Raw genomic sequence first — 57,671 nt, forward strand, 5'->3', positions numbered from 1 at the left:
TGCCGCGGCCACGCCGGGAGCACTGAGCAACAGCGGCACGCTGGCCGCCGGCACCGATCTGCTGGCCCGGGCCGAGCGCATCGCCAACAGCGGCACCATCGGCGCGGGCGTCGATGCCAACGCCAGCGTGACCGGCGCGGGTACGGCCCATCTCGCCGCGCGCACGGCCATCCAATCCCATGGCACCATCGTGTCCGGCGCGAACACCAGGCTGTCGGCCCCCACGCTGGACCTGTCGAACGGCAAAGTCGTTGCGCACGACGCCGCCTATCTGTCGGCGGCGGGCGACATCCGCCACCAGGACGCGCGGCTCGAAGCCAATGCCGTACAGGTCGACGCCGGCGGCACCGTGGACAATCGCGGCGGCGCCATCGTCGTGGGCACCCATGGCGGAGCCGTCCAGGGCGCAAACATCCTGAACCAGGATGGCGCCATCACCAGCAGCGGCACACTCGGCGTGGACGCGGCGCAGGCCGTGGACAACACCGGCGGCACCATCGCCGGGACCCGCGCCACCACGGTCGCGGCTGCCGGCACCGTCAATCGCGGCGGCATGATCGCGTCGGTGCAAGACCAGCTACGGATGACCGGCACGCTGGACAACACCAGCGGCAAGATCGTGGCAGGCGGCCCGCTGGACATGACCGGCGACAGCCTCGCCAACACTGGCGGCCAGGTCGCGTCGAACCGCGATGCAACGCTGCGCATCGCGGCCACCCTCGACAACACGGCGGGCTTCATCCATGCCGGTGGCACCCTGGACGCGCAGGCGGGCGCCATCCTCAACCGCGACACCCTGCACGGCACCGGCGCCGCCCCGAAGGGCATGGAGGGCGCCAGCGTCAGGCTGTCTGCCCATGCCATAGACAATGCCCAGGGCGCGCTGCGCGCCGACGCCTCGCTTGACGCCAATGCCGCGACGCTCGGCAACACCGGCGGCGAAGTCGCCTCCGGAGGCACGGCGCAGCTCGATGTGCAGGCCATCACCAACACCGGTGGCCTGCTGGCAGCCAACCAGGCGCTGGGCATCAGGGGCAACAGCCTCACCGGGGATGGCTCACTGCAATCCCATACGGGCGACGTCACCGCGATCCTGCAAACCGATTTCCATAACACCGGCACGGTGACCGCCGCACGGGATCTCAACCTGCTGATCGAGGATGCCCAGGGCAATGCCACGAGCGATATCACCAATGCTGGCAAGCTGCTGGCGGGCCGCGACGCCGACGTCCACGGGCGCAACGTCACCAACGCGGGCGAGCTGTCCGGCCGGGCCTCCAGCACCGTCCGCGCCGATGGGGCCGTGCTCAACAAAGGCCTCATCGACGGCGGCGCCGTGCGCATCCTGGCCGGCACCACCGTCACCAACATCGACCGCATCTATGGCGACTCGGTGGCCATCGGCGCCGGCCAGCAACTCCTGAACGACATCAACGCCGCCACCGGCCAGGGGGCCGTGATCGCCTCGCGCAGCGGCGGCGTCGAGCTGGGCGCCCCGGAGATCGTCAACCGCGAGCACGCGCTGGTCTACTCGTCGCAAGACCTGAACGTGGGCCGCGCGCTGGATGCCAGCGGCAAGGCGACCGGCCAGGCCGATGCGCTTACCAACGCGTCGGCCACCATCGAGGTGGCGGGCAGCGCCAACTTCAACGTTGCCGCCCTTGCCAACCGCAACGACCACTTCCGCACCGAGCGTACCGATACCGGGACCGTGCACGCGTTCTACTACCGGCTCGACGGCAGCGCCGAAAAAATCGACCCGAGCACCGCGATGCTCGTGCTGCCAACCGCTTCAGGCGCCATATATGGCCACATCGCCAGCCGCGGCGACGACCTGGCCTACCTCGGCGATGACGACTACAAGCGCCTGCTCCTGCCCTCGGCGCGGTACCCCTTCAGCGTGTTTGGCCCCCCGTTCGACTGGGCGCGCCAGGCCGATGGCACACCGGGACAGAGCGACAGCCGCTCATCCGGCCCAAACTGGCCCGTGGGCCTGGCAATGCTCCCGTTCGCGCCCGACGCGCATGGCAGCCTCGAAGCCGATCATTTCGTCTACAAGGCCGACGACCCGATCTGGGACAAATTCGGGATGGCCCGGCCCGGCGCGCTGCCGCCCGTACCCTCCCCCTGCCCGGATGGATCGCCAGCGGCCTGCCAGACGCAATACCGGGCCGCACTGCTTGCCTACCATGCCGCAAAGGCTGCCAGCAAACCGCTTTACGAAGCCCTGAATGGCAAGATCCAGGCATTCAACAGCGACTATCAGGGCCGGCTGGTGAAGTCCTGGACCATCGAACGGCGCGAGACCCGCGTGCAGGACGAGGTTGTCGTCCACACCGATCCCGCCCGCATCCTGGTGGGCGGCAACGCCAGCTTCACTGGCGCGGTCACCAACGACAAGAGCCAGATTCTCGTTGGCGGCACGCTTGCTGCCGGTGGCGCAAGCGGCGGTGTCAACAACCTTGCGCACGATGCGATACGCATCGAGGATACGACCGGCACCAGCCAATACACCCGCCCGTGCGGGCGCGACCGCTGCTACGACACCATGGGCGTGCCGGCGGTGCACCTGGAGATTCCGACTCAGCTCGCCAAGGGTGAAGCGCTGGATTACCAGGTTGTGAACGGCACGGGCACGATCGTGGCGGACAAGACCGGCACCGGCCCGATCGCCACCGCGCCGACCCTCACGCAGATCCCGCTCGGCACCGGGGCCGCGGGCCTGCTGGGCGGCGACGTCATCCGGGCCGTCTCGCCGTCGCTGGCGATGCCCGACAATGCGCTCTTCAAGATTCGCGGCGAGCCGGGCACGCCTTACCTGATCGAGACCGACCCGCGCTTCACCAACCAGCGCCAGTGGCTGTCCAGCGATGTCATGCTCACGCAACTGGGCCAGGACCCCACCCACGTGCTCAAGCGCCTGGGCGACGGCTACTATGAAGCCCGCCTGGTGGCCGATGCCGTGATGCTGGGAACCGGCCAGCGCTTCGTGGGCGACTACACCGACAACGAGGCGCAATACAAGGCGCTGATGCAATCGGGCGTGGCGTTCGGCAAGCAGTTCCACCTCAACGTGGGCACCGCGCTGACGGCGGACCAGATGCGCGCACTCACCACCGACATCGTGTGGCTGGTCGAGAAGACGGTCACCCTGAAGGACGGCACCACCCAGCGCGTGCTGGTGCCGCAGGTCTACCTGAAGGTGCGCGCGGGCGACCTCAAGGGGGACGGCACCCTGATGGCCGCGCGCGATACCGTGATCCAGACCGATGGCGACGTGAAGAACACGGGCACCATCGCCAGCCGCAATGTGACGCTGATGGATGCCGCCAATATCCACAACAGCGGCGCGCTGTCGGCGAGCGTCATGGGGCTGAGCGCCAGGCAGGACATCAACAACCTCGCCGGCCATATCACGACGGGCCAGCTGGCGGCCATGGCAGGCCGCGACATCAACCTGACCACCACCACCGCCTCCGGGGCCGGCGGCAGCGGCGACCTCGCGGGCAGCCGCGCCGTGATCGCGGGCATCTCCAGCGTGGCGGCCGACAACGCCACCTTCGTGGCCGGGCGCGACATCAACACCAAGGCCGCGAACATCCAGGCCACCGGCAGCCTGGGCATGGCGGCGGGCCGCGACATCCACCTTGGCACGGTCGAGGTCAGCGAATCAGAACGCCTCTACAAAGACGCAAAAAACAATGCGGCGGTATCGCGCAGCACGGAAATCGGCACGCAGGTCACGGCGGGCAAGAACACAACCCTGAGCGCCGGGCGCGACGTGAACGCCACCGCCGCATATGTGAGCGCGGACGGCGCGCTGGCCGTGGGCGCGGGACGTGACATCAACGTCAAGGCCGGTCAGGCATCGAGTTCCGTGCGCGACGAGCACGCCTACCAGGAAAGCGGCTTCCTGTCGAAAAAGTCCACCCACGCCATCGATGCCAACAGCCAGACCGAGGCGCTCGGCAGCACCTTCTCCGGCGACACCGTGGCCATGGCGGCAGGACGTGACCTGGCCGTCGCCGGCAGCACCGTGGCGGCCACGCACGACGTGAACCTCGGCGCGGGGCGCGACCTGACCATCGGAACCACCGAGACCACCTCGTCCGCCCACACCTACAAGGAAGAGACCAAGTCAGGGTTCGGCGCCACCGGCTCCGGCCTCTCGTACGGCAAGCGCGCCCAGAAGGACACCACCAACGACAACGGCACGCGGCAAGTGGGGAGCCTGGTCGGCAGCACGGACGGCAGCGTGCGCATGAACGCGGGCAGCACCCTTACCGTCACCGGCAGCGACCTGATCGCCAGGCAGGACATCACCGGCGTGGGCGCGGATGTCAACATCGAAGCCGCGCAGAACCGCCAGCACCACGACGAAACCCACGAGGTCAAGCAAAGCGGCTTCACGCTGGGCGTGTCGGGGGGAGCCATCGGCGCGGCCATTGGCGCCGGAAACAAGATCAACGCGGCCAGTCAAAGCCAGGACGGCCGCGCGTCCGCGCTGTGGGGAATCGCCGCCGCGCGCGACATTGCCGACACCGGCAGCGCACTGGCGCAGGCCGGCGGCAACCCGCTGTCAGGCGCCGCCGTGACGCTCTCCTGGGGCACCAGCCAGAGCAAGCAGACCATGACGCAGGACGCCACCAGCCACAACGGCGCCAACGTATCGGCAGGCGGCACCGTAGCCTTCGTCGCGACCGGCGTGGATGCCAACGGCAACCAGACGGCGGGCAACCTCAACATCACCGGCTCGAACATCGACGCCAACAAGGTCGCGCTGGGAGCCAGGCACGATATCAATATCGTCTCCGCCACCGACACCAACGAGAGCCACAGCACCAACAAGTCCAGCAGCGCCAGCGTCGGCGTATCGTATGGCCTTGGCCCCGACAACGCCGGCTTCGGCGTTTCGGCCTCCGCCTCCAAGGCGAAGGGCAACTCGGACAGCCGGGGCGTCTCGCAAACCAACAGCCATGTGAGCGGCCGCGAGTCCGTCACCCTCCTATCGGGTAACGACACCAACATCCTCGGCGCCACGCTCAGCGGCGGCAAGGTGATCGCAGACGTGGGCGGCAACCTGAACATCGCCAGCCGCCAGGACACCGAAGAAACGCGCGCCAGGCAGGAAAGCATAAGCGGCGGCTTCAGCATCAGCCAGGGCGGCGGGTCAGCCAGCGTCTCCGCATCCAAGGGCAAGGCCAGCGGCAGCTATGCCAACGTCAGCGAGCAGTCCGGCATCCATGCCGGCAAGGACGGCTTCGATCTCACCGTCAAGGGCAATACCGACCTGAAAGGCGCAGTCATCGCCAGCGAGGCCGGCAAGGACAAGAACAACCTGACCACCGGCACGCTCACCTGGACCGACATCGCCAACCACTCGGACTACAGCGCGACTTCCGCAGGCCTCTCCGCAGGCGGGGCCTTTGGCGCACCCAGTGGCCAAAGCAACAGCGGCCAGGCCTCCGGCAAGAACACCGGCGGCATCAACCCGATGATTCCGCAGCACGAAAGCGGCAGCCAGGACGGACTCGCACGCAGCGCAATCGCCGAAGGCACCATCACCATCAACGACCAGGCCAGCCAGAAGCAAGACCTGGCCAGCCTGAAGCGCGACACCGCCGGCACCAACAGCACGGTCGGCAAGAACCCCGACCTGAACCAGGTACTGAACAAACAATCCGACATGATGGCCGCCGCCCAGGCCGCCGGCGAGGCGATAGCCAAGACCGTGGGCGACCTGGCCGGCGCCAAGGAGAAACAGGCCCGCGCGAATGCCAAAGCCGCCCGCGACGCCGGAGATACCCAACTGGAAAGCAAATACCTCGCCGACGCGCAGAACTGGGAGGAAGGCGGCAACTACCGCGCAGCGCTGCACGCCGCCGGCGGCGCGCTGGTTGCAGGACTCGGTGGCGGCAACGCGCTGGCCGGCGCCGCAGGCGCGGGCGTCTCGTCCCTGGCCGCGCCCAAGCTTCAGGCACTTGGCAATGCGGTGTCAGAGAGCATCGATACCGGCAACGCCGGGTTGAATGAAGCACTCGGCAACGTGGCGGCCAATATCGCAGCGGGTGGCGTTGGTGCCATCGTGAGTGGTGGGTCTGGTGCGGCGACGGCGGCGAATGTGGATCGGTTCAATAGGCAGTTGCATCCGGATGAAAAAGCGAAGATCCTGGCGCAGGCAAACGGGAACAAGGCTGAAGAGGACCGTCTAACCAAGGCTGCGTGCTATGTTGTGCAATGCTGGGCTGAATACTCGGTCGGCAGTGCGGAATACAACAAAAACTATGTAAGCTCGGTAGAGGCAAGTGGCCTAACAACCGAGATTCAGTGGGTGAAGCTACAAAAGCAAGCCGGCCTGTTCGACTACACTCTGGCTCAGCGCGTCGGCGATGCCGTGAAGAGCGATCCGATTGGCGTTGCCAAGGATGGATTGAAGGCCGTAACTGGTGCCGTGACCGCACTGACAGGCGGCACCATCTGCGGCACTAGTCTAGTAGGCTGTGCTGCAGGTGGGCCCATGGCAGCCTTTGGGACGAGCGATGCTGTCGAAGGCGTAACCGGGTTGACCAATGCAATGCTGGGATATCGATCAGGTGGCTTCAATCCCATCAAATATGGGCTGAATGAGGTAATGCCCGTCTGGGGGAATACCGCGTATGACGGACTAAATCTCACCTTCAATCTATTGGCGATGCGCGCTCAAGTTCCTCTAAAATTAGGCTTGGCGGATGGGCTAGCCCGCCCCAGTTCTATCTTCGGCGCTACGACCTCTAAATTTAATAACCCAAAGTTAGTTCCAATTATCAATTGGTCACTGCCCAACGGGACCGCACAAAATGCATTACTAATGGGGGCTGGGGCTAAGACCATTGGCCTAGTTAATGATGTTAACAACGCTCGACCTGAAAAATGAATTGGCGGACGATATCCAATTTTCTTCACGACTCGATCATCCTTGGTCTGACAATAGTCGCATCAGGGGCATTCTATTCTTTTCTCATTCTGTGGGTATGTTTGAAGACCATCGGCCTCGATGATCAGCAAAATCAGATCAGGATTGGCGTGATCTTCATGTCCATCTATTCGATATGGGGGATAATCTATCTCCCGAAGCCATTGCGTAAGGCAGGGTTGCTGTGTGGGGTCTTTGAGAAGAGAAATTGAAATTAACTAGATTGTGGCCTCGCCACTAAAAAGATCGGTTCAATCGGTAGTTGCATCCGGATGAACAGAAGTGGATCAAGGCCAAGGCTTTCGCAAAGCAACAAGGTATCTCCGAATCGGACGCAGAAATGCGCCTTGCGCAGCAGGGATTCCGGCAAGTCCAAGCGGGTGTAGGTGGCGAGGAGGATGCTGGCGCGCGCGCGTTTCTCAGTCAGGCACATGGAATGCTGCCAGCAGATGGTGCAAGTGGGCCGGGCTACATGTTCTATACACCCCCGTCGCAGAAGAACGATGCAAGGATGTACAGTAAGGCATTGGGTGATTCAGCCGCTTTCTACTACACCAATGGCCTCAGGCAACCGGGAGCTATTCAAGCCGCAACCGCGGGGGCAATGAGCGATGCCGAGAGAAAAAAACTAGCTGGTGCCGTCGTCAATGTAGTTGGCGGTTCAGCGCTGCTGGCAACAGGGCCCGCTATCGCGGCAACCGTTCCCGGCTTAGTGACAAGTACCGTAACTGCCTGCACGATCAACCCGACCGCATGTACGTCAGCCGCAGGAATTGGCGGTATTGTGAGTGGCTCGATGGATATGGCAGGACAGCTCTTCCTGACTGGAAATATTCGACCAGGACAAACAGCGATGGCAACGGTCAGTGGTGCAATTTTTACACCGCTAGGCATGAATGCTGGAGCGTACGGCAATGCCGTATTGGGTAGCGTTAATTCCATAGCAAATGCTCAGTTTCAGAACATACTCTATGGAGATACGAATAGCCTATTTGGTGCCGCAATAATTGGTTACGGCTTCGGATCATTTGGCGCCAATGTCGGGAGTCTCACTCAAAAAAGTGCAACATCGATATTTCCAATTCATGTTAACTCACGCGTCCCAGCTCTACTTCAGAAGCCAAGTACGACGGCCCCTCTTATCGGAGTTGGAGTTGGCAACGCGGCTCAGGGTTTTGGATCACCCGTTACTCCTTTTCAGAATCAAAAAAAATGAAAACAATTAAGAAAATATGGATTGCATTTCAAGGCATTTTTTCACCCTGGATTATGTTGATTCCACTCACAATATTTAAACTACTCGGTTTCAACGTCACACTTAAGCACTATTATCTTGTTTCTGCAATATGCCTAATTTGGACAATAATATTCGCACTTTGGTTCTTATACTTTTGGAAGAAAACTCGACAGATTGACAAGACAAATTCTTGAGCTTCAAACATCATAGATTCCCTTCGAGAATTCGCGAGCCGAAATGAAAGAGTCCACAGTCGACGTATCGCACGGCATTGACAACGGCGACGCCGGCTTCGGCGTTTCGGCTTCAGCTTTCCAGGCAAAGCACAATTCGAGCATCGAAGACATCTCGCATACCAACAGCCACATGGCCAGCCGGGAGTCCGCCACCTTTGCGTCGAGTATCCGGCACCTCCATCCCCGGTCTTCGCAGAATAGACGCGATACCACCGGGGCCGCCGCCCTTCTTACCGCCATCAGGCGTGCAAACATCAACCTATCAAGGACTCTCGTGAACAAGAACCACGTACCATTGTCGGGAAAAGCCCTCGCCCTGGCTGTGCTCACCGCGCTGCTGACTACGGCCTGCTCAATTCTCCCTCAACCAACACACAGCGTCACCGTCGCTACCCCAACGTACGATCCCAGCGTTTCTGCACGCCTCCGATTCCTTTCCGGCAATGGCACCGGCAGTGCGGCTTTCCGGCCCGGCGAGTCTTGCTACAAGGATATCTACCTGCAGGATGAAAAACGCGTCGATGTCAACGATGGCTTTCTGGCGTCGTGGAAGTACTCATCCAACAGCGTAACGATCGGTATGCCTCAAAGCCCGCGCCCTTACATGCGCGTCGACGGCCTTGCCTTCAAGGACTTCATCAAGGAATACGTCGTCCCGGCAGCAACGCCCGTCACAGTGAGGTTGTCGCTCAACCCGCAGTCTTCCTCCTGTACGCCGCCAGCGGTTACGTTCGTTCCCGAGCCAGGCAGGGATTATGACGTGTTCATGCAAACCGCCGGCAACCGCTGTTGGGTTGCCGCCAGCCGCATCGATAGCCACGGCGCGGATGAGTCCGTCCGCCTGGAATTAGCGCAGAAGTGTCCGACTGCGCCCGCCCCCAACAATTGACCCACAAAAACAGGAGTAGTGATCACCATGAATCGCATGCGCACCTTGCACCTCGTCGCCGTCACCCTGCTGAGCCTCGCGGCAATTCCCGCCATGGCAGTGGAAAACTATCTACTCGCCGCTCACAAACAGCGCCTGGAGAAAGCACGCGTTGAAGAGTCAGCGGCCAAGTCGACCTGGGATAAGGCATTCGCCCTGCGCCAGCAAGCTGCGGAGCTGGACTCAATGGGCAAATCGGCGGAAGCGCTTACCCTCATCGACCGGGCGCTGAGCTCGGTCGGATCTGAAAATGCTAAGGACTTCATCGCTACCAAGGCCAGTATTCTGTTCAGCATGAATGACCCGCGAGGTGCCTTGGCATTGCTGGCGCCGCATCTGGAGGCGACACGAGAGTACGCCGCGCGCCAGGCTGCCGCCGGGCGAAACCTCGCGCTCGGAACGTTCACGGAGGGCTTTGTGACAGCCACTTTTGCGCAGATCCAGCTTGAGCAGTGGCGTGACGCAATTGCAACGCTGGCCAATGCGGAGGCACCGCTTGAAGGGCCGAGCTTCTATGCCTACCGAAGCCTCGTCTATCGCTACATCATGAGCCGGGCCAAAGACGACACGCTGGTGAACCCTCAATTGGAGGATATGGCGACGTACTACGCACAGAACGACAAGGGTCACTACGGTGCGTTGCTGCGGATGTGGCAGGGAGAGGACACGCGGAAAGAAGCGGCGGCGCTGATCGGACAGATGTCCGGCTCCGAGCAGCAGGAAGCGTTTGCGGAAGCTTTGTTCCATAGCGCGGCCTATGCAAAGTTTGTCAAAGGCGATGCAGCAAGCGCACGAACTATGCTGGACAAACTCAATCAGGTCGCTCCATACGGCAGTATCGAGTGGATATATGGACAGAGGGTGCTGTAATCATCAACGCGGATCGGTGAGCCTATGCGTCGACTACGGACAAACCTACCGCGCCATTCGCCCACCCAATGCGTCAGCGGCAAGTGACTTGATGCAATCCAGGGACGTTGTTGCATACATCGAGATTGAAAGCACGGGCTCCTCGGTGAGGCTGAACTCAGGCGATACGGACGGACTGCGGACATGCAAGTTCCATGCGGTTGAGTACGCCTGCACGGATGGCCAAAGCAACAGCGGCTCAATTACGCAAGGAGGTGGGTCTTTCGTGCCCGGAAAGGAAATAAAAAAATGAGCAAAAAACTGGATGAACTATTGCGAGAACGAACATGGCGCGGCGTTATCAGCAGAGCTGTTTGCACAATCTCTCTCGTCGTACTTGTTGCATGGCTTCCGGAAATTGCAACCTTCGGCGAAGCCATAGTTTTTAAACGGCAGTTTATTATAAACCAAAACAAGTATTCAATTATAAAGATAATTTCGTGTCTATTTTTAATAATTATTATTACTCGCGATGCCCTCACCATCAAACATATACTCAAAAATCGCGCAAAGGAAAAACAACCCACAAAATCAATCAAAAATATCTCCAATGTGGATTGATGACAAATTCGATAGTCCCGGCTGGCAAGGAATTGCCGTTTTCATCGCCACGTGCTTTTCGATACTAATAGCAGTACGCTGGCTACGAGACGCGGCGATCTGGATCTCAGAAAATATTACAAATACTCACACAAAAATAACGGATGAGCAAAATAATGACTCCATTATACCGATTACGATTCTCATTAAAAATGAGCAAAGAACTTTTTATAACTGCCGCGAAATGACTTCTTTCCCCTTGGGCAATGCAAATACCACTCATCTCCCTCTGGATTCTTAAATTCAATGTTACATCACGACATTTTATTGCAATGACCATCTTCTGCTCCATATGGTCCATCGGCATAGCAATTTGGCACTGCATATTGTTTATGAAAAGATCACAATCAATAACTCGTGATCTGGAGAGTCATCAAAAGAAGAGGATTTAGTTGATACCGGTATTTGAAAAAGTCAAATTCCGAAACAAATAACTGGATGAAAGGTGGCGACTACCGCGCAGCGCTGCACACCGCAGCCGACGCTTTCGTTGCTGACCCGGTTAAATGAAGAAAATATTACAGAGAATTTTGTGGGCAGCCCAGGGAATTACCGCTCCTTGGATCATGCTAATACCGCTGGCAATTCTTAAACTACTAGGGTTTAACGTCACAAAAAAACACTTTTATGCCGTTTCAACCCTTTGCCTTCTATGGATGCTGGCAATTTCAGCTTGGTATCTATACGCGTGGATAAAAACACGGCAGATTGAAAGGAAAAATAAGATTGACAGACAAGAACCATAGCTTCTGTTCGTGAATTAGCGAACCGAGATGAAAGAGTCCACAGTCGACGTATCGCACGGCATTGACAACGGCAACGCCGGCGTCGGCGTCTCGGCCTCCGCCTCCAAGGCGAAGGGCAACTCGGACAGCCGGGGCGTCTCGCAAACCAACAGCCATGTGAGCGGCCGCGAGTCCGTCACCCTTCTATCGGGTAACGATACCAACATCCTCGGTGCCACGCTCAGCGGCGGCAAGGTAATCGCAGACGTGGGCGGCAACCTGAACATCGCCAGCCGCCAGGACACCGAAGAAACGCGCGCCAGGCAGGAAAGCATCAGCGGCGGCTTCAGCATCAGCCAGGGCGGCGGGTCCGCCAGCTTCTCCGCATCCAACGGCAGCTATGCCAACGTCAGTGAGCAGGCCGGCATCCATGCCGAACGCGCAACCTTGACCAGGCCACGAAAACATACGCCGCCCGCCGGAGCAAGCCACCTACCAGCAACGCCTCCCCCACAGCCACAGCCTATCCAGAACCTGGCCAAGTTCAGCGCTGAATCGATCGATTAGGAAATTTCTCCCCTCATTTTCGTATTTGTCCGATTTCAATCTGCGCGAAAGCTCGGTATCGTCCGTCTGGCCTTGGCGTAGTCCAGCCTCACACATGCGGCAGCGCGCTTGCGCGTGGGTGGCATTGGCAACGAGGCCAGCGGCGCTTGCGTCAACCATGCCATCTGAAATCTGGAGTGGAGAAGATGATCCGATTTATTTTTTCACACCGGCATCGCCTGTCGATGTTGCGAAAACTTGGTCTGTTCATCCTCGCTCGCAGAGCCTCAATGCGCGATGTTCTCTGTGCACTCGATTGCACACCACTCGATTGCACACCTCATGAACATATAGCGATCTAGCCCGACCGGATCATCCGCCTCCGCATCGAATTGCCTGACATGTAAGCCGCGTCAATCCATGCCGATGAACTTCCGCAACGCGCGCCGCAAGGCGCGTGGCGTACCCCCTTTTGCCTCGCTCATCCTGACGCTGCCCGCACTGGCGGTTGCCCAGGCCCTGCCTGCATTCCCGCACACGGTCCCGCCTGTCACCCCGAACGCCGCCATAGAGCGCCGCCAGGAACAGCGGCAGGACGCTGCGCGCGAGCGTGCCCTGGCCCGTCCTGATGTGCTGACGACCTCCCCCGCCGACGCCGCCAACGCTGGTATCGCGGGACCGCTGATCCTGCCTGCCGAGTCGCCCTGCTTGCGCATCGGGACGGTGCGCTGGGAGGGGGCCGAGGACTTTGCGTGGCTCCAGGCCGAGGCGGGCATCCTGCCCGCTCAATGCGTTGGCGGCAAGGGGCTGGAGGCCATCCAGGACTATTTTTCGGCGCGGCTGCTCGCCCAGGGCTACATGACCACGCGCGTGGTGATCCCGGAGCAGAATCTCGCCGGCGGCGAGTTGCGCCTGCGCGTAGTGGCCGGACGCCTGTCTGGTGTCAAGGCCGCTGGCGCGCCCGGCTGGTGGCGCATGGCCTTGCCCACCGGCCCCGGCGGGCTGGTGAACCAGCGCGACCTTGACCAGGGCACGGAGAACATGCGCCGGCTGCAGGGGCAGGCCGATGCCGGCATCGACCTGGTGCCCGGCGAGAACCCTGGTGACACGGAACTGATCATCAGGCCGGGCACCGGCAAGCGCTGGCATGCGCTCGTGACGGGCGATAACGCCGGACTGGACAACACCGGGCGCTACCAGATGGGCGGCACGCTGACGGTGGACTCGCCACTGTTCCTCTACGACAGCCTCACCGTCTCCGGCAGCACCAATGCCAATGCCGGCAACGGCGCGGCGGGGACCCGCTCTTCGGCCATCAGCTACAGCATTCCCTTCGGTTACTGGAGCGCTTTCTTCAGCGCCAACCAGTCGCGCTACCACCAGACGGTGGCGGGTTTCGAGAGCGACATCGTCTACGGCGGGCGCAGCACGCAGATCGAGGCTGGACTTGGCTACGTGCCGTGGCGCAACGCGTCGGGCAAGACGAGCCTGTACGCCAAGGTGTTCCGCAAGACCGCCAGCTCCACCCTGGACGGCATCGACATCGCCGTGCAGCACCGGGACTTCGTCGGCTTCGAGGCCGGCGCCGCGCACCGCCAGTATCTCGGCAGCACGGTGCTGGATGCCGGCGCGGCATGGCGCGCGTCGCTGCCCGCGCACTCCAGGTCGCCTGGCTTTGTGCTGGGCGAGCCCGGCTGGGATGGCAAGTCGGAGATCGTGCTGGCGAATGCCGGCCTGATGGTGCCATTCCAGGTCGCCGGGGAGCGCTTGCGCTACCAGGGCAGCCTGCGCATGCAGTACGCCCGCACCCGCATCTTGCCGTCCGACTACTTCGTCATCGGCAACCGCTACTCGGTGCGCGGCTTCGATGAGCAACTCACCCTTGCCGCCGAGAACGGCATCACCTGGCGCAACGACCTGGCCTGGCAACTTGGCAATACGGGGCAGGAGGCCTTCGTGGGCTTGGACATGGGCCATGTCAGCGGCCCCTCCGCCGGGTTCCTGGTGGGCCAGACGCTGATGGGCGCGGTGATCGGGGCGCGCGGACGCTGGGCCATGGGTGGCTACGCTGCCCTGACCTACGAGGTGACGCTCGGCAGGCCGCTCAGCAAGCCTGAGTTCTTCCGCACGCACCGGCCCGGTATCGCGGCGCAGATCGGCATTGAGTTTTAGGCCCCGCATCCCCGGGGGTATCGCGCAGGCGATGCTCGCCCGCTGGCGTGAATCGTTTGCATGCTTGAGTAAGCTTGAGTAATGAAGAGGAGAAACCCGCATGAACAGAGTGAAAAGTGGATCGCTATTTGCCGCGGCTGGGCTGCTCGCCCTGCTTGGCGGCTGTGCGACCGAATCATCAACGGCGTTGCCCGTGCAGAAGGTCGAGAGTGCCAGCCGCCCTTACGTAGGGGTGCGCACGCCGATCGCGGTCGGAAAGTTCGATAACCGTTCGAGCTATATGCGCGGCGTGTTTTCCGACGGCATCGACCGGCTGGGCGGCCAGGCCAAGACCGTGCTGATCACCCACCTGCAACAGACCAACCGCTTCCATGTTCTCGACCGCGACAACCTGGACGAGATCAAACGCGAGGCGGGCATCAAGAGTCAGGCGCAACGCCTCAAGGGGGCCGACTACGTCGTTACCGGCGATGTGACCGAGTTCGGGCGCAAGGAAGTGGGCGACCAGCAGCTCTTCGGCATTCTCGGCCGCGGCAAGTCGCAGGTGGCCTATGCGAAGGTCGCCCTGAACGTGGTCAATATCGTGACATCGGAAGTGGTGTTCACCAGCCAGGGCGCGGGCGAGTACGCGCTGTCCAGCCGGGAGGTCATAGGTTTTGGCGGCAGTTCCAGCTATGACTCGACCCTCAACGGCAAGGTGCTGGATCTCGCCATGCGCGAGGCCGTGACGAACCTGGTCAACGGGGTCGAGGCCGGCGCCTTGAAGCCGGGCAATCCCTGAACACCAACATCCAGAGAAAGAGGAGAAACCGTGAAGACATCATTCCGGCCGTGCCGCCTGGCGACACTTGCGCTCGCGGCAAGTGCATTACTGGCGGGCTGCGCCGCGCCAGCCAAGCCCCTGTATCAGTGGGAAAGCTACCAGCCGCAGGTCTACCAGTACTTCAAGGGAGAATCGAAGCAAGCCCAGATTGAAGCGCTTGAGCGCGATCTGCAGAAGATCATGGCGGCTGGCAATACGCCGCCGCCGGGCTACCACGCCCATCTTGGCATGCTGTACGCCGAAGCCGGCAAGGATGATCAGATGGCCCGCGAGTTCCAGACGGAAAAGACCCTGTTTCCGGAGTCGTCCGCCTATGTGGATTTCCTGATGAAGAACATCAAGCAAGGGGGAAGCAAGAAATGAAAGATCTGCTCAAACGCGCGCTTGCGCTCCTGGCCGTCGCGGGACTGGCCGCCGGGTGCGCGGCGCCACCCAAGCATGTCGACTACGCCGCCTTCAAGGAAAGCAAGCCGCGCTCGATCCTGGTGCTGCCTCCGCTGAACGAGTCGCCTGACGTCACGGCAACCTACAGCATGCTGTCGCAGGTCAGCTATCCGCTTGCCGAGGCCGGGTACTACGTGCTGCCGGTGGCCCTGGTGGATGAGACGTTCCGCCAGAATGGCCTGACGACGCCGGGTGATATCCATGCTGTCCCGCCGCCGAAGCTCAGGGACATCTTCGGCGCGGATGCCGCCCTCTACATCACGGTGACGGACTACGGGACGAAGTATCAGGTGGTCAACAGCGCCACGGTCGTCAGCGCGAAGGCGAAGCTCGTGGATTTGCGCACAGGCGGCACGCTCTGGACCGGCGCCGCGTCGGCATCCAACAGCCAATCGGGCAACGCCGGCGGCGGCCTGGTTGGGATGCTTGTGGCGGCAGCGGTCGCGCAGGTGATCAACAGCGTGTCGGATGCGAGCTATTCGGTCGCGGGAACAACGAGCCAGAAGCTGCTGTCGGCCGGCAGCCCGGGCGGCATCCTGTACGGTCCGCGCTCTGCCAGGTACGGCGCAGACTGATGGCGCCGCGCCGGCTGCCGCCATGCCGCAGCCGGCCGGCGGATGCCTGGCAGGCGAACGGCCCGGCCGCCACTCAGATCTCCGCCCGCAGCCCCACGAAAAACCGCCGCCCCGGGGCCGGCTCGAAATACCGGCCATTGCTCTCGTTGACGATCACCGACCCGATGTAATGCCGGTCGGCGATATTGTCGATGCGCCCATAGGCATACCAGCGCATGCGCCCCACGCGGAAGTTGTAGCCGGCGCGCAGGTTGAAGGTGGCGTAGCCCGGCGCATATTGCGTGTTGAGGTCGTCGGCGAACACGCGCCCTTCCACGCGCATCTCCACGCCCAGCGTGAGGTCGGCCACGGGCTTGTACGTGGCCTCGGCGAACAGGCTGTGGCGCGCGGTGCCGGGCAGGCGGTTGCCAGAGGCTACCGTTGCGCCCTGCGCATTGCGAAAGGCGTCGCCAAAATAGGCGTCGAGCCAGGTGTAGGCCAGGCCGGTGCCGTAGCGCTCGCCGGGGCCGTAGGTGCCGCGCCATCCCAGCTCCAGACCGCGCCGATGCACACCGTTGACGTTCTGGTAGACGGCGCGGCCGTTGTCGTTGGACAGCGGCACGATCTCGTTGTGGCTGCCGGCATCGAACACCGCGGCTTCCAGCCGCTGCCCTTTGCCTTGCCATTTGACGCCGATCTCGCCCTGGCGGCTGGTGGAGGGCTGCAGCCCGAGGTTGGTGCCGGTGCCGCCGGGGCCGTAGGCGACTTCGGTCAGCGTCGGGGTTTCGAAGCCGCGGCCGAGGTTGGCGTAGACATTGAGCGAGTCCACCGCCTGCCAGACCACGCCGAGCACCGGGCTGACGTTGTTGTAGGTGGCGGTGCCGCTGTCGTCGGGGCTGGCGGCGGTGATGTAGTGATCGTCGATGCGCAGCTTGACCTGGCTGGCGCGCACGCCGCCGACCAGCCGCCAGGATGGATTCCAGGTCCAGTCGAACTGGGCGAAGGCGCCCAGGCTGCCGGCCTTGTCGGTTTCATCGCGGCGCAGCGCGCCCTGCGTGCCGTTCTGGTTCACATAGCCGGTGCGCGCGTCGCGCATGCCGTCGGCGTCCAGGCCGGCGCTCCATAGCAGAGGCAGTCCGGCCACCGTGGTGTTGTGGTGCCATGACATCGCACCGCCGCCGTAGGATCTGTCGATATCCACGATGCCGCCCGCCGACGAGGGCGCGATGCCGCTGAAACCCAGGTACTGGGTGAGTTCGCGGGTGCCGCCATAGAGGCGGAATTCCAGGTTGTCCTGCTCGCTCAGCCGTTGCTCCACCAGCACGCCGCCCTGGTTCTGCCGCACGGTCTTGCCGGTATTGAACTGCGTGGCCAGCGGCACGGCCTGGCGCGGTTTGGCGTCGGCCTGGGCGCGCGTGAGGCCGAGCGGGTCCTGCGCCTGGGGCTGGTCGAAGGCGTTGAACAACAGCGTGACGCGGGTGCCGGTGACCGGCTCCGCCACCACCTTGGCGTTGAGCTGGCGGCGCCGGGCCGCGCTGTGGTCGCGGTAGCCGTCGGTCTCGAATGTCCATGCATCCAGCACGCCGCCGATCTTGTCGTTGCCGCCGCCCACCGTCACGCCGGCCATCCATTGCCCGTCGGAGCCGAATCCGCTGGTGGCGCGCGCCATCGGCGCCTTGGGCGGATCGGGCGTGAAAATCTGCACGACACCGCCCGACGCATTGCCGTAGAGCTGGGCAAAGGGGCCCCGCAACACCTCGATGCGGCTGGCGTTGGTGAGATCGGCGGTGGAGGCCTGTCCCTGCCCGTCCGGCATGGTGGCGGGAATGCCGTCCACAAACAAGCGCACGCCGCGCACACCGAAGGTGGAGCGGCTGCCAAAGCCGCGCACTGCCAGCTGCAAGTCTTGCGCGTAATTCTGCCGCTCGCGCGCGGCCACGCCGGGCACGAGCGGCAGCAGCTCGGACACGTTGATCAATGGGCTGGGCGTGCTCAGCGAATCGACGGGAACGCTGTCGATTGCGGCCGGCGCGTCAAAGCGCTTTTGCTCGGCGCGGCTGACGCTCACCACCACGTCCGGCAGCATTTCCTCGGCCAAAGCCGCGCCGGGCGCGGCGGCAAACATCGCCGCCGCCAGGCAGCACAGGCGGTGCGAAGCCTCTGCGGAAACCGGTTTCCTGCTTCGCCCACCGCCCTTGTTGCCTGCCATATCCCTGCCTTGAGTTTGTTGATGACTTCCTTTTGCTGCTGTGCGGGCGGCCCGCCCGGCTGCTACTTGGCCATTGCCTGGGCCTTGGGCCGGATGGCGTCCGCGGTGCCCTGGATAAACGCCTTGATCTTCTCGACATCGTCCGCGCTCAGCTTGCCGGTGAAGTCCGGCATGCCGCGCGCCATGGCGGGTCCCTTGAAGATGAACTTGTCGAGATTTTGAATATAGGCAGTATTCATATAGCCGAGGTTGGGAATATTGCCGCCGCGATCCACCCCGGGCACGCCATGGCAGAGCACGCAGTTGCTGACGTAGAGCGCCGTGCCGGCCGCGACGTTGGCCGGGTCGTACTTCACGCCCGACAGCAATTCACCCGCGCGGTACTGCACGAACGCGGGCATCGGCGCCTTGCCGCCAACCGCGAAGGTGTAGACGGTGCCCGGCCCCTGCCGCTCGGTGGCGCGCTGGGCCTGCCCGTAGACGCCACCCCAGCCGACGGCGACGGACACGTACTGCTTGCCGTCCACCAGATAGCTCACGGGCGCAGCGATCACGCCGGTGCCCGTGGGCGACTCCCACAGCTTCGCGCCGGTGGCGGCGTTGTAGGCGATGAAGCGGCCATCGGCCGTGCCCTGGAACACGAGGTTGCCGGCGGTGGTGAGCGTGCCGCCGTTCCATGGCGAGACCTGCTCCTGCGTCCAGACCGCCTTTTGCTGCACCGGGTCCCAGGCGATCAGGCGCCCGAATGGCTTGCTGGCGGGCGGTTCGGCGTTGAGGAACTTGGCCGTGTTCCATCCCACGTTGCCGTGCGGCTGGCCGGGCTGCTTGCCGTTGAACGTCCAGTTCTTGTCGTCCATCAGGTTGAGCGGCACATGCTGCGCGGGCAGGTAGACCAGGCCGGTCTGCGGGTTGAACGACATCGGATGCCAGTTGTGCGCGCCGTAGGGCCCGGGGATGGCGTCATAGGGCTTGTCGGTGGCGCGTGCCTCCGGCAGCTCGATCGGGCGTCCGTTCTGGTCGTAGCCGCTGGCCCAGGTCACATCGACGAAGTTCTTGGCCGAGATGAACTGGCCGTTGGTGCGGTCGATGACGAAGAAGAAGCCGTTCTTGGGCGCGTGCAGGATGACCTTGCGCGCCTTGCCGCCGATGTTCAGGTCGGCCAGGATCATGGGCTGGGTGGAGGTGTAGTCCCAGTTGTCGCCGGGTGTCTCCTGGTAGTGCCAGACGTATTTGCCGGTATCCGGATCCAGCGCGACGATGGAGGCCAGGTAAAGGTTGTCGCCGCCGGCCGGGCTGCGCTTGCTGCGCGACCAGGGCGAGCCGTTGCCGGTGCCCACGTACATCAGGTTGAGCTCGGGGTCGAAGGCCAGCGTGTCCCATGCGGTGCCGCCGCCTCCGGCTTCCCAGTACTTGCCGGCCGGATCCCAGGTCTTGGCCGCCTTGGCCATCGACTCGTCCTCGAATGGCTTGCCGGGGTCGCCGGGCACGGTGAACCAGCGCCATTTCTGCTCGCCGGTGGCGGCATCGTAGGCGGTGATATAGCCGCGCACGCCATACTCCGCACCGCCGTTGCCGATGATGACCTTGCCCTTGAACACGCGCGGCGCGCCGGTGATGGTGTACGAGTGGGTGCGGTCGATGATGGTGTCCTTCTCCCACAGCTTGCGGCCGGTGCCGGCATCGAGCGCGATCAGGCGGCCATCGTAGGAGGCGACAAAGACCTTGCCCTGGTACAGCGCCACGCCGCGATTGACCACGTCGCAGCAGCCCTTGTAGCCGATCGACTTGTCGACCTTCGGGTCGAAGGTCCAGATGCGCTTGCCGCTGCGGGTGTCGATGGCATGCACCACGCTCCACGACGCGCTGACGTACATGATGCCGTTGACCACCAGCGGCGTGGCTTCCACCCCGCGCGTGGATTCGAGATCGTAGGACCAGGCCAGCCCGAGGTCCTTCACGTTGTCGGCATTGATCTGCGAGAGCCGGCTGAAGCGGGTTTCCGCGTAGTCCAGGCCGTAGCTGGGCCAGTCGGGTGTCTTGGCGGCGTTGCCTTCGATGAAGGCGCCGTCGACGCTTCGGGTGACGCTACGGATGTGATCGGCGCTGGCCACCTTGACCGGCGGCCTGGCCTGCGCCGCCGCCAGCGAGAACGCCGCCAGCCCCGCTACCAGCACTGCCAGCTTGCGTGACAGGCCCGCTTGATTGCCGGCACGCTGCGCAACGCGCGGCCAGCAGGAAACAACCCGCTTGGGTTCTTGGCTCATTGTGTCTCCTCTTCTTTTGCTTCTTCTTCGGAATCTTCGGGGGAAGCCAGGCTGGTTCTATGCCAGCGGCTGGCCAATGGCGCAATGGACATCGCCCGTCGCGCCACCGGATTGCAGCAGACCTAAGAATGGCCGCAGGGGTAGGTTTTACCCACTCGGGATTACCCGCAGGGCGAACGCCCCCACCACGCGCGGCGATGCCGCTCAGTAAGCCATGCAGACCGACTTGATCTCGGTATAGGCCTCGATGGCGGAGCGGCCATGCTCGCGCCCGACCCCGGATGCCTTGTATCCACCAAAAGGCATGTTGGGGTCCACGATGTTGTGCGTATTGACCCAGACCGTGCCGGCATCCAGGCCATCGACCAGCCGCTGCACCGCGCGCAGGTCATTGCTCCAGATGCTGGCGCCCAGGCCATACTCGGACCGGTTGGCCTCGGCCAGCACGGCCTCGGGGTCGTCGAACGGCATGGCCACCACCACCGGGCCGAAGACTTCCTCGCGCACCAGCGTCAGGTCCTTGCACGCGGCGTTGGCCACCACGGTGGGCCGCACGAAATAGCCGGGGCGGTCCAGCGCGGTGCCGCCCGCGACGATGTCCGCGCCTTCGCTGCGCCCGGTGCCGATCAGCCCCATGACCTTGTCGCGGTGACGCGACGACACCAGCGGCCCCATCTGGCTGGCGGGATCGAGCCCGGAGCCCAGCACCGTGGCATTGGCCACCTTGCCCAGCCCCTCGACCACCTGGTCATAGTGGCGGCGCGCCACGTACAGGCGCGAGCCGGCCGTGCAGACCTGGCCCTGGTTGAGGAAGATGGCGCCGGCAGCGCCCTGGATGGCATGCGCGGGATCGCAGTCATCCAGCACGATGACCGGACTCTTGCCGCCAAGCTCCAGCGACACGCGGCGGATATCCTGGCCGCAGCGCGCACCGATCAGGCGCCCGACTTCGGTCGAACCGGTGAAGGTAATCTTGTTGACGCCGGGATGCGCCACCAGCGCCGCGCCGGGCACGCCGTCGCCGGTCACCACGTTCAGCACGCCCGGCGGGAAGCCCGCTTCCAGCGCCAGCTCGGCGAGCCGCAGCGCGGTGAGCGGCGTTTCCTCGGCCGGCTTGAGCACCACGGTGCAGCCGCAGGCCAAGGCCGGCGCGATCTTCCAGACCGCCATCAGCAAGGGAAAATTCCACGGCACGATGGCGCCCACCACGCCCACCGGCGAGCGCCGGGTCATGGCGCTATAGCGCGTGCCGGGGGGAAACGGCACCGATACGTCCAGCGTGCTGCCTTCGATCTTGGTGGCCCAGCCAGCCATGTAGCGCAGCCATTGCGCGCTGCCGCCCACCTCCAGGCCTTGCGAGAACGCCAGCAGCTTGCCGTTGTTGAGGGTTTCAAGCCGGGCAAGTTCGTCGCCGTGTTGCTCGACCAGGTCGGCCAGCTTGAGCAGCAGGCGCTCGCGCTGGGCCGGCATCATGGCGCGCCACGTGCCGCCGGCAAAGGCGCGCCCGGCCGCGGCCACCGCCGCATCGATATCCGCCGCACCGCCCGCAGGCACGCGCGCGATCTCCTCGCCGGTGGCGGGATCGAACACGGCGAAGGTCTCGCCAGACTCAGCCTGGCGCCACTCACCGTCGATCAGCATGGCATTACGGATGGCCTGGTTCAGGCCGCTGCGGGCTTCCTTGGGTGCATTCATCTTCGTCTCCGGTTGGTCTTGGCTGGTGCCTTGTTATGGAGATCGAAGTTAACACCACGGCCTGATCATGGCTTGTCTGGCCGTGCACAAAGCTTGTCGATGCGTGCAAAGCGTGGGAAAGGCTGAAGCCAAAGCCAAAGCCAATGGCCAATGGCCCTTGGCACCCCAACGCCGCAACGAGCGCCCGCCCTCGCCACCGGCCTGTAGTGGTCAAACCAGCGGGAGCAGAATCGACATCGTCAGCCCAACGATTCGGCGTAGCCGAGTGACCCGCCCCCAGGCGGGGAACACCCCAGCGCGATGCGAAGCGAGCCGTCAAGGTTTACCTAGGCCGTATGGGGCGCCTTCTTTGCCTACTTTCTTGGCAAGACAAGAAAGTAGGTCGCCGCCCCGCAGGGGTGGTGAAACGGCCTTTGACGTTGAAGTCAATCAGTTGCAGTTGCAGTTGCAGTTAAGCCCCCCATCCCCCCTTCCCCCCATCCCCCCGCATTCTGCTGCCGCCACTGCGTCGGACTCATCCCGAACCGCTCATGGAAGACCCGGCTGAAATGCGCCGCATCGCCAAACCCCAGCGCAAAAGCAATCTCGGTAATGCTGCGCCCGGCGTCGCCGCTGCCCGCCAGCCGCAACGCCGCCTGGCGCAACCGGCGCGACAGGATATAGGCATGCGGGGTCTGCCCGGACTCACGAAACAGGTTGTACAAAGTGCGGCGCGACACGTTCAGCACTGCCGCCAGCCGTTGCGCCGAAAGCTCCGGATCGTGCAGATGCGCATCGATGAACTCGGCAAGCCGGCTCATGCGCGCTTCGCCGAGATGCCGCGCCACGGCAGCGTTTGCCCCATCGCCAAGGGCCGCCGGCGGCGGCGTGCCGGCGCCTTGCAGCGCCGTCTCCATCAATGAGACCACGGAATCCTGCAGCACGATCTGCCCTTGATGATCCAGCAGGTGCCCCCCGCAAGTGTCATGCAGCATGGCGCCCAGCGCCGACAGCGCGATGCGCGCCGCGCCCTCCCCGCGCAGCGCCCGGCCGCCCAGGCTGGTGGCCGCCTGGCGCCAGCCGAAGGCGCGTTCCTGCGGCACCAGCAGCACCAGCACCCGGCAGCGGTCCGCCATCTCGATGCTATAGGGCTGCGCGGTATCGTAGATCGACCACATGCCTGGCTCCAGCGAGGCCTCGTTGCCGCGCTGCGCCACGCGGCTCTGCCCGCTGAGCTGCCAGAAGATCTTGAAGAAGCCCGCGTCGGATGCCGCCACGTGCCGGGACTCGCGCGTAACACGGTGCGCGTCGACATCCATGTCCGCCACCGCGCTGGCGCCGAAACGCGCATAGCTGACGTGGCAATGAAAGCCCCCGCGCGTCTGGCGCGAATAATCGAGCGGCAGGAAACTGGTGTCGATGGCTTCGCGCCATTGCTCGAAGGTCACGGTGGTCAACCGCGCCGGCGTCTGCTGCAGGTGCTGCGCTGCGGGCATCAGGACATCTCCAGTAGCCGGCGGTGTCTGGGCAACATGCGGAGAACATGCAGGGGAACGCGCCGGAGGCCTCGAAGGTGGTTGCAAAGCCTAATGGAAAGCCCGTGAGCCGACAATGGGAACAATTACGCAGGCACCGCCCGCCAGCGAAGCTGGCAAACGTGCGAAGCCAGCATCACTTCCAAAGTCAGACCACGCGATAGATTTCCCAGCGCGCGGTGCCGGAGACGACGAACGGTTCCAGCTCCTTGCCCCATTGCGCATGCGCCGGTATCGATGCGAGCCGGGCCCAGGCGCGGTCCAGTTCGCCAAGGTCGCTCACCTCCCAGTCATGGACCACCGTGGCCTCGAGCGCGCCGATCGAGCCGGTCAGCAGGCGCCCGGTGACGAGGCCAGCTTGCGGGGCGATCTCGCGCGCCCACGCCTGCAGGCGCTCGATGACTTCTTGCTTGTGCCCGAAACGGGCGTCGATTTGCCATCTGGCTATCAACATGATGCTGCTCCTTGAACGTTGGACATTGGCCGCAGGTGTCGCGAGGGCGGACCGCCCCGCTGCACGCGGCGGCTGGCCCCCCGCCCCACCCATGTGCTACCTTTTTTGAGGGGCCGCGCCACCGCATCGCCCCAGGTTCCACTATCGACTGGCACCGTTGGAATCACGGTTGGAGAAAGCTGGAGATTATTGGAGGAAGCGTGGCAGCCACTGCCCACCTCGGAATCCGCCTGCTGGGTGATTTATCCGTGACCCGCAACGGCGAGCCGCTGCCGCTGCCAGCCTCAAAGCGCACCCGCGCGCTGCTGGGGTATCTGGTTTGCACCCACGCCGCGCAATCGCGGCAAGCACTTTGCGACCTGCTCTGGAATGGCCCCGACGACCCGCGCGCGGCGTTGCGCTGGAGCCTGACCAAGCTGCGCCCCCTGGTGGATGACGCTGGCGCGACGCGGCTGGTGGCAGATCGGGAGCGGGTTGTCTTTGACGGACAGGGGGTCTGGGTAGACATCGCGCGCATCCACGCTTTGCTTGCGGCGGGCCTTGAAGCCACCGCGACCGATGCGCTGGAAGAAGCCGCGGGCCTGCTCCAGGGTGAGTTCCTCGCAGGGCTGGACCTGGCCCGCTGCTACCGCTTCTATCACTGGTGCACAGCCGAACGCGAACGCTACGACGCGCTGCGCCGTGCGGTGCTCGCCACACTGGTGGCACGCCTGGAAGCCACGCCCGTGCTGGCGCTGCCGTTTGGCCGGGCCATGGTGGCCGCCGACCCGCTCGCCGAGCCCGCCCATGCCACGCTGGTCACATTGCTGGCGGCGGCCGGTCGCTATCCGGACGCCGAGCAGCACTATGCCTATGCGCGGGACATGCTGCGCCGGGAGCTGTCCACCCCGCCCGGCGGCCCGCTGGACACGGCGATCCACCGTGCGCGCCGCGAGATCCAGGCATGCGGCGCAGTGATCGAGCCACAGACACCGGCGGCTTGCGCGGACGCGCCCCTCGCCAACGGCCAGCCCGCCCCGCCAAGCCGGCCATTGGTAGGACGCCTTGCCGAGCGCGCCGCCATCGACCGGCTGGTTGCGGGCGGCGCCAACGAATGCGGCTCGCTGCTGCTCTTGCTCGGCGAGCCCGGCATCGGCAAGACCAGGCTGCTCGACCAGTTCGCCGAGCGCGCCCGCGCCGCCGGCTTCCAGGTATTGCGCGGACGCTGCTACGAAGCCGAGATGGTGCGGCCGTACGGCCTCTGGCTCGACACGCTGCGCGCCATCGCGGCCGACACAGTGCCGGCGGATGCAGCGCCGCTGCTCGCGGGCGGCGGCCTGGCGGATGCACCCCGCGATGGCAGCCGCGAGCAACTGTTCAGCGCTGCCGCCAAGCTGCTGCGCGGCCTCGCCGCGAGCCAGCCGCTGGCACTCGCGCTGGACGACCTCCAATGGCTGGACGAAGGCGCCGCCGCGCTGCTCCACTTCCTGTGCCGCACGCTGGAGCCAGGCGCGCGGATGCTGTTCGCCGGTGCCGCGCGGGCTGGCGAGATCGACGACAACCCATGGGCCAAGAGCCTGCTGCACTCGCTCGCGCGCGAAGGCCGCCTGCTACGGCTGCCCCTGGCGCCGCTGGACGTGCCCGAGGTCGCTGCCCTGCTCGGCCCGGCGCTTGCCGCGATGGATCCCCAGGCCGTTGCGCGCAACAGTGGCGGCAATCCGCTGTTCGTGCTTGAGCTGGCGAGCGCGCACGACCGGGCCAGTGGCGACGCCGGCGCGCACCGCACGCTTGACGCCCTGATCTCGGCGCGCCTGGACGCGCTGGAACCGGCCTCGCGCGAGTTGCTGACCCGGGCTTCGGCGATGGGCCGCGAACTGCGGCCGCAGTGGCTGGCCGAGGTCTCTGGCATGCCTCTGGCGCCATTGCTGACCACACTCGGGCAGCTGGAGCGGCGTGGCTTGCTCAAGCCGACCGGCGAGGGCCATTTCGACTTCAGCCATGACGTGGTGCGCCAGGCCGCCTATCGCGCCATCTCCCCGCCCCGGCGCCGCATGCTGCACAGCCTGATTGCGCAACAACTGCTGGCGGCGTGCGCGCAAGACCCCAGGCTGTATGGCGAACTGGTGCACCACGCGAGCCTGGCGGACGACGCGCCGATGACCGCGCAGGCCTGCCTGTGGGCCGGTGAGCATTGCTTGCGTGTCTACGCCAACGACGAAGCCGCCACGGTCGCCGAGCGCGGCCTGGGGCAGTTGGAGCGCTTGCCGCACGGCACCGAGCGCGCGCGGCTGGCCATTGGCTTGCTCAAGCTGCGCGCGGTGGCGGCAACCAGCGCCGGCGCCCGGCAATTGCCCACGCTGATCGATGCGCTGGAGAATGCGATCGGCGCCGCGCAAGACCTTTCGCTGCACGAGCACGCCGCCACCGGCCTGCACATGCTGTCATGGCTGCACCAGCAGGGCAACGACACCGAGGCCGCCCGCGGCGCCATCCTGGAGGCCGAGCGCATGACGCGCAAGGCCGATGCCACCACGCGCTGCCAGCAACTCGCCAATACCGCCCGCTGCCTGCTGGAGGTCGAGACGGACCTGCCCCGGGCGCGCGCCATGCTGGCCGAGGCCGACACGCTCGCCGAATCGCTCGACCTCAAGGTGATCGAGCTGATGTGGGGCCATGGCTTGCTGGCCCGTGTCGACGGCGACCTGGCGGCCGGCCACGGGCATGTCGCACGCGCGGTCGCAGTCGCCCGGCAGCGGCAGGATCACTGGCGGGAATACGAATGCCTGGTATGGCTGGCGACGATTGCGTTTGAGCTTGGGCGGTTCGATGAAGTCATCGGGCACAGTGCGGATATCGAGCAAGCGGCGCGGCGCATGGGCGGGACAGCCGAAATCCGCGAAGTGGGTGGCATCGGTAGCATCGGTAGCATCGGCGGCATGGGTGAAGTCGACGAAATCAGCGCGCCGTTCGCCAGCGCCCTGGGCGCGCTGGCCAGGCTCCGGCTCGGGCAGCCCGCGGCGCAAGCCCAACTCGCAGCGGCACAAGCCGCCATGTGCACCCTGGACGACAAGGCGCACCTTGCCTACGCGCTTAACGCCACCGCGGCAATGGCGCTCGATCAATGCCAAAGCCACGCGGCAAGCGCCTGCGCCAGGCAAGCGCTGGATGCGGCGCGGGCCGTTCGCCGCCTGACCGAAATGACAGTGGCGGCGTCATGCCTGGTGCAGGCCGCTGCCAGCGCGGGCGATGCGCCCCGCGCAGCCGAGCTGCTGGCGGAGCTGCGCTGGCTGGTGGCGGGCCGGCGCGCCAGCGCCCGGGCCGCCGCAGCGCTGGACCACGCGGAGCTTGCATGCCGCGGGATTCCAACGCTTGCGCCAACGCCGGGGCATTAGGCTTGCCTGCATGCACTGCCCCTTGCCCCTTTGCCCCTTTGCCCCTTACTTCTATTGCATTCCCCACCGCCCCCAGGAGGCCCGTCATGTCACACATCGTGGTTGAACGCAGCTTTGCCACCCCGCAATCGGATGACGACATGAAGATCGTCGCCGACCGCGAGCGCCCCTGCCTCGCCCTTTACAACGTCACCTGGAAGCGCAGCCTGATCGCGGCCGACCGCAAGCGCATGGTTTGCGAGTACGAAGCCGCCGACGCGGAAACGGTGCGCAAGATCCAGCACGAGGCGGCGGCAAGCTTCGACCGCGTATGGGTAGGCGACGTCATCGAGTAAGCACGAAACCCGAGCATGAAGCCCGAGTGTGAAGCCCGAGTGTGAAGCTGGCGTGTGAAGCCCGCTAGCCGAGCACCGCCCGGCGCACTTTGACCAGCGCGTCCTCCAGCGCTTCATGCGAGATGGAGCCGATCGCCAGGCGCAGCGCATGCGGCGCGCTTGGCGTAGCGGCAAACGGCTGGGCCGTCGTCACCAGGACGCCTTCGCGCTCCAGGCCAGCGGCGACGCGGTCCGCGCGCAGGTCCTCCGGCAGGGTCAGCCAGAGATAATAGGAAGCGCGATGCGCTTTGACATCGCAACCGCGCAGCACGCGGCGCGCCAGGCTTTGCCGCAGCCGCGCGTCCTTGCGCTTGCGGTCCTCGAGTTCGTCGACCAGTCCGGCCTCGATCCAATGGCAGCCCAGCGCCACGGTCAGCGTGGGCGTGTTCCAGGTCGAGACGCGGATCGCACCCTCCAGCGCGGGCACCAGCGCAAGGGGCGCGGCGACAAAGCCTACGCGCAAGCCGGACGCAACGCTCTTGGACAGCCCCGAGACATAGACAGTGCGTTCGGGCGCGTAGGTAAAGACCGGCTTGGGTGCCGGCTCGGCCAGGAAGGCATAGGCGCCATCCTCGATGACCAGGAAATCATGCTTGCCGGCAAGCTCGGCAAGCCGGGCCCGGGACGGCTCAGCCATCACCGTGCCCAGTGGATTGTGCATCGTTGGCATGGCGTAGACGGCGCGCACCGGACGCCGTTTGCATAGCGCCGCCAGGTACTCCAGGTCCATGCCTTCTACCGTGTGCGGCACCGCCTCCAGATCGAGACGGTGCGTTTGCGCGAGCCGTTTCATGCCGGGATAGGTCAGCGCATCCACAGCCAGGACATCGCCCGGATTGAGCAGCCCCATGACCGTCACGGCAAGGCCCTGCTGCGCGCCATTGACGATGAGCACCTGCTCGCCGCCTACCCGGATGCCCCGGTTGCGCAGGTGCCTGGCCGCGGTCTGCCGCTCGTGCGCCCGCCCGCCCTGAGGCGCCGAATGCAGCAGCGCGTCGAGGTCCCCCGAGGCCGCGATGGTGCGCAGGCCATCGCGCAGCATCTCGGCCTGGCCGGGCAAGGACGGATAGTTGAAGGTGAGATCGACCGCGCCGAAACGCACCGGATGCTGCTCCAGGCCCAGGCCGCGCGGCAGCGAGGTGTCGCGCACGAAGGTGCCCCGGCCGGTCTCGCCGACGACAAGCCCGATGGTTTCCAGCTCCCGGTAGATGCGCGATGCGGTGGCCAGGGCGATGCCATGCTGCTTCATCAAGGCGCGCACGGTCGGCAATTGCGTGCCTGGCGGCAGCACCCCCTCGCGGATGCGCCCCGCGATCTCGTCCATGATGGTTTTGTACCGGGCTGGGATCATGCCTTGGCCTGCGCGCCTTCATCGGATCGTTCTTTGTATCTAGAACAATTTTTTGTTTGTATCAGACGCAAAGATTACGCTACCAGCCTCGACAACGCAAAGGGCTCCGCGGAGCCATCTGGAAACCTGGGCATGATCGAATTCGCTACCTTGTCGGTGTTCGCCGCGGCCGTGATGGTGCTGCTGCTGTCACCCGGGCCAAACATGGCCTTCGTCATGGCACACGGCGTCACCTACGGGCTCGGCGGCGGCGCGGCGGCCGCGCTCGGCATTGCCGCGGCAGACCTCGTGCTGACCGTCCTGACGGCAACCGGCATCACCGCCGTGATTGCCGCCTGGCCCCCGGCGCTCGACCTGATCCGCTATGCGGGGGCCCTGTACCTGCTGTGGATGGCCTGGAAAGCGCTGCGCCGCCCGCTGCTGCCGCTGGGCGCGGTGACCCGGCAGGCCTCGTTGAGATCGGTGTTTTTCCGCGCTACGCTGAACAGCTTGCTGAATCCGAAAGCGTTGCTGTTCTTCATGGTCTTCCTGCCGCAGTTCGTGGACCCGGGCAAAGGCAACGTGGCCCGGCAGCTGATTGTCCTGGGCTGCGTGCTGACGGCGATCAGCACCGTGTTCCACGGCCTGCTGGGCGCGGCTGGCGGGTCGGCACGGCGGTTCCTGAGCCGCAACCCGCGTGCCGCCGTGTTCCAGAAATACGGGCTTGCCGTGGTGCTGGCGCTGCTGGCGCTGAGGCTGCTTGCCATGCCGAGGGCGTCCTAGCCGAGGGTGTCCTAGCCGGCGAAATCGCGTCGTGGTGTCAGAGGTGGTGCGCGCCTGTGGCGGCGGCCTTGCTCACTTCATGCTGTCCGGCCAAGAAGAGAGGTCCTGCCAGGAAGAGAGAAAAGGCCGGTCGATCTGACCGGCCAAGCGACACTCGCGCAAAAGCAAGGTCGATATGATTGCTGGCGGCATCCGCCGTGCGCAGGATGCCGCCCAGGTGCTACTCAGTTGCCGCTCAGGTGCGGCTCGGATGCGGCTTAGAAGCGGTGACGCACGCCGACAGTGGCGCCGGTCTGGTTCGCGCCCGGCAGTGCCGTGCCGGCACCGTTCAGGCCCAGGGTGGAACCCGACTTGTTTTTCACGTAGCCGATGTTCACGTAGGCATCGGTGCGCTTGGACAGCGAGTAGTCGCCCGACAGCACGTACATCCACGAATCCGCGCCGCTGTTCTTCACGTCGGTGTAGTATGCCGCGCCGGTCAGCTGGAACGCAGGCGTGAACTTGTACTGCGCGCCTGCCCAGTACACATTGCTGCGGGTGACGGTGGCCGTGGCGCTTGCCGTGCCGTCGTCGCGCAGCCAGCGGTAGCCGGCAAACACCTTGGCATCGCCAAAGGCATAGGACGTGCCGATGGCCGCGCGCTTGGCGGTGCGATCCTGCAGAGCCACCGACGATCCCTGGAACTGGTCATACGCGGCGCCAACGGAGAAGCCACCCGCCGCGTAAGCCAGGCCCGCGCCGTAGTTGCGTCCCACCTTGTTCGCGCCCGGGACTTCGCTGCCGTTGGTCACCGTGGCATCGCGCCCGGTGCTGTAGAAGCCGGTAGCCGTCAGACCGCCGAACTTGCCCGTGTACTTGAAGGCGTTATCGGCACGGCCGTTGAACAGCGAGTCGACGCTGTTGAGCGAGTAGCGCGGGCCGACGGCCATCGGGTCATAAGCGCCGAACAGGTCATACAGCGAGTTTTGCTGGCGACCCAGCGTCACGGCGCCGAAATTGCCCTGCAGGCCCACGTACGACTGGCGGCCGAACAGGCGGTTGCCCTGGCCCGAGGCGCCGGTATCGATATCAAAGCCGCTTTCCAGCACGAAGATACCCTTCAGGCCACCGCCCAGGTCTTCGCTGCCGCGCAGGCCCCAGCGCGAGCCCGACAGGTTGCCGGAGTTCATGCGGGTAACGGTGCCACCCGCGGAGCCAGTGGCCGGCATGTGGTTGATGACTTCGATGCCAACGTCGGCAATGCCGTATAGCGTGACGCCGGACGAGGAGGTTTGGGCGAACGCTGCGCCGCAGGCTGCGGCAGCAGCCACGGCAGTCATTGCAAGGAGAGCTTTCTTCACTGATTTTCTCTGTCTTATGGATGGATGAGGCAGTCTTCTGCCAGCCACGGGCAACCATGCGATAGCCGCCTTGAACCGCACCCGTGGTGGCAGACCGCATTGTCGACGCCTTATGTGAAAGCTTGATGTCGCTTTGCATGACTGCATGTCTGCATGACTGCAATTGCAATCATCCGGGCGCGCTCCACGCTGCAGTGATCCGGCGGGATATAGCACAACGTGATGCAAATGGAATTGCGCGGGTCGCCGGCAGTGGGTGAGCAGTGCACCACTTGGCTGCTGGATGGCTTGAGATCCGCCGCGGAAGTTCCCTGCCACAGGGATTTTCAGCGCTAGGGATTACGCGTAGCCGCGAGAAATTCTCTTCAACATCTCTACCCCGAAAGCCGATTGCAAGCCGTCGGAAAGCCGTTTGGAAGATGCCGTTCCTACAGTCTCGGCACCCGCCCGCGCCCACGATGAAGTCGCGGTAAGGCAAGGGCGTAAAAACAGGAGACGGAGAAACCACCTCATGCATCAACACACCAACGCACGCTACCGTTTGGATAGCCGGACCAGAGGGGATCTGCAATGAACACCCCCTCGCGTTTCAAGAAGGACTACTACGGCGGCGGGCTCATGACGCTGATCGGGCTCGCCACGCTAGTGGCCGGCCTGCAATATCGCACCGGCAGCCTGAGCCACATGGGGCCTGGGTTCTTCCCGGCAGCGGTAGGGGCGCTACTGGCGATCGTCGGCGTGCTCATCGCCATCTCGGCGCGCAAGGAGCCACCGGCGCAAGCCCAGGCATCCGGGCACGAGCATGGCGCCGGCCTGCCGGATCTGCGCGGATGTGCCTGCATCATCCTGGGCGTGCTCGCCTTCTTGCTGCTGGGCAAATATGGCGGCCTGATCCCCGCCACCTTCGCCATCGTGTTCATCTCGGCGCTGGGCGACCGGAGCAATACCGTGAAGCAAGCCGCCATCCTGGCACTGGCGATGTGTGTCATCGCCACGGTCGTGTTCTGGTGGGCGCTGCAGTTGCAGTTGCCGCTGTTTGCCTGGGGGGTCTGAACATCATGACCGCGAACGCTCTGCATGATCTCTGGTTCGGCTTTGGCGTTGCCTTCCAGGGTTCCAACCTGATGTGGTCCTTTTTCGGCGTGCTGATGGGAAACCTGATCGGCGTGCTGCCCGGCATGGGCGCGCTGTCGGCCATTTCCATCCTGCTGCCACTGACCTATGCCATGCACCCGGTACCCGCCATCCTGATGCTGGCGGGGATCTTCTATGGCTCGCAATATGGCGGCGCCATTGGCGCGATCCTGCTCAACCTGCCCTCGCACCCGCCGCATGCGGTCACGTGCCTGGACGGCTATCCGCTGACGCGCGCCGGCAAGGGCGGCACCGCGCTGGGCATCACCATGATCTGCTCATTCTTCGCCGCGTCGGTGGGCATCATCGTGATGATCTTCGCCTCGCCGCTGCTCACCGAGATATCGTTCAAGTTTGGCCCCACGGAGATCTTCTCGATCATGCTGCTGGGCTTGCTGGCAGGCTCCACCATGTCGCGCGGCTCACCGTTGAAAGGCGTGGCAATGACGCTGTTCGGCCTGATCTGCGGCTGTGTCGGCACCGATGTGAACAGTGGCACCTTCCGCCTGGCGATGAACATCCCCGAGCTTAGCGACGGGCTGGAACTGGTCGCCATCGCCATGGGCCTGTTCGGCGTGGCGGACTTCCTGCTCAATGTCAACCGGATGAGCGTGATCGCCAGCAAGGCCAAGCTGCGCATCCGCGACATGCGGCCCAGCCTGGCCGAGCTCAAGACCGCCTTCTGGCCCATGGTGCGTGGCACTGCGGTAGGCACCGTGTTCGGCGCCATGCCCGGGACCGGCCCCACCATCACGACCTTCGTCGCCTATGCGCTGGAGCGCAAGATCTCCAAGACGCCGGAGAAGTTCGGCACGGGCATGATCGCGGGCGTCGCCGGGCCGGAAGCCTCCGCGCACTCCAAGACGCAGGTCGATTTCATCCCCACCATGAGCCTCGGCATTCCGGGCGACGCCGTGATGGCGCTGATCCTTGGCGCGCTGATGATCCAGGGCATCGCCCCGGGGCCGCAGCTGATCAGCGATCACCCCGACATCTTCTGGGGCCTGATCGCCAGCTTCTGGATCGGCAACCTGCTGCTGATCGTGCTGAACGTCCCGCTGATCGGCGTGTGGGTCAAGCTGCTGCAAGTGCCCTACCGCTACCTGTTCCCCTCGGCCATGTTCTTCATCGTGGTCGGCGTGTTCAGCACGCAGAACAGCCTGTTCGAGATCTGGGAAGTACTGGCGTTCGGCGTGATCGGCGCGGCGCTCATGTGGCTCGGGTTCTCGGTGGCGCCTATCCTGCTTGGCTTCGTGCTCGGACCGATGGTGGAAGAGAACTTCCGCCGCTCGCTGCTGCTGTCGCGCGGCGACATGATGGTGTTCGTGCATCGCCCGATCAGCTGCGTCTTCGTCGTGCTGTCGGCCCTGCTGCTGACCGGAGTCACCTACTCCGCGTGGCGAGCCAGCCGCGGCGCGGGCAAAGGGGCTGTGCTTGCCGGCGGCGAGCTTGCCGTCAGCGAGTAACCACGACACAAGCCTGCACCGACGCGGCTAGCCCGGGAACGGATAGTCCGCGTCGAACGCCGCGAAACGCGCCTGCAGGAACTCGATCAGGCGGCGCTGCCGGTAAGACGGAAACCGGCTCTGCAGGAACACCAGCTGGAGCGGCACGCTGTCCTGGTACCACTCGGGAAACAGCAGCACCAGGCGGCCGGCGCTGACGTCGGCCGCGACATCGAACCAGCTTTTGAAAGCAATGCCATGGCCCGCCAGCGCCCAGTCGCGCACCACCGCGCCATCATCGCTGGTGCGCCGCCCGTTCGCTTCCACTTCCAGACGGGACTGGCCCGAGCGAAACGGCCAGCGCATGCGCGCCTGACCGCCCGGCGCGAGGCACAGCATCTGGTGCTGCGCCAGCGCCTCGGGCGACGCGGGCGTGCCGCAACGCGCCAGGTACGCCGGCGCGGCCACCGCCACGCGGCGCGTCAGCGCAAGCTGCCGGCGCACCAGCCCCGAATCCTCCAGCCAGCCCACCCGCACCGCCAGATCGACATTGCTGCGATAAAGGTCGGCAAGCGTATCTCCGATGGACAACGCAAGCGAAAGCTGCGGATGCGCCGCCAGGAAATCGTCCAGCCAGCCACGCAGCAAGGCGCGCCCCAGGTCGGCGGGCGCCGACAGCCGCAGCGGCCCGGCCAGTTCCTCGCGCTGCTCCGCCAGTGCGCCCTCGCCCTCTTCCAGCGCCGCCAATGCCTTGCGCGCCGCCTCCAGGAACACCCGCCCCTCCTCGGTCAGGCGCATGCGGCGGGTGGTGCGGGCGAACAGGCGCGCGCTCAGACGTTGCTCCAGGCGGATGAGGGCCGCGCTGGCGGTGGCGGCAGTCCGGCCCAGTTCGCGCGCGGCCGCGGAGAGGTTTTCAAGCTCGGCGGTGCGGACAAAGAGTTTCAGGTCGTCTAGTGAGTACATTCAAAGCAAGTTTGATAAAGCTAGTCCCAATATGATCCACGAGTGCTTCAGGAGGATGCAACTATGCAAGTCTTCAAATGGGGCGATTGTCTGGCCATCCGCTTGCCCGGTGAATTGGTGGACGTGTTTGATCTGCGTGAAGGCGACGACTTCGAGGTCGTCGTCTGCAACGATGGTGTGTTCCTGGTCCTGAACAAGCCTGGCAGGGCCAGTCATCTGGCCAAGCTGAGGCAGTTTCGGGGGCGCCTGCCGCCCGATTTCAGGTTTGACAGGGACGATGCCAACACTCGCGCATCAGGTACGCATGCCGAGCGTCATCATGCAGGGCGACGTGATCGCCATCGGCATGCGCCGGTATCCATGACGCCGGGCGACATGATCGAAATGGATATCGGAGGCATCGGCGCGCTTTCAAACCCTGTGGTGGACGAGCGCTTGAGGCGCGCATTACCTCAAAGGCACCCCGCCAACTCCGCGGCCGCCTCCTCGTCGGTGCGCTCGAAGCGCAGCGGGGTCACTGAAATCGCGCCCCGGCCGACCACCACCGCCTCGCTGTCGTCGGCGTCCGGCCGCGGGCCGCGCGAGAACTGCAGCCAGTGATAGGGGATGCCGCGCGGGTCGACATGGGCCCGTACGGCAAGATCCTTGACGAGGCCCACGCCCTGGCGAGTGACGGTGAGCGGGCCGGCGGCCCCGGGCTCCACATCGGGGAAGTTGACGTTCAGGCAAACCTGCTGGTTCCAGCCCGCGGCAAGCAGGCGGCGGATCACGCCAGGCGCCAGCGCGCGCGCCGTTTCCCAGCGCACCGCGTTGCGATCGGTGAAGGCCTGGCTCAGCGCAATGGCCGGGATGCCCAGCAGCACCCCGGTCATGGCGGCGCCGACGGTGCCGGAGAACACGGTTTCGAGGCCAAGGTTGGCGCCCCGGTTGATGCCCGACAGGACCAGGCTCGGCGGGGTGTCGGCCATCAGGTGCCGGGCGGCCATGACGACGCAGTCGCCCGGGGTGCCGCTCACGCCAAAGCGGCGCTCGCCTTGCTGGCTGATGCGCAGCGGTGCATGCAAGCTCAGGGAGTGCGAGGTGCCGCTCTGGTCATGCTCGGGCGCGACCACCCAGACTTCGCGCGCCAGTGTTGCCGCCACGGCTTCGAGCACGGCCAGGCCGGGGGCGTCGATGCCGTCATCGTTGGTGAGAAGTACGCGTTCCAACAGGGGTTCGGACATGGATATGGAGGACCGTAGGTTGACGAATGCTGGGTTGCCTTGCGCGGCGCGCAGCGTGCGGCATGGCAGTCGGGGCCAGCGCCAGACTATAAACCGAAGCCGTGGCGGTTGGGCCACGCTTTGCCGGATTTGCCAAGACAGGACGGCGTCGGGCGACTAACCTGCGGCCCATTGTTGATCATCGCCGCCCGCCCGCGCCCGCCGCCGGCGCGCTGAAACACCATGCCGTCATCCCGCCTCAGCGTCCCCGGCTCGGCCGCCTGGCTGTCCAGCCTGGCCTTTGTCCTGATCTGGTCGACCGGATTCATCGTGGGCCGGGCCATCGTGCCGGTGGCCCAGCCCAGCCTGTTCCTGCTGGCCCGCTTCTCCCTGGCGGCCGTGCTGTTCGCGGCCGTGGCCGTGGCCGGCGCAGCGCGCTGGCCAGTGCTGCGCGAAGTGCCGCGGCACTTGCTGGCGGGCGCGCTCCTGCACGGCAGCTACCTGGGTGGCGGTTACTGGGCCATTGCACATGGCCTTGCGCCGTCGGCCATGGCCTTGCTCGGCGCCTTGCAACCGCTGCTGACCGCGCTGCTGGCAATCCCGTTGCTGGGGGAGCTTCCGTCCCGGCAGGGCTGGGGCGGGCTTGCACTAGGCTCCCTGGGCGTAGTATTGGTGGTGGCACCCGCCACCCTGGCCAGCGCACCCAGCCCGGTTTCGCCGTGGGTGGTGCTGGTGGCGGTCATCTCCATCCTCTCCATCACCATGGGCACGATCCTGCAAAAAACCTCGATTGCCGCGGCCGACCTGCGCGCCAGCATGGCCTGGCAGAACGTGGGCGGCGCCTTCGTGGCCGGCGCGCTGGCATGGCTGCTGGGCGAGTCGCACTGGCAGCCGGGCATGGCGCTTTGGTCGGCGCTGGCCTGGGCCACGCTGGTGCTGTCGGGCCTGGGCACTTATTTGCTCGTGCGCATCGTCAGGCGCGGGCAGGCTGCCACTGCCGCATCGCTGATGTTCCTGGCGCCGCCGCTGGCGGCGCTGCAGGCCTGGCTGCTGTTTGGCGACAAGCCTGGGGGCCTGCAGTTGCTGGGCCTGCTCGTTGCCGGCATTGGGGTCTGGCTGTGCCAGGCCGCCCAGGGCGCCGGGACCCCTCGCAAAACCCGCCATGCCGCCGCACGATGACGATGCTGTGCAGCTGGCGCAGGCGGGCCGGCCGGCGCCGTTGGTGGAGACCCGCGTCTACCAGCCGGAGCGGGAGTGGCATCGCCATGACTACCATCAGGTCCTGTTCGGCCTGGACGGCGCCTGCGAGCTGGAAATCGGCGGCCACCTGCACCGGCTCGCCCCCTGCGGCGGGCTGATCGTGCCCGCGGGGGAGCGCCACGACTTCCTGGGGCTGGACGGCAACCGGCAGTTGGTGCTGGACATGCCGCCGGGCTCGCTCGCGTTGCCGGCCGCGCTGATGGACCGGCCCACGGCGTTTGCCATCACGGGCGGCTGGAGCGAGCGGGTGCGGCGCCTGGCTACGCCGCCTCAGGCAGCCAGCTCCCGGCAACATCACTGGCAACTGGCCGCCGCCCTTGCCGCCGACCTGGCGCAGGCGCTGGGCCTGAGCGGCCGCGCCCAGCCCACGCATTTTCCGCTGGCGCGAGTCGACGCCTACCTGCGCCAGCACCTGGATGCGCCGCTGCGGGCCGACCAGCTCGCGGCACAGTTCGGCTGGAGCGTGCGGCGCTTCCACACCCTGTTCTGCGACGCATTTGGCGATACGCCGCATCGCTACCAGACGCGCCTGCGGCTGGACCAGGCCGCACGCCTGCTGGCGGACCGGGCCCAGCCGCTGGCGGATATCTCGCTGGCGCTGGGCTTTCCCGACCAGACCACCTTTACGCGCAGCTTCACCCAGCGCTTCGGCATGCCGCCGGGGGCATGGCGTGCGGGCCTCGGGATGGCGAACATCGCCTTGCCGGCATCGCGCTAGCGTGCGAGCATGCGATCTTTGCCGGAAGCCGTTCTGGCCTTATGGCTCGTGGCTTGCGCTGGCCTTGCTGGGGCTGGTGGTGGCGCTGACGGCGTTCTTCCCGGATACGCGCATCGCGCTGTATGTGGGCCCGGCCTGGCTGATCCTGCTGACGGTGCTGTACTACAAACTGGGCATGCAGTCCCGCTCGGCGGTCCAGTACCAGGGCTAAGCCCCCTCCGGCGTTGCCTTTCCTGCAGTATCCTGCGCGTGCCGTGATGCGGGTGCGGCACGCGCGCTCGCGCTGGCCACGCTAAAATTACCCCCGGACCATCAACCGCCAGGGGAGCAGGATGTCAGACGCGCTTGCCACACCCAGCAGGACCAGCGAGGCGAGCACCGAGGCCAAGGCCGCCGCCGTGGTCGCTGCCCTCGCCAAGGCCGAGATCGACCAGGCCGACCATGCCATGCGCAACTGGACCGACCCCGAGCCCGGGCCGGTCCGCATCGGCTCGCCGCAGCATTTGCGCATGTTCTGCAATATGCTGCTGCAAACCCACAACCCCTACAAACCCGCCGTCATCGATTGGCCCAGGCTTGACCCGGATGCCTTGCGCCGGGTGACCTCGCTGCCAATATGGGATATCGCGGTACAGACCGAAGGCCGTGCCTCCGTGCGCGTGCAGGCCTTCGCCGATACCGTGACCGCCCCCCTGCTGCGCAGCGCGCTGGAAATGGATGGCGGCGAAGAGGCACGCCACAAGGTGGTGCTGTCGAAACTGGTGGAAGCCTACGGCATCGCCCTGGCACCCGAGCCTGAGTACCGCCCGCCAGCTGACGTGGAGTGGGGCTGGCTGGTCACCGGCTACAGCGAGTGCATCGATAGTTTTTTTGCCTTTGGCCTGTTTGCCGCGGCCAAGCGCTCAGGCTTCTTCCCCGCGGAACTGGTGGAAACGTTCGAGCCGGTCATCCAGGAGGAAGGCCGCCACATCCTGTTCTTCGTCAACTGGGCGGCATGGTATCGCCGCAACCTGCCCTGGTGGCGGCGCCCGCTTTACACGCTCAAGGTGATGCGGGTGTGGGCCTTCCTGATCTGGGAGCGTGTTGGCATTGCGCGCGGCATCGATGCCGACGGCGTGGCCAAGGACGCCAATTTCCCCATGAACAGCACGTCCTCGCTAGCCGAAGCCCTGTCGCCGCGGGCGATGATCGAGCTTTGCCTGGCCGAGAACGATCGCCGCATGGCCGGCTACGATCCGCGCCTGCTGCGCCCTGAAACCGTGCCCAAGCTGGCCCGGCTTGCCCGGCGCCTGTTGCGCTGATGCGTGACGCATGATGCATGATGCGTTTATGCCGTCGCTGCCCTACCCATCCTGTCCTGGAGTTTTTTGAGATGTTTGTGTTGTCCCTGATCTCGCTCGCCATCTGGTGCGTGCTGCTTGCCGGCCGCGCCGGCTTCTGGCGAGTGCGCAAGCCCGGCCCCGCGCCCGCGCCCGCGCAATGGCCTGAGGTGGTCGCCATCATCCCGGCTCGCAACGAGGCCGACGTGATTGGCGGCGCCGTGGCCAGCGTGCTGGGCCAGGACTATCCCGCAGCGCTGCGGCTGGTGGTGGTGGATGACCATAGCACCGACGGCACCGCCGAGCTGGCGCGCAGCGCCGCGGCAGCGCTGGGCAAGGCGGATGCGCTGACCGTGATCACGGCACGCGACCTGCCGGCCGGCTGGAGCGGCAAGGTCTGGGCGCAGTCCGAAGGCCTCGCCGCCGCCGACAAGGCAGCACCCGGAGCCGGCTGGGTATGGCTGACGGACGCCGACATCCATCACGGCAATGGCGTGCTGGCCCGGTTGGTGGCGCGTGCCGCGCATGAGCAGCGGGATCTGGTGTCGTTGATGGTGCGGCTGCGCTGCGCATCGTGGTGGGAGCGCCTGATCGTCCCGGCCTTTGTGTTCTTCTTTGCCAAGCTCTACCCCTTTGCACGGGTAAACAATCCGCGCAGCGGCGTGGCGGCGGCCGCTGGCGGCTGCATGCTGGCGCGCCGTGCCGCGCTGGCCCGCATTGGCGGATTTGCGGCAATCCGGGGGGAACTGATCGATGACTGTAGCCTGGCTGCCTGCATCAAGCAAGGCGGCTCGATCCGCCTTGACCTGGCCGACGACAGCATTTCCGTGCGCCCCTACGATGACTGGCGCAGCCTGTGGGACATGATTGCCCGCAGCGCCTACACCCAATTGCATTACTCGCCGCTGCTGCTGGCCGGCGCAGTGGCCGGCATGGTTCTCACCTACCTGGCGCCGCCCTTGCTGGCGCTTGGCGGCGGCCTGCGGCTGTGGCCGGCATGGGCCGCCTGGCTGGCCATGGCGCTGGCCTACGCGCCGATGCTGCGTGAATACCGCCAGCCGCTCTGGCTGGCACCCCTGCTGCCGGTCACGGCGTTGTTCTACCTCGGCGCCACGGTCGACTCCGCGCGCCGCTACTGGCTGCGCAAAGGCGGCCAGTGGAAGGGACGCGCGCAGGCGCCCCAACGGGGTTGATCGTCGGGGCTGACCGTCGGCGCTTACCCCAGGTAGCCAGCGCTGCGGAACCAGTCGAGCGCTTCGCTCAGCCCTTGTTGATATGGCCGCGCCTGGTAGCCTAGCGCCAGGCGGGCTTTCTCCGAGCTGAAGAACATCCGGTACTTCGACATCGACAGGCCGTCCGCCGTCAGGAAAGGCTCCTTGCCGGTCATGCGCGCCACCGCCTCCGCCGCGTAGGCGAGCGGGTAAAGCGGCCAGCGCGGCAAGCGCATGGTCGGGGCACGCCGCCCCGTCATGGCAGCGATATCGGCCAGCATCTGTTGCAGGCCCACGTCCTGCCCGCCGAGGATGTAGCGTTCGCCGGTCACGCCGCGCGCCAGCGCCAGCATATGGCCTTCGGCCACGTCGTCCACATGCACCAGGTTGAGGCCGGTATCGACGAAGGCGGGAATCTTGCCGGTGGCGGCCTCTACGATGATGCGCCCGGTGGGCGTGGGCCGCACGTCACGCGGGCCGATCGGCGTGGAGGGGTTGACGATCACGGCAGGAAGCCCGTCGCGGGCCACCATGCGCTCCACCACGCGTTCGGCCAGCACCTTGCTGCGCTTGTAGGCGCCAATCGCCTCATGGCCGGCCATGGCGGCCTCTTCCGTCACCGGCGCGGCGGCGCCCGCGACGCGCAAGGTGGCCACGCTGCTGGTGTAGACGATGCGCTCGACCCCGCAAGCTTGTGCCGCCCCCATCACCGTCTCGGTGCCGGCCACATTGGTGCGCACGATTTCCTCGGGATCCGGCGCCCACAGGCGGTAGTCCGCCGCCACGTGGAAGAGATAGCGCACCCCTCGGAGCGCGCTTTCCATGGCGCGCGCATCGCGCATGTCGCCCTCGGCGATCTCCACGGGCAGGCCCTCCAGGTTGCGGCGCGGGCTGCCGGCGCGTACCATCGCCCGCACGCGAAACCCGCGCGCCAGTGCCTGCCGCGCCACTGCCGAGCCGAGAAAGCCGGATGCGCCCGTTACCAGGACGTAGTCCCCTGAACTCATATCACCCACCGAAAAAACCCTCAAAGTGTTGCTGGCTGTAGCCAGGTGCCAGGCAAAGGTTGCGGCACCGGTATATAGTAACCACCGTATGACGGGAAAGTGATTCCGGAATATCAACTTATGCTGAACCCGTTGACAGGGTCGGGGGGCCTATCTTTATGCAGGTGATTCTTGCTCAACCCCGCGGTTTTTGTGCTGGTGTGGTGCGCGCGATCGAGATTGTAGACCGTGCCCTCGTCAAACACGGAGCCCCGGTGTTCGTGCGACACGAAATCGTGCACAACAAGCACGTGGTCGAAGGGTTGAGACGCAAGGGCGCGCAATTCGTCGAAGAACTGGACGAAGTGCCAACCGGCGCCGTCACCATCTTCAGCGCGCATGGTGTCTCCAAGGAAGTCGAGAGCGATGCGAAGGCCCGCCAGTTGCACTCGATCGACGCGACCTGCCCGCTGGTGATCAAGGTCCACACCCAGGGGCGCCAGTACGCCGCCAGCGGCCGCACCGTGATCCTGATCGGCCATGCCGGCCATCCGGAGGTCGAGGGCACGATGGGACAAATTCCCGGCAAGGTAATCCTGGTGCAGAGCGAAGCGGAAGTCGCGCTGCTCGACCTGCCCGCGGACACCCCGGTCGCCTACGTGACCCAGACTACGCTCAGCGTGGACGACACACGTAATATAATTGCCGCCCTGAGCCGGCGCTTTGCTAATCTCATTGGACCGGATACGCGTGACATCTGCTACGCCACGCAAAACCGCCAAAGCGCCGTGCGCGAGCTCTCCAAGCAGGTGGAAGTGATCCTTGTGATCGGCGCCACCAATAGTTCCAACTCCAACCGCCTGCGTGAAATCGGCACGGAGAGCGGTGTGCCCAGCTATTTGATTGCCGATGGCAGCGAACTGAACCCCGAGTGGGTGCGCGGCGTCGAAGTCGTCGGGATCACGGCCGGCGCCTCCGCCCCCGAGGAAATGGTCAATGACGTGATCGCCACGTTGCGCCAGCTCGGACCGGTGGACTTGTCGGTCATGGATGGCCGCGAGGAGCACGCCGAATTCCGCTTGCCGGCTGAGCTGGCCGATCCGCCGCCGCGCAGGCAGGCAGCCGGCACGGCCACCGCCGAAGCCGCGCCGCAGCCGGACCCGCAAACCGCCGCTGGCTAACGCCCGGGCGCCCCAATAACAAGGAAGTACATTTTGGCCATTCCCTTTTTGCAGGTCGCCCGCGTGGGCGCCTATGTCGTCAAGCAGCACCTCTCGGGCAACAAGCGCTACCCGCTCGCGCTGATGCTCGAGCCGCTGTTCCGCTGCAACCTCGCCTGTAACGGCTGCGGCAAGATCGACTATCCGGATCCCATCCTGAACCAGCGCCTGTCGATCGAGCAGTGCCTGGGCGCGGTGGACGAATGCGGCGCGCCGGTGGTGTCCATTGCCGGTGGCGAGCCGCTGCTGCACAAGGACATGCCCACCATCGTCAAGGGCATCATTGCGCGCCGCAAGTTTGTGTACCTGTGCACCAATGCGCTGCTGATGGAAAAGAAACTGGACCAGTACGAGCCGAGCCCGTACTTCGTCTGGTCGGTGCACCTGGACGGCGACCGCGAGATGCATGACCGCTCGGTGAGCCAGGAAGGCGTGTACGACCGTTGCGTCGAAGCCATCGCCGCGGCCAAGAAGCGCGGTTTCCGCGTCAACATCAACTGCACGCTGTTCAACGATGCCGAGCCGGAAAAAGTCGCCCGCTTCTTCGACTCCGTGAAGGCCATGGGCGTGGACGGCATCACCGTCTCGCCGGGCTACGCCTACGAGCGCGCGCCCGACCAGCAGCACTTCCTGAACCGCGGCAAGACCCGCCAGCTGTTCCGCGACATCCTGTCGCGCGGCCGCGCCGGCAAGAACTGGGCGTTCAGCCAGTCCACGCTGTTCCTGGACTTCCTGGCCGGCAACCAGACCTACAAGTGCACGCCCTGGGGCAATCCGGCGCGCACCGTGTTCGGCTGGCAGCGTCCGTGCTACCTGCTCGGTGAAGGCTACGTCGACACCTTCAAGGAACTGATGGAAGGCACTGACTGGGACGCCTATGGTGTGGGCAACTACGAGAAGTGCGCCGACTGCATGGTCCATAGCGGCTTCGAGGCCACCGCGGTAGCGGACACCATCGCCCACCCGCTCAAGGCGTTGGGCGTGAGCCTGCGCGGCGTGCGTACGTCGGGCCCGATGGCGCCAGATATCGACCTGACCAAGCAGCGCCCGGCCGAGTACGTGTTCTCGAAGCACGTGGAGATCAAGCTCGAAGAGATCGGCCGCGCGAAGCCTTCCAAGGCAGCCAACGACGCCGCGTCACGCAAAGCTGCCGCGCACTAAGAGGCTGTTTCAAAATGAAGCGAAGCGGTTCTGGCTAGGCGCGCGGCCGCAGACAGTACAAGTGGATCGGCCAAGGCCGCGCAACGACGCCAGAATCTTTTTGAAATGGCCTCTAAGCCGAAGGCTGGCCAGCAAAAAGGCTCGCTCCCGGGTACCACGCGTACCTGGGAGCGAGCCTTTTGTGTCTGGTGCTGTCGCTGATGCGCTGGCTCGGGCCCGGCGCTCAGACTCGAGCTCAGGCGTCGGCGGACTGGCGCGCGTTGTGGTTGGCCAGGTACTTGAGCAGGCCGTCGATGCCGTTGCGTGCGACGATATCGGCGAACTGGCGGCGGTACACCTCGATCAACCAGGCGCCCATCATGTTGATGTCGTAGATCTTCCAGCCGTTGCCGCTGCGCTGCAGGCGGTAATCGATCTGCATTTCATCGCCGTTGTTCAGCACGCGCGTCTCCACCACGACATCCGTGGCGCCGCTGGCGGCCAGCGTCGGCTTGTAGCTGAACTTCACGTTCTGCTCGCGCAGTTGCGACAGCGACACCGCATAGCTGCGCACCAGCAAGGTCTGGAACTGCTCGTAGAGCTGCTTTTGCTGCTCGGGCGTGGCATTGCGCCAGGCGCTGCCGACCGCCAGGCGGGTGGTGCGCTCAAAATCGGCGTACGGCAGGAACTGGCGCTGCACGACCGCGGTGATCTTGGCGAGGTCGCCGTTGCGGGTGTCGGGTCTGGACTGGATGGTGCCGATCACGCCCTCGACCGCCGCGCGTACCAGGCGGTCCGGCGAGGACCTGTCGGCCGTTTGCGCTTGCGCGGGGCAAACCATGGCCACTGCGGCAAGCGGAACGAGGGGAACGAGGGCCTGCAAAGCAATACCGTGTTTCTTCATGCGAATTTGGACCTGAAAATGCCAGTCGGTTCGCCGCCGGCAATGCCCGGCGGACTTGCCAGGAAAATCAAACAGGAAACGCGCCGCGCGGCGCCGCTGCAAGGCTGCAGCCCGGTCCGCGCGCACGTGCCGGGGCAGTATAGCGTACCGGCGCGCGCGCTCCGCGCAGCGCCATACCGCGCCGTCCCGTTATACTCGCGGCTGCCACTTTGCGCCCTGCTTTGCGCCGTTGACTACGCGCGTCGTTGCGCGCCACACCGTTACTGCTTCCTATATCGCCCATGTTGACGTCGTTGGTCATCCGCATTGTCCAGTTTTCCACCCGCCGCGCGTGGCCCGTCATCGCGCTGGCGTTGCTGCTGAGCGTCGTCAGCGGCGTCTATGTGGCCAACCATTTCGCCATCAATACCGATATCAGCCGCCTGCTCGAGTCGGACCAGCCCTGGGCGCGCCGCGATGCCGCCGTCAGCGCCGCGTTTCCCCAACGCGACCAGATGATCCTGGCGGTAGTGCAAGCGCCGGCCCCCGAGCCGGCGGACGCTGCCGCCAATGAGCTGGCCGACGCGCTCGCCAAGCAAGGCAAGCGCTTTCGCGCCGTCAGCCAGCCCGGTGGCGGCGAGTTCTTCGAGCGCAACGGCCTGCTCTTCGTCGATACCGCCAAGCTGCGCGACGTTACGTCGCAGCTGACCCAGGCGCGGCCGCTGCTGAACGCGCTGGCGCACGACCCGACCCTGCGCGGCCTTTCCGATACGCTGTCGACCACGCTGTCGCTGCCGCTGCAACTGGGGCAGGTCAAGCTGGGCGACATGGCCAAGCTGCTCGGCAAGAGCGCGGATACGGTCGACCGGGTACTCGCTGGCAAGCCGGGCGCCTTGTCCTGGACCGGGCTGGTGGATTCGAGCCAGGAGCCGGCCCCGGGCCACCCCGCCACGGCGTTCGTCGCGCTCAGCCCCGTGCTTGACTACGCTGGCCTGCAGGCCGGCGCGGATGCCGCCGATGCCATCCGTGCCACGGCCACCAAGCTGGGCCTGGCACAGCGCTACGGCGCCCAGGTACGCCTGACCGGCTCGCAGGCGCTGGCCGACGACGAATTTGCCTCGGTCAAGGAAGGCGCGGCCTTCAATGGCGCGCTGACGGTGCTGGTGGTGATCCTGATCCTGTGGCTGGCGTTGCGCTCCAAGCGCCTGATCCTGGCCGTGCTGGCCAGCCTGGCGGTCGGACTGGCCATCACCGCTGCCCTCGGGCTGGCCATGGTGGGCGCGCTCAACATGATCTCCGTGGCCTTTGCCGTGCTGTTTGTCGGCCTGGGCGTGGATTTCGGCATCCAGTTTGGCGTGCGCTACCGCGCCGAACGCCATGTGCATACCGACATCCCGGACGCGCTGGCCAGCACGGCGCGGGCAGTCGGCGTGCCACTGGCGCTGGCCGCGGCCTCCACGGCAGCGGCCTTCTTCTGCTTCCTGCCCACCAACTACCGTGGCGTGGCCGAGCTGGGCCAGATCGCCGGCGTGGGCATGCTGGTTGCCTTTCTCACCACCATCACGCTGTTGCCCGCCCTGATCACCGTGTTCCGCCCGAAGGACGAAGCGGGACGGGTTGAAGTGCCTGGCTTCAAATGGCTGGCGCCCGCCGACGATTTCTTCGAGCGCAATCGCAAGGCCGTGCTGCTGGCAACCGGCGCCCTGATTCTGGCGGGGTCGCCGCTGCTGATGCACCTGCGCTTCGACTTCGATCCGCTGCACCTCAAGGATCCGCATTCCGAGTCGATGGCCACCTTGCTCTCGCTCAAGGATGCGCCCCAGGCCGGCACCGACAACGTCAGCGTGCTGGCGCCCTCGCTGGCCGCCGCGCAGACCGCCGCCGCCCGCCTGGTTGCGCTGCCGGAAGTCTCGCGCACCGTCACGCTGCAGACCTTCATCCCCGACGACCAGCCGGCGCGGCTCGCCTTGATCGCCGCAGCCTCGGCCAGCCTGATGCCGGTGCTGACGCAGGCAACGGCCACCCCTGCCAACGATGCCAGGCTAGTCAATTCGCTCAAGAACGCGGCACGCCAGCTCGCGCTGGCCGCGGACGAGCACCCCGGACCGGGCGCCGCAGAGGCGGCACGCCTGGCCGCCTCGCTGCAAAAGCTGGCCGCCGCGGACGCGGCCACCCGCGAGCGCGCCGAGCAAGCCATCGCCCAGCCGCTGCGCCTGGCGCTGGCGCGCCTGCAGCGCGCGCTGGCGCCACAGCCGATCACCCGCGAAACGCTGCCACCGGCACTGGTGCGCGACTGGGTTGCCCCGGATGGCCAGGCGCTCGTCAGCGTGAGCCCCAAGCTTCCCGTCGCGGCCACGCCGGGAGACGCTTCCAGCACCAGCGACAGCGATGCGCGCGACGCCGCGCTCACGCGCTTTATCGACGCCGTCCAGCGCGTCGAGCCCACCGCGGTTGGGGGCCCGATCTCGATCCGAGGCTCCGCCGACACCATCATGACGGCCTTTGCCCAGGCCGGCGTGTGGGCCGTGCTGTCGATCACGCTGCTGCTGTGGATCACGCTGCGCCGCGTGGGTGATGTGCTGCGCACGCTGGTGCCGCTGCTGGTGTCCGCGCTGGTGACGCTGGAGCTGTGCGTGGTGTTCGGCATTCCGCTCAATTTCGCCAACGTGATCGCGCTGCCGCTGCTGTTCGGCATCGGCGTGGCCTTCAAGATCTACTATGTGATCGCGTGGCGCGAGGGCAAGACGCAACTGCTGCAATCCCCGCTGACGCACGCCGTATTGTTCAGCGCCGCCACCACCGCCGCCGCTTTCGGCAGCCTGTGGCTGTCCCAGCATCCGGGCACAGCCAGCATGGGCAAGTTGCTGGCACTCGCGCTAGGATGCACGCTGGTCGGTGCCGTATTCTTTCAGCCGATCCTGATGGGGCGGCCGCGCGAGCGGTCGGCCCCCGCCACTGGTCCGGCCCATTGATGTCTCGTCTCCATAGAACAATGAATCACCCCGACTCTCGCCTGTCTCGCCTCTCTCGCCTCCTGCCGGCGCTCTCGTTCTCGCTGCTGCTCACAGCCTGCGCCAGCGGCCCGCAAGCTAGCCCCGATGACCCTCTGGAGCCGCTCAACCGCGTTGTCTTCAAGGTCAACGACAAGGCCGACGAGTACGTGGCGACGCCGCTGGCCAAGGGCTACCGCGCCGTCACGCCGCAACCGGTACGCACCGCGGTCACCAATTTCTATTCGAACCTCGCCGACGTCGGCAATACGGTCAACAACTTGCTGCAAGGCAAGGGCGTGGATGCGGCGGAGAGCTTCATGCGGGTGGCGGTGAACTCCGTGCTGGGCATTGGCGGCCTGATCGATATCGCCACGCCAGCCGGCATCAGCAAGCACTCCCAGGACTTCGGGCTGACGCTCGGCGTGTGGGGCGTGCCGGCCGGCCCGTACCTGGTCCTGCCGCTGTTCGGCCCCAGCTCGATCCGTGATGGCATTGGGCTGTATGTGAACTTCCAGCTGTCCCCGACCACGTGGGTAAACGATGAAAACGTGAAGTGGGGCCTGTGGGGCCTGGGCTTCCTGGACGCACGGACCAATGCGCTTGGCGCGACCGACCTGCTGTCGCTGGCGGCGCTGGATAAGTACAGCTTCGTGCGCGATGCATACCGCCAGCGCAGGCAGTACCTGATCCAGGGCGGCGGAGGGAAACTGCCGGATTATGAGGATACCGACGCGCCGGCCGAAAGCGCGGCGCCCGCGCCTGGCGCACCCGGGGCGCCTGCCGCCACCCCCGCGCCTGCTGGCACGGAAGACAAAACGCCGGAAGGCGAAGCGAAGAAGCCTTGAACCTGGCTTGACCCTGTCTGGCCCAGGCCTTATCCCAGGGCTAAGCCGAATCCCATCCCCACCCTGCCCCTGGCGGCCAGCAGCGCAAGCCTGGCCAGCCTCGCATCCCTGCCCAGCCGGATCAGGTCCGGCACCTGTCCCGGCCCCGCCAGCAGCGCCTTGAGCAATGCCCAGATGTCGGTGCTGCCATCGGGACCCATGCCGGCCACCGCGGCGGGCGGCACGTCCCGCTGCGCGGGATCGATCACCACCCGGCAGGCGGCGAACGGCAGCCCGAGTTCCTCGGCGACACGCGCCGCGATATGCGACTCCATGTCGACCGCCAGCGCACCGGTGGCCGCATGCAATGCCGTCTTGGCCGCCACCGAGGTCACAGCCTGGTCGGCGCCGGCAAGCACGCCGGAAATGGCCTCGGGCAAGGCAAGCGAAAGCGAGCGCGACCAGCTGGCGTCAACGGGCCGCAATCGATTCCCATCATGGATGGCAGAGGCGACGATCACCCGGCCTGGCAACAGCGCGGGATCCAGCCCGCCGGCCACGCCAAAGCTGATCACGCCGGCGCAGGGACGCGCCAGGCGTTGCCGCAGGCCTTGCGCCAAGGCTTCGGCGCGCAAGCCGTGCAAGGTTTCAACACCGGGGCCGGCGGCGATGCCGGCCTCGAAGCGCATGCCAGTCACCACCAGCGTGGGACCAGCGCGGCGTTGCGCAAAGCTTGGCGCGGTCACATCCCCCACGCCACCGCCCGCGTGCCGTCGCGGCGCAGGTTGCGGTAGCGCGCCAGCGCCCACAGCGGGAAGAAGCGCGCGTAGCCGTGGTAGCGCAGGTAGAACACACGGGGGAAGCCCACCGCGGTGAACCGCGCCTCGCTCCACAGGCCGTCGGCCTGCTGCATGCGCATGAGGTAGTCCACACCACGCGCCACGGCCGGATGATCGACCTGGCCCGCGGCCATCAGGCCCAGCACCGCCCAGGCGGTTTGCGACGGCACGCTCGGCGCGGTCTCGTAGCCCTGGTAGTCGAGGCGGTAGCTGCTGCCGTCCTCGCCCCAGCCGCCGTCGGCGTTCTGGATCGAGATCAGCCAGTCGGCGGCGCGGCGCATTTCCGGCGCCTCGGGCGCCATGCCGGCAGCATTGAGCGCGCACAGCGCGCTCCATGTGCCGTAGACATAGTTCGTGCCCCAGCGGCCATACCAGCTGCCGTCGGCCATCTGCTCGTCGAGCAGGTAACGCTGGGCGCGCCGAAAGGCTTCGCTGCTGGCCGCGGTCTCGCCCAGCTGCGCGAGCATCGACAGGCAGCGCGCCGACACGTCGGCGGTGGGCGGATCGAGCAAGGCGCCGTGATCCGCGAACGGGATATTGTTCAGGTAGTCATGCGTGTTCTCGGGCTCGAACGCGCCCCAGCCGCCGTTGCCGCTCTGCATGCCCGCCACCCACTCGCGCGCACGGCTGACAGCCTCTTCATAGCGTGAAAGATGGCTGGCCGGTGCCACGGCCGGTGCGGCTGCACCGGTGCGCGCCGCGCGGTCCATGGCCATCGCCACCACGGCGGTGTCGTCCACATCCGGGTAATGCGGGTTGGCGTACTGGAAAGCCCAGCCGCCGGGACGCACGTCGGGGCGCCGCACGATCCAGTCGCCGCGCACGTCCAGCACCTGCAGCGGGCGCAGCCATTGCAAGCCGCGCTCAACGGCCGCCTCGGCTCGCGGGCCACCCACTTCCAGCAAGGCGTGGCTGGCCAGCGAGGTGTCCCACACCGGCGACAGGCACGGCTGGCAATAGGCCTCGTCGCCATGCACCACCAGCAGCTTCTCGATGGAGGCGCGGGCCACCGCCACATCGGGATCAGTGCGCGGCACGCCGAGCACGTCGAACATCATCACGGCATTCGCCATGGCCGGAAAGATCGCACCCAGGCCATCCTCGCCGTTCAGGCGCTCGCGCACGAATTTTTCCGCGCGGGCGATAGCGCGCGCGCGCAGGCTGCGGGGGAATAACGGCTCCGCCACGCGCAAGCCGGCGTCCAGCACACGGAACAGGCCAAACCACACGCGCTTCTGGTGCGGCGCGCGCGGGGCCAGCCGGGCTGCCTGGCAAGGACGGATGAACAATTCGTCGATGCCCACGCCACGCGGGTTCCTGGCCTGGGGACGCAGGCTGTTGAGCACCAGCAGCGGCACGATCACCGTGCGGGCCCAGTATGCAACCTTGGACAGGTGGAACGGGAACCACAGCGGCAGCAGCATGATCTCCACCGGCATCATCGGCACCGCCTGCCACGGCATCACGCCGAACAGCGCGAGCAGCGTGCGGGTAAAGACATTGCTGGCCTCGGCACCGCCCATCCCATGGATGGCGGCGCGGGCACGGCGCATCGGCTCGGATTCGGTGTCGTCGCCAATCATCTTGAGCGCGAAATACGCCTTCACGCTGGCGCTGATGTCCGAGCGGCCCTGATGGAACAGCGGCCAGCCGCCATCGGCATTCTGGATGCGGCGCAGGTAGCGCGCGATACGGGCTTCCAGCACGGTATCCGGGGTCTCGCCCAGATAGTGCACCAGCAGTACGTACTCCGACGGAATCGTCGCGTCGGCCTCCAGCTCGAACACCCAGTGGCCGTCCGGCCGCTGGGTGGCCAGCAAGGCGTCTAGCGCGCGGTCGAGCGTGCCTTCCAACTCGTCTGGCGCGGGCGCGGCATGCGCGGGCTCATTCGAATTGGGGGATAGTGCAACTTGGCTCATCGGTTTCGATGTCCTCTTTTCAACAACGCAATTACGGCAATGCCGCACGCGGCCGTGAGCGGCCGTGGGCGGCAGTCAATCGGCGGATTCACCTCACACGAGGCCATGCCGCAGCAAAATCCATAGCAATCGCGCGCGCGGCACGCGCACCCGCGCCCGCGGGTTGGTCCAGCCGCGGGCCAGCAGACGCTGCAGGATCACGTGGTAAACCTCGCCCATGATGCGCGGCGAACGGACCGTGCGGCGCGGCGCCGCGTTCATGATGGCGAATGCCTGGTCGTAGTACGCCTGCGCCTGCTGCGCGACTTCCAGGCACGCGCGGCCAACGGCGGGATGCCCGACGATGGCATGCGGCGTGCCGATCGGCACGCCCGCGCCCAGCAGCGCTTCGGCCGGCAGGTACACACGACCCAGGTCCGCGTCTTCGTCGATATCGCGCAGGATATTGGTCAGCTGCAATGCGCGGCCAAGATGATGCGCCAGCGCTACGCCGGCATCACGCTCCATGCCGAACACGCGCACGGCAAGGCGCCCCACCGCACTGGCCACGCGGTCGCAATACAGATCTAGCGTAGCGTTGTCCGGCGCGCGGATATCCGCGTGCACGTCCATGGCCATGCCATCGATCACAGCGAGGAAATCCTCCTGCTGCAAGCCGAAGCGCTGAATCTGGGTGGACAGCCCGCGCAATGCCGCCGGCGGCGTGCCGGCGTAGCAGGCGGCAAGATCGGCGCGCCAGGCGTCGAGCCCGGCAAGGCGCGTGGCGCGCGGGCCATCGCCATCGGCAATATCGTCCACCGCACGGCAAAAGCCATAGATCTCGAACATCGCCTCGCGTTGCGCGGCGGGCAGGATCTTGAGGGCGGTATGGAATGAGCTGCCGGACGATACGGCATGGCCCGCTTGCGGGACGGTTTGCACTGCGATTTCTGTTCCGGCCACGTAACTCCTCGTCACGCGTTGGACCGCCGTGCTGCTTTGCTGCCTAGGCCTGGCTTGTCGCCACAGCCCGGCACGCAGCGCCAGGCGGCATGTTTGGGGTAGTGGGCGATTATACCAACTCCGGCCATGGGCTCAGCCGCCAGCCGAAGAAGGGGGTTGGAGGGGGGTGTGCCGTGCAGGCCACCGCCAGCGCTACCGGGCCTGGCGCTGGCCTGGCGCGTGCGGCATCGCGTTCAGATTGGCTGGCGAGCGCCTATTTAACGCGCTGGCTGGCGCGGCGGCGCTCCATCACAAATCTGCCGCGCCTTGGATCATAGCGCGCTATTTCGACGTAGTTAGCATCGTTTAGCGGGTTGTTATCGCATTCCACGGCACCCGCGCCACCCGCACCACTTGCCGCGGCCTGCGCGGCCAGCGCGCGCTCGGCTTCGGTGACGGCACGCATGCGGCGCAGGTCGGCCAGCACGGACGGCGAGATGCGATCGAGCAGACGGCTGGACCTTAGCTTGTTCATGGCGGCCTTCCTCGAAGGGATGGCGCCAGTGTAGGCGCGTGATACGGCCGTTTAATGTGCCCTGGACCACGCACCGGAGCATTTTTTTCCGTGGCTGGCGCGCGAGCCACGCCGGTGCCGCCAGCCGGCAGGCAGGAAACGTGCTCAGAACCCCAGCGGATAGCCGTCCTTGCGGTGGTCCGAAGCCGCCGCGTAGCCATCCTCCAGGCGCATCGCGATCTGCGCGCCGCCGAATTCCAGGTTGCCCTGCGGCGCCACGTCCACCTTGTGGCCGCGCGCACGCAAGCCTTCCACGGTGGCGGCCGGGCAATTCCACTCCACCGCGATGGTGGCGTTGTCGTCCAGCACGCGCCAGCGAGGCGCATCGCACGCGGCTTGCGGGTTCTGGCCGAAATCCGCGAGCCGGCTGGCCATTTGCAGGTGGCCTTGCGCCTGCATCGAGCCGCCCATCACACCGAAGCTGGCCAGCGGCACGCCCTTGCGCATCAGGAAGCCAGGGATGATGGTGTGGAACGGCCGCTTGCCAGGGCTTACCTGGTTGGGGTGGCCCGGCTTGAGATTGAAGCCCCAGCCACGGTTGTGCAGCGCAATGCCGGTGCCGGGCACGACCACGCCGGAGCCGAAGCCTTTGAAGTTGGACTGGATGTACGACACCATCATGCCGCTCTTGTCCGCGGTGGTCAGGTACACGGTGCCGCCGCTGTGGGGCTTGCCCGGGCCGGCTGCCGCCGCGCGCTCCGGGTCGATGGCCTTGGCGCGGCTGGCCAGGTAGCTGCGATCGAGCAGGTGGGCGGCCTGCACCTCGGTCATTGCCGCAGGGTCGCCCACGTACGCGTGCAGATCGGCAAACGCCAGCTTCATGGCTTCCACCTGCACATGGATGGCGGCGGCGGAGTCCACGCCCATGGCCGCGACATCGAAATGCTCCAGCATGCCCAGCGCCATCAGCGCGCCGATGCCCTGCCCGTTCGGGCCGATCTCGAACAATTCCAGGTCGCGATAGGACATGCTGATCGGCTGGACCCAGTCAGCGCGATGGGCGGCCAGGTCGGCCTCGGTGATCAGGCCGCCGGTGGCGCGCGCATGCGCGGCGATACGCCCGGCCAGCTCACCGTGATAGAAATCGTCGCCCTTGGTCTCGGCGATGCGCGCCAGCGTCTGCGCCTGGCCCGTGCAGATGAAGCGCTCGCCCGGCAGCGGTGCGCGCCCGTTCGGCGCGAAGGCGTCGGCAAAGCCAGGCTTGTCGATCAGCACGGGCACCTGTGCCTGCCACTGGCGGTGCACGGTGGGCGAGACCAGGAACCCGTTGCGCGCGTACTCCAGCGCGGGCTCGAAGAGCTCGGCAAACGGCAGGCTGCCGAACTTTTCCCACGTGGCGCGCCAGCCGGAAACGGCGCCAGGCACGGTCACGGTGTCCCAGCCGTTGACCGGCATGCTGCCGTAGCGCGAGAAATACTCCGGCGTCCACGCCGCCGGCGCCCGTCCACTGGCGTTCAGGCCATGCAGCTCCTTGCCGTCCCAGATCAGCGCAAAGGCGTCGCCGCCGATCCCGTTCATGCACGGCTCGACCACGGTCAGCGCAATTGCCGTGGCCAGCGCCGCGTCCACGGCGTTGCCGCCACGGGCCAACATGCGCAGGCCTGCCGCGGCCGCCAGCGGCTGCGAGGTGGCCACCACGTTGTCGGCCAGCACGGGCACGCGTTGCGAGGGATAGGGGAAATTCCAGAAATTGGTCATGGCTTTGCGAGGCTCTGAGGGTTGGAGGGTTGGAGGTTCTGGCCAGCGGCTTGCACGGCAGCGCCGGCCAGATGCGTTCGTGCTTTGTTCTTGCGCGGCGGCTACTCGATCTTGACGCTGGCCGCGCGCGCCACCTTCTCCCACGCGCGCATCTCGTCGCCGATCATGCGGCCGAATGGCTCGGGCGCCGTGTACTTGATCTGCACGCCCTGTGCTTCCATGGCCGCGGCCAGCTCCGGCGAGGCCAGTACGTCTTTCATCGCGGTAGAGAGTTGCTTGAGCACCTGCGGCGGCGTGCCCTTGGGCGCAACCAGGCCAAACAGGTTGTCGGCACGGAAGTCCCGGATGCCGGCCTCGGTCACCGTCTGGGCATCGGGCAAGGCGCTCAGACGATGCTCGGACGCCACCGCCAGCAACCGCAGCTTGCCGGATTTCACGTGCGGCAGGGCCGAGGGAATGCTGTCGAACATCATGCTCGCCCGGCCTGCCATCAGGTCCGGCAGCGCGAAGGCGCTGCCCTTGTACGGCACGTGCACCACGTCCACGCCGGTACGCAGCTTGAACAGCTCCGACTCCAGGTGCGACAACGTGCCGGAGCCCTGCGAGGCAAAGTTGTACTTGCCGGGAGACGCCTTGAGCAGGCTGACCAGCTCAGGCACCGAATGCACCGGCAACGAGGCCGGCACCACCAGGATATGCGGCACGGTGCCGATGCCGGCAATGGGCACGAAATCGCGCGCGAGGCTGGCGGGCTGGTTGCTATACGTCGCAGCCGCGATGGCGGCATTGCTGACAGCGGCCAAGTAAAGCGTATAGCCATCGGGCGCGGCCTTGGCCGCGAAGCTCATGCCGATGGCCCCGCCAGCGCCGGGGCGGTTGTCCACCACCACTGGCTGCCTGAGCACGGCGGACAAGCGCTGGCCCACCGCGCGCGCCAGCACATCGGTGGCGCCGGACGGCGGGAAGGACAGCACCAGCTGGACCGCGTGGTCGGGGTAGTCCGCGGCAGCGGCTGGCGTGGTGATGGTAGCGGCGCCCGCGGCCAGCGCCAGCAGCAGGCCGGCGCGTGCCCGCTTGCCCCCACGGAATGAACGGGCTGGCCACTGCAACGTGCGGGTACGGTAAAGCGACTGGATAAACATGATCAGGGTAGCTCCGGATAGCGTCGAAGACGTTAACTGCCGAGGTAGAGTCGGAACGTTCCGGGGCGCAGCCGCTCTGGCTGCCGGCTTGCTTGCGCGCCCCTGTCATGCTGGATCTGGCTTCGCCCAAGGGCGATGTTGACTGACGGGAAGCGCTGATTTTAGGCGCGCCCGGCAGCCACCGGAATGCGGATCGGCCATGGAGCTATGCGAAAATGGAATACGCATTGCGGCCACGGCCTGGCGCCCTTGCCAGGCCAGGCCGGCGGCAGGCTTTCCCTCATCGTTCCGACGCTTCCGAAGACACATCCCATGCAGCTGAAATGGATCGACGACCTGCTGGTCCTGGAGAAGACGCGCAGCTTCTCGCGCGCCGCCGAGTTGCGGCATATCACGCAGTCGGCGCTGTCGCGGCGCATCCGTTCGCTGGAGGACTGGGCCGGCGCGGTGCTGGTCGACCGCAACACCTTCCCCATGGACCTGACCCCGGCCGGCAAAACCTTCTGCACCAGCGGGCGCGAGGCACTCACGCTGCTGATGGAGGCACGTGCCACGCTGCGCCAGGAAAGCCGCATGCCGGGCAAGGCCATCCAGATTGCCGCCGGGCATACCTTGTCGCTGACCTTCCTGCCGGGCTGGCTCAAGGCATGCCAGAAGCGCTACGGCCAGTTCAATGCCCGGGTCGTGGCCGCCAACGTGCTGGAAGCCGTGGTGGCGCTGTCAGAGGGCAACTGCGACCTGATGCTGGGCTATAACCACACGCGGGTGCCGGTCTCGCTGGACCCGGACAAGTTCCGCAGCCTCACGGTGGGGCACGACGTGCTGATGCCGCTGTGCGCGCCCAATGCGCGCGGCGCCCCGCTGTTCTCGCTGGGCAGCAGTGGCGCCAAGCCGATTCCCTACCTGGCCTACACGGCCAGCACCACGCTCGGCCGCATCGTCGAGGTGATCCTCGAAGACGCGCCGCCACGCCGTGCGCTGGCGCGTTGCTATGAGGCCGACATGGCCATCCTGTTGATGAAGATGGCCAGCGAGGGCCACGGCGTGGCCTGGCTGCCGCGCACCACCGCGGCCGATGCGCTCGCCGCGGGCACGCTGGTGCCGGCAGGCGACGCCACGTGGTGCTCGGCATTCGATATCTGCGCGTATCGCGCCGCCCATGCCAGCAACCCTACCCTGTTGGCGCTCTGGGCGGTGCTGGAGCGCGTTCCTGCCCTAGGTGATGGTGGTGGCGATGGTGGTGGTGGTGGCCGTGAACGCGCTATCGCCGGTGCGGGCCTTGATGACTCACGGAACAGTCAATCGCATGTGCGAAGCCTCGCTTGATGTGCCCGTCTTGCGAATCGGATAGAGCGGAGAGAAGAAGGCATCACTGCAGCAAATGGCGATGGCCGTCACAGCAAGCACTATAGTGAAGACTGTCTCCACGCCGCCAGAAGGATGCAGCATGAACGCCAGGCCCTGTCGCACCACCGCCGTGAAAATCCTGTTCGCCGCGCTGCTACCGGTGGCAGCCGCGCATGCGCAGCTCGGGGATCTGCTCAAAGGCGCCACGCAGGGCGGCACCGAGAGTTCGTCCGGTGGCCTGAGCGGCCTGGGCAGCAGCCTGGGCGGGATGAGTGGAATGCCCTCGCTGCAATCGCTGAGTTCGGGCAGCACCGGCAATGTCGCCGGGATCCTGGAGTACTGCGTGAAGAACAACTACCTTGGTGGCGCCAGCGGCGCCGCCAAGGTCAAGGACAAGCTGCTGGGCAAGATCGGCGGCGACGCGCCCACATCGGACGCCGGGTACACCAGCGGCGCCAAGGGCATCCTGAGCA

Annotated in this window: 42 protein-coding genes and 2 pseudogenes (2 of these 44 cut by a window edge); 27 read left to right on the top strand and 17 right to left on the bottom strand. The window is 65.8% G+C overall.

Annotation, left to right across the window (positions count from 1 at the left end; genetic code table 11):
• The 10 genes from RR42_RS32080 to RR42_RS32125 all read left to right on the top strand — a co-directional run.
• On the top strand, positions 1-6,913 hold the 3' portion of the coding sequence (locus RR42_RS32080) for a hemagglutinin repeat-containing protein (protein ID WP_043355924.1). The gene continues 1,121 nt to the left of window position 1, outside the view; 6,913 of the gene's 8,034 nt are visible here — the last part of the coding sequence; its start codon lies off the left edge, out of view; the stop codon is at positions 6,911-6,913.
• Between the two features lie 301 nt (positions 6,914-7,214).
• Entirely contained in the window at positions 7,215-8,168 is a 954-nt protein-coding gene (locus RR42_RS40160) for a hypothetical protein (RefSeq protein ID WP_144410004.1), read from the top strand.
• A gap of 258 nt (positions 8,169-8,426) precedes the next feature.
• Positions 8,427-9,314, top strand: coding sequence for a hypothetical protein (locus RR42_RS41330; RefSeq protein WP_052495115.1), 888 nt, complete (start codon positions 8,427-8,429; stop codon positions 9,312-9,314).
• 27 nt (positions 9,315-9,341) lie between these two features.
• Positions 9,342-10,223, top strand: a complete 882-nt coding sequence (locus tag RR42_RS32100) for a hypothetical protein (RefSeq protein WP_144410005.1) — start codon at positions 9,342-9,344, stop codon at positions 10,221-10,223.
• 288 nt (positions 10,224-10,511) lie between these two features.
• Positions 10,512-10,823: a hypothetical protein gene (locus RR42_RS40165; protein ID WP_144410006.1), complete on the top strand. Its 312-nt coding sequence runs from the start codon at positions 10,512-10,514 to the stop codon at positions 10,821-10,823.
• 812 nt (positions 10,824-11,635) lie between these two features.
• Complete coding sequence (locus RR42_RS32105; RefSeq protein WP_043355931.1) at positions 11,636-12,154, top strand: hemagglutinin repeat-containing protein; 519 nt, start codon at positions 11,636-11,638, stop codon at positions 12,152-12,154.
• A gap of 399 nt (positions 12,155-12,553) precedes the next feature.
• Entirely contained in the window at positions 12,554-14,305 is a 1,752-nt protein-coding gene (locus RR42_RS32110; RefSeq protein WP_043355933.1) for a ShlB/FhaC/HecB family hemolysin secretion/activation protein, read from the top strand.
• A 100-nt stretch (positions 14,306-14,405) separates the two neighbouring features.
• Positions 14,406-15,086, top strand: a complete 681-nt coding sequence (locus RR42_RS32115) for a CsgG/HfaB family protein (protein WP_043355935.1) — start codon at positions 14,406-14,408, stop codon at positions 15,084-15,086.
• 30 nt (positions 15,087-15,116) lie between these two features.
• The gene (locus RR42_RS32120; protein WP_052495116.1) at positions 15,117-15,491 is read left to right on the top strand and encodes a DUF4810 domain-containing protein; all 375 of its coding nucleotides are present in this window, start codon (positions 15,117-15,119) and stop codon (positions 15,489-15,491) included.
• Positions 15,492-15,496: 5 nt separating this feature from the next.
• Complete coding sequence (locus RR42_RS32125) at positions 15,497-16,147, top strand: DUF799 domain-containing protein (RefSeq protein ID WP_419188923.1); 651 nt, start codon at positions 15,497-15,499, stop codon at positions 16,145-16,147.
• A gap of 73 nt (positions 16,148-16,220) precedes the next feature.
• Here RR42_RS32125 and RR42_RS32130 read toward each other — a convergent pair whose 3' ends face one another.
• The 5 genes from RR42_RS32130 to RR42_RS32150 all read right to left on the bottom strand — a co-directional run bounded on the left by RR42_RS32130 (position 16,221) and on the right by RR42_RS32150 (position 24,262).
• The gene (locus RR42_RS32130; RefSeq protein WP_043355938.1) at positions 16,221-18,251 is read right to left on the bottom strand and encodes a TonB-dependent receptor family protein; all 2,031 of its coding nucleotides are present in this window, start codon (positions 18,249-18,251) and stop codon (positions 16,221-16,223) included.
• A 146-nt stretch (positions 18,252-18,397) separates the two neighbouring features.
• A complete protein-coding gene (locus RR42_RS32135; protein ID WP_043355939.1) occupies positions 18,398-20,599 on the bottom strand; it encodes a PQQ-dependent dehydrogenase, methanol/ethanol family in 2,202 nt (733 codons plus the stop codon).
• 204 nt (positions 20,600-20,803) lie between these two features.
• Positions 20,804-22,294 (bottom strand): phenylacetaldehyde dehydrogenase StyD, encoded by a 1,491-nt coding sequence (gene styD / locus RR42_RS32140; protein ID WP_043355940.1) that lies wholly within the window; start codon positions 22,292-22,294, stop codon positions 20,804-20,806.
• A gap of 425 nt (positions 22,295-22,719) precedes the next feature.
• A complete protein-coding gene (locus tag RR42_RS32145) occupies positions 22,720-23,769 on the bottom strand; it encodes a helix-turn-helix domain-containing protein (protein ID WP_043355942.1) in 1,050 nt (349 codons plus the stop codon).
• Positions 23,770-23,956: 187 nt separating this feature from the next.
• Complete coding sequence (locus tag RR42_RS32150) at positions 23,957-24,262, bottom strand: hypothetical protein (RefSeq protein WP_043355944.1); 306 nt, start codon at positions 24,260-24,262, stop codon at positions 23,957-23,959.
• A 200-nt stretch (positions 24,263-24,462) separates the two neighbouring features.
• Here RR42_RS32150 and RR42_RS32155 point away from each other — a divergent pair, with 200 nt between their 5' ends.
• Positions 24,463-27,633: an ATP-binding protein gene (locus RR42_RS32155; protein ID WP_158408329.1), complete on the top strand. Its 3,171-nt coding sequence runs from the start codon at positions 24,463-24,465 to the stop codon at positions 27,631-27,633.
• 86 nt (positions 27,634-27,719) lie between these two features.
• Complete coding sequence (locus RR42_RS32160; protein WP_043355946.1) at positions 27,720-27,968, top strand: nickel-binding protein; 249 nt, start codon at positions 27,720-27,722, stop codon at positions 27,966-27,968.
• A gap of 64 nt (positions 27,969-28,032) precedes the next feature.
• On the opposite strand, the gene RR42_RS32165 is transcribed toward RR42_RS32160, so the two are convergent.
• Positions 28,033-29,358 carry a PLP-dependent aminotransferase family protein gene (locus RR42_RS32165; RefSeq protein WP_043355947.1) on the bottom strand — a complete coding sequence of 442 codons (1,326 nt, stop codon included), beginning with the start codon at positions 29,356-29,358 and terminating at the stop codon, positions 28,033-28,035.
• 132 nt (positions 29,359-29,490) lie between these two features.
• On the opposite strand from RR42_RS32165, the gene RR42_RS32170 reads away from it, so the two are divergent.
• The gene (locus RR42_RS32170) at positions 29,491-30,120 is read left to right on the top strand and encodes a LysE family translocator (protein ID WP_043355949.1); all 630 of its coding nucleotides are present in this window, start codon (positions 29,491-29,493) and stop codon (positions 30,118-30,120) included.
• Positions 30,121-30,377: 257 nt separating this feature from the next.
• On the opposite strand, the gene RR42_RS32175 is transcribed toward RR42_RS32170, so the two are convergent.
• Positions 30,378-31,460, bottom strand: coding sequence for a porin (locus tag RR42_RS32175; protein ID WP_043355951.1), 1,083 nt, complete (start codon positions 31,458-31,460; stop codon positions 30,378-30,380).
• 570 nt (positions 31,461-32,030) lie between these two features.
• On the opposite strand from RR42_RS32175, the gene RR42_RS32180 reads away from it, so the two are divergent.
• Positions 32,031-32,513, top strand: a complete 483-nt coding sequence (locus tag RR42_RS32180) for a tripartite tricarboxylate transporter TctB family protein (RefSeq protein ID WP_236702090.1) — start codon at positions 32,031-32,033, stop codon at positions 32,511-32,513.
• 5 nt (positions 32,514-32,518) lie between these two features.
• Positions 32,519-34,060 carry a tripartite tricarboxylate transporter permease gene (locus tag RR42_RS32185; protein ID WP_043355953.1) on the top strand — a complete coding sequence of 514 codons (1,542 nt, stop codon included), beginning with the start codon at positions 32,519-32,521 and terminating at the stop codon, positions 34,058-34,060.
• A gap of 27 nt (positions 34,061-34,087) precedes the next feature.
• Here the strand turns inward: RR42_RS32185 and RR42_RS32190 are convergent, their stop codons facing one another.
• Positions 34,088-35,002, bottom strand: coding sequence for a LysR family transcriptional regulator (locus RR42_RS32190; protein ID WP_043355954.1), 915 nt, complete (start codon positions 35,000-35,002; stop codon positions 34,088-34,090).
• A 63-nt stretch (positions 35,003-35,065) separates the two neighbouring features.
• On the opposite strand from RR42_RS32190, the pseudogene RR42_RS41660 reads away from it, so the two are divergent.
• A pseudogene (locus tag RR42_RS41660) lies at positions 35,066-35,188 on the top strand (AbrB/MazE/SpoVT family DNA-binding domain-containing protein); the annotation flags it as partial.
• A 266-nt stretch (positions 35,189-35,454) separates the two neighbouring features.
• On the opposite strand, the gene surE reads toward RR42_RS41660, so the two are convergent.
• On the bottom strand, positions 35,455-36,225 hold the full coding sequence (surE, locus tag RR42_RS32200) for a 5'/3'-nucleotidase SurE (RefSeq protein WP_043355957.1): 771 nt from the start codon (positions 36,223-36,225) through the stop codon (positions 35,455-35,457).
• Between the two features lie 222 nt (positions 36,226-36,447).
• Between surE and RR42_RS32205 the strand changes: the two genes are divergently transcribed.
• From RR42_RS32205 to RR42_RS32220, 5 genes and pseudogenes are all read left to right on the top strand, one after another.
• Positions 36,448-37,383 carry a DMT family transporter gene (locus tag RR42_RS32205; protein WP_043355959.1) on the top strand — a complete coding sequence of 312 codons (936 nt, stop codon included), beginning with the start codon at positions 36,448-36,450 and terminating at the stop codon, positions 37,381-37,383.
• The gene (locus tag RR42_RS32210) at positions 37,367-38,182 is read left to right on the top strand and encodes a helix-turn-helix transcriptional regulator (RefSeq protein WP_052495118.1); all 816 of its coding nucleotides are present in this window, start codon (positions 37,367-37,369) and stop codon (positions 38,180-38,182) included. The genes RR42_RS32205 and RR42_RS32210 overlap by 17 nt, the downstream gene beginning before the upstream one ends.
• Before the next feature lie 22 nt (positions 38,183-38,204).
• Positions 38,205-38,393: pseudogene (locus RR42_RS39095) on the top strand (amino acid permease); the annotation flags it as partial.
• A 121-nt stretch (positions 38,394-38,514) separates the two neighbouring features.
• Positions 38,515-39,483: a ferritin-like domain-containing protein gene (locus RR42_RS32215; protein WP_236702091.1), complete on the top strand. Its 969-nt coding sequence runs from the start codon at positions 38,515-38,517 to the stop codon at positions 39,481-39,483.
• 71 nt (positions 39,484-39,554) lie between these two features.
• On the top strand, positions 39,555-40,694 hold the full coding sequence (locus tag RR42_RS32220) for a glycosyltransferase (protein ID WP_043355961.1): 1,140 nt from the start codon (positions 39,555-39,557) through the stop codon (positions 40,692-40,694).
• Positions 40,695-40,717: 23 nt separating this feature from the next.
• On the opposite strand, the gene hpnA is transcribed toward RR42_RS32220, so the two are convergent.
• Positions 40,718-41,719 (bottom strand): hopanoid-associated sugar epimerase, encoded by a 1,002-nt coding sequence (hpnA, locus tag RR42_RS32225; protein WP_043355963.1) that lies wholly within the window; start codon positions 41,717-41,719, stop codon positions 40,718-40,720.
• A 158-nt stretch (positions 41,720-41,877) separates the two neighbouring features.
• Here hpnA and ispH point away from each other — a divergent pair, with 158 nt between their 5' ends.
• Positions 41,878-42,879, top strand: a complete 1,002-nt coding sequence (ispH, locus tag RR42_RS32230) for a 4-hydroxy-3-methylbut-2-enyl diphosphate reductase (protein ID WP_043355964.1) — start codon at positions 41,878-41,880, stop codon at positions 42,877-42,879.
• Between the two features lie 33 nt (positions 42,880-42,912).
• A complete protein-coding gene (gene hpnH, locus RR42_RS32235) occupies positions 42,913-44,079 on the top strand; it encodes an adenosyl-hopene transferase HpnH (RefSeq protein WP_043355966.1) in 1,167 nt (388 codons plus the stop codon).
• Between the two features lie 235 nt (positions 44,080-44,314).
• Here hpnH and RR42_RS32240 read toward each other — a convergent pair whose 3' ends face one another.
• On the bottom strand, positions 44,315-44,962 hold the full coding sequence (locus tag RR42_RS32240; protein ID WP_043355967.1) for an MlaC/ttg2D family ABC transporter substrate-binding protein: 648 nt from the start codon (positions 44,960-44,962) through the stop codon (positions 44,315-44,317).
• 281 nt (positions 44,963-45,243) lie between these two features.
• Between RR42_RS32240 and RR42_RS32245 the strand changes: the two genes are divergently transcribed.
• The gene (locus RR42_RS32245; RefSeq protein ID WP_043355969.1) at positions 45,244-47,913 is read left to right on the top strand and encodes an MMPL family transporter; all 2,670 of its coding nucleotides are present in this window, start codon (positions 45,244-45,246) and stop codon (positions 47,911-47,913) included.
• 20 nt (positions 47,914-47,933) lie between these two features.
• Positions 47,934-48,779, top strand: coding sequence for a VacJ family lipoprotein (locus RR42_RS32250; protein WP_052495119.1), 846 nt, complete (start codon positions 47,934-47,936; stop codon positions 48,777-48,779).
• Positions 48,780-48,808: 29 nt separating this feature from the next.
• Here RR42_RS32250 and RR42_RS32255 read toward each other — a convergent pair whose 3' ends face one another.
• From RR42_RS32255 to RR42_RS32280, 6 genes are all read right to left on the bottom strand, one after another.
• The gene (locus RR42_RS32255) at positions 48,809-49,504 is read right to left on the bottom strand and encodes a phosphorylase (RefSeq protein WP_269083410.1); all 696 of its coding nucleotides are present in this window, start codon (positions 49,502-49,504) and stop codon (positions 48,809-48,811) included.
• Positions 49,501-51,516, bottom strand: a complete 2,016-nt coding sequence (gene shc, locus RR42_RS32260; RefSeq protein WP_043355971.1) for a squalene--hopene cyclase — start codon at positions 51,514-51,516, stop codon at positions 49,501-49,503. The genes RR42_RS32255 and shc overlap by 4 nt, the downstream gene beginning before the upstream one ends.
• Before the next feature lie 93 nt (positions 51,517-51,609).
• Positions 51,610-52,458 carry a presqualene diphosphate synthase HpnD gene (gene hpnD / locus RR42_RS32265; protein ID WP_043355973.1) on the bottom strand — a complete coding sequence of 283 codons (849 nt, stop codon included), beginning with the start codon at positions 52,456-52,458 and terminating at the stop codon, positions 51,610-51,612.
• Between the two features lie 253 nt (positions 52,459-52,711).
• Positions 52,712-52,972, bottom strand: coding sequence for a hypothetical protein (locus RR42_RS32270; protein ID WP_043355975.1), 261 nt, complete (start codon positions 52,970-52,972; stop codon positions 52,712-52,714).
• A gap of 144 nt (positions 52,973-53,116) precedes the next feature.
• The gene (locus tag RR42_RS32275) at positions 53,117-54,709 is read right to left on the bottom strand and encodes a gamma-glutamyltransferase family protein (RefSeq protein ID WP_043355977.1); all 1,593 of its coding nucleotides are present in this window, start codon (positions 54,707-54,709) and stop codon (positions 53,117-53,119) included.
• 101 nt (positions 54,710-54,810) lie between these two features.
• The gene (locus tag RR42_RS32280) at positions 54,811-55,851 is read right to left on the bottom strand and encodes a Bug family tripartite tricarboxylate transporter substrate binding protein (RefSeq protein ID WP_043355980.1); all 1,041 of its coding nucleotides are present in this window, start codon (positions 55,849-55,851) and stop codon (positions 54,811-54,813) included.
• 312 nt (positions 55,852-56,163) lie between these two features.
• Between RR42_RS32280 and RR42_RS32285 the strand changes: the two genes are divergently transcribed.
• Together RR42_RS32285 and RR42_RS32290 are read left to right on the top strand one after the other, a co-directional pair.
• Positions 56,164-57,177 (top strand): LysR substrate-binding domain-containing protein, encoded by a 1,014-nt coding sequence (locus tag RR42_RS32285; RefSeq protein ID WP_236702093.1) that lies wholly within the window; start codon positions 56,164-56,166, stop codon positions 57,175-57,177.
• Between the two features lie 121 nt (positions 57,178-57,298).
• On the top strand, positions 57,299-57,671 hold the 5' portion of the coding sequence (locus RR42_RS32290) for a DUF2501 domain-containing protein (RefSeq protein ID WP_043355982.1). 104 nt of this gene lie beyond the right edge of the window; only the first 373 of its 477 coding nucleotides appear in the window; it begins with the start codon at positions 57,299-57,301; its stop codon lies off the right edge, out of view.

Source organism: Cupriavidus basilensis (assembly GCF_000832305.1).
Classification (GTDB): domain Bacteria; phylum Pseudomonadota; class Gammaproteobacteria; order Burkholderiales; family Burkholderiaceae; genus Cupriavidus; species Cupriavidus basilensis_F.

What these genes read in the sequence shown, in the direction of transcription:
- RR42_RS32275 (WP_043355977.1), bottom strand. Translation starts at nt 54,709, where the DNA reads ATGACCAATTTCTGGAATTTCCCCTATCCCTCGCAACGCGTGCCCGTG.
- RR42_RS32115 (WP_043355935.1), top strand. Translation starts at nt 14,406, where the DNA reads ATGAACAGAGTGAAAAGTGGATCGCTATTTGCCGCGGCTGGGCTGCTC.
- RR42_RS32110 (WP_043355933.1), top strand. Translation starts at nt 12,554, where the DNA reads ATGCCGATGAACTTCCGCAACGCGCGCCGCAAGGCGCGTGGCGTACCC.
- RR42_RS32135 (WP_043355939.1), bottom strand. Translation starts at nt 20,599, where the DNA reads ATGAGCCAAGAACCCAAGCGGGTTGTTTCCTGCTGGCCGCGCGTTGCG.
- surE (WP_043355957.1), bottom strand. Translation starts at nt 36,225, where the DNA reads ATGTCCGAACCCCTGTTGGAACGCGTACTTCTCACCAACGATGACGGC.
- RR42_RS32150 (WP_043355944.1), bottom strand. Translation starts at nt 24,262, where the DNA reads ATGTTGATAGCCAGATGGCAAATCGACGCCCGTTTCGGGCACAAGCAA.
- RR42_RS32240 (WP_043355967.1), bottom strand. Translation starts at nt 44,962, where the DNA reads ATGAAGAAACACGGTATTGCTTTGCAGGCCCTCGTTCCCCTCGTTCCG.
- RR42_RS32100 (WP_144410005.1), top strand. Translation starts at nt 9,342, where the DNA reads ATGAATCGCATGCGCACCTTGCACCTCGTCGCCGTCACCCTGCTGAGC.
- RR42_RS32220 (WP_043355961.1), top strand. Translation starts at nt 39,555, where the DNA reads ATGTTTGTGTTGTCCCTGATCTCGCTCGCCATCTGGTGCGTGCTGCTT.
- RR42_RS32270 (WP_043355975.1), bottom strand. Translation starts at nt 52,972, where the DNA reads ATGAACAAGCTAAGGTCCAGCCGTCTGCTCGATCGCATCTCGCCGTCC.
- RR42_RS32205 (WP_043355959.1), top strand. Translation starts at nt 36,448, where the DNA reads ATGCCGTCATCCCGCCTCAGCGTCCCCGGCTCGGCCGCCTGGCTGTCC.
- RR42_RS32160 (WP_043355946.1), top strand. Translation starts at nt 27,720, where the DNA reads ATGTCACACATCGTGGTTGAACGCAGCTTTGCCACCCCGCAATCGGAT.
- RR42_RS32105 (WP_043355931.1), top strand. Translation starts at nt 11,636, where the DNA reads ATGAAAGAGTCCACAGTCGACGTATCGCACGGCATTGACAACGGCAAC.
- styD (WP_043355940.1), bottom strand. Translation starts at nt 22,294, where the DNA reads ATGAATGCACCCAAGGAAGCCCGCAGCGGCCTGAACCAGGCCATCCGT.
- RR42_RS40165 (WP_144410006.1), top strand. Translation starts at nt 10,512, where the DNA reads ATGAGCAAAAAACTGGATGAACTATTGCGAGAACGAACATGGCGCGGC.
- RR42_RS32190 (WP_043355954.1), bottom strand. Translation starts at nt 35,002, where the DNA reads ATGTACTCACTAGACGACCTGAAACTCTTTGTCCGCACCGCCGAGCTT.
- hpnA (WP_043355963.1), bottom strand. Translation starts at nt 41,719, where the DNA reads ATGAGTTCAGGGGACTACGTCCTGGTAACGGGCGCATCCGGCTTTCTC.
- shc (WP_043355971.1), bottom strand. Translation starts at nt 51,516, where the DNA reads ATGAGCCAAGTTGCACTATCCCCCAATTCGAATGAGCCCGCGCATGCC.
- RR42_RS32250 (WP_052495119.1), top strand. Translation starts at nt 47,934, where the DNA reads ATGAATCACCCCGACTCTCGCCTGTCTCGCCTCTCTCGCCTCCTGCCG.
- RR42_RS32130 (WP_043355938.1), bottom strand. Translation starts at nt 18,251, where the DNA reads ATGTTTGCCGCCGCGCCCGGCGCGGCTTTGGCCGAGGAAATGCTGCCG.
- RR42_RS32285 (WP_236702093.1), top strand. Translation starts at nt 56,164, where the DNA reads ATGCAGCTGAAATGGATCGACGACCTGCTGGTCCTGGAGAAGACGCGC.
- RR42_RS32145 (WP_043355942.1), bottom strand. Translation starts at nt 23,769, where the DNA reads ATGCCCGCAGCGCAGCACCTGCAGCAGACGCCGGCGCGGTTGACCACC.
- RR42_RS32245 (WP_043355969.1), top strand. Translation starts at nt 45,244, where the DNA reads ATGTTGACGTCGTTGGTCATCCGCATTGTCCAGTTTTCCACCCGCCGC.
- RR42_RS32185 (WP_043355953.1), top strand. Translation starts at nt 32,519, where the DNA reads ATGACCGCGAACGCTCTGCATGATCTCTGGTTCGGCTTTGGCGTTGCC.
- RR42_RS32280 (WP_043355980.1), bottom strand. Translation starts at nt 55,851, where the DNA reads ATGTTTATCCAGTCGCTTTACCGTACCCGCACGTTGCAGTGGCCAGCC.
- RR42_RS32215 (WP_236702091.1), top strand. Translation starts at nt 38,515, where the DNA reads ATGTCAGACGCGCTTGCCACACCCAGCAGGACCAGCGAGGCGAGCACC.
- RR42_RS32170 (WP_043355949.1), top strand. Translation starts at nt 29,491, where the DNA reads ATGATCGAATTCGCTACCTTGTCGGTGTTCGCCGCGGCCGTGATGGTG.
- RR42_RS32210 (WP_052495118.1), top strand. Translation starts at nt 37,367, where the DNA reads ATGCCGCCGCACGATGACGATGCTGTGCAGCTGGCGCAGGCGGGCCGG.
- RR42_RS41330 (WP_052495115.1), top strand. Translation starts at nt 8,427, where the DNA reads ATGAAAGAGTCCACAGTCGACGTATCGCACGGCATTGACAACGGCGAC.
- RR42_RS32180 (WP_236702090.1), top strand. Translation starts at nt 32,031, where the DNA reads ATGAACACCCCCTCGCGTTTCAAGAAGGACTACTACGGCGGCGGGCTC.
- RR42_RS32165 (WP_043355947.1), bottom strand. Translation starts at nt 29,358, where the DNA reads ATGATCCCAGCCCGGTACAAAACCATCATGGACGAGATCGCGGGGCGC.
- ispH (WP_043355964.1), top strand. Translation starts at nt 41,878, where the DNA reads ATGCAGGTGATTCTTGCTCAACCCCGCGGTTTTTGTGCTGGTGTGGTG.